Below are 56,827 nucleotides of genomic sequence, written 5' to 3' on the forward strand. Positions count from 1 at the left end.
GCGGTACTGGTGCTGCCTGTCCCATCGCGGGCGAAATGAGCAAGCCGAGCGCCGCGAGTCCAACGGCCCCGAGGCTGAGCCTGCGGGCCAACGAGCGTGCCATGCAACGACCTCCAGCGAACTACGCATGCCGAGCCGAACGCTGAACAGAGTCCTCCCATCCATGCCCGAGGTCAACGGTTTCCCGCGGCACGTTGCAGCCAGCAAGTAAATTCCTCGTTCCGGACATTGGGTAGTTTCACCCTCATGACGAGGCTGCCGAACGACCACCAGCACCTGCTCGACCAAGCCGCCGCGTGGCTGGCCGAGGACCCCGACCCGGAGACCCGGGACGAGCTGCGCGCGCTGCTCGGCGAGCAGGCGGACGAGCAGGCGGACGAACAGGCGGCCGAGCTCACCGACCGGTTCAGCGGCTTCCTGGAGTTCGGTACGGCCGGACTGCGCGGTGCGCTCGGTGCCGGGCCGAACCGGATGAACCGCGTGGTCGTACTCCGGGCCGCGGCCGGGCTGGCGGCCTACCTGCGGGAGCGCGGTGGCGACTCGGTGGTCATCGGGTACGACGCGCGCAAGAACTCCCACGTGTTCGCTACCGACACCGCCGAGGTGATGACCGGCGCCGGGCTGCGTGCGTATCTCCTGCCTGGCCCGCTGCCGACACCCGTGCTGGCGTACGCCATCCGCGAGCTCGGCTGTGCCGCCGGCGTGATGGTCACCGCCTCGCACAACCCGCCGCAGGACAACGGCTACAAGGTCTACCTCGGCGACGGCTCGCAGATCGTGCCACCGGCCGACGCCGACATCTCGGCCGCGATCGCCGCCGTCGGCCCGCTGGCCGGCGTGCCGCGCGGCACCGGCTGGACGGTGCTCGGCGACGAGTTGCTCGACGCCTACCTGAACCGGATCGGCACGCTGCCGGCCGCCGACGGTCCGCGCGACCTCACGATCGTCTACACGCCGATGCACGGCGTCGGCGGCGCGGTGGTCGCCAAAGCGCTGCAACGTACGGGCTTCTCCGAGCCGTCCGTGGTCGCGGAGCAGGCCGAGCCGGACCCGGCGTTTCCGACCGTCGCGTTCCCGAATCCCGAGGAGCCGGGCGCGCTGGACCTCGCGTTCGCGCTGGCGACGAAGACCGGTGCCGACATCGTGCTGGCCAACGACCCCGACGCCGACCGGCTGGCCGTCGCGGTGCCGGAGTCCGACGGCGACTGGCGGCGGCTCACCGGCGACGAGGTCGGCGGGCTGCTGGCCACCCACCTGATCCGTTCCGGCGCCGAGGGCACGCTGGCCTGTTCGATCGTGTCGTCGTCGCTGCTGTCGGCGATCGCCGAGCGCAACGGGCGGCCGTACGAGCAGACGCTGACCGGCTTCAAGTGGATCGGCCGGATCCAGAGCCTCGCGTTCGGTTACGAGGAAGCCCTCGGCTACTGCGTGGACCGGGCCGCGGTCGCCGACAAGGACGGCATCTCCGCGCTGATCCGGATGGCCGAGCTCGCCGCGTCGCTGAAAGCCGAGGGCCGGACCCTGCTCGACCTCCTCGACGAGATCGCGCTGGACTACGGCGTGTACGCCACCGAACAGATCTCGGTCCGCCTCGACGACCTCGACCAAGCCACGACGCTCGTGAGCCGGCTGCGTTCCGACCCGCCCTCGGGCCTCGGCGGGCGAATCGTCGAGCGCTTCGACGACCTCGCGGCACCGACCGACGGCCTGCCACCGACCGACGGCGTGCGCTACTACCTCGCCGGGCAGGGCCGGGTGATCGTACGGCCGAGCGGCACCGAGCCGAAGCTGAAGTGCTATCTCGAGGTCGTCGAACCCGTCGACGCCGGCGACCTCGCCACCGCCCGGGCGAAGGCGAAAGCAGGCCTCGTCGAGCTCCGTGCCGACCTCGACGGCCTGCTCACGCCGTAACTCCGCAGGCCCGCGAGGTTTTCCGCAGCGTGGAAGGTGGAAACGCTGGGCACAGAAATGTGCTTCTCAGCGAGGTGGTGTTCGCGATGTCCTACGGTCCGCCCAACCCGGGGTACCAGCAGCCGTACCAGCCCCGGCAGCAAGCCGAAGGCGCCACGACGGCGCTCGTGCTCGGCCTGCTCGGCCTCCTGCTCTGCCAGATCCTGTCGCCGTTCGCGTGGATGCAAGGCAACAAGGCGCTGCAGCGGATCGCCGAGAGCAACGGTGGGCTCGAGGGCGAGGGCATGGCGAAGGCCGGGCAGATCCTCGGCATCATCGGGACGATCCTGCTCGGCCTCGGTGTTCTCGGCGGCCTGATCGCCGTCATAGCCGCGATCATCAGCAGCGCCACGTCCTGAGCCCGGTCGAGCGCCACCGTCGCACTCGGCCCTCGAGCCCGCCGGGGCGCGGCGTCCCTGCCCCCTAACGGGTGAGGATGTAGCCGACCAGCGCGAGCAGCACGCCGGCGCCGAACACCGCGATCTCCGGCCAGGCCCAGGTCTTGCTGACGTCGCCCTGCGACGTCTCGGCGTACTTCTTGGCCATCACGTCGATCCGGTGCACGGCGTGCATCGCGGGCGCGGTCTTCGACTGGTGCTCGGCGACCCGGGCAGCCGGCGTGGGCGGCGCGCCGGCAGCCGCCGCGTCCCGGCGCTTCGCGGCGTCCTCCTTGGACCGCCACATCGCCCGCCGGTCGGCTCGCGTGACCGCGACGGCGACCGACTTGTACGCACCCTGCTCGGTGTTGACGATCAGGATCGGCCTGATCTCGGCGCTCTGCACCCGCGCCCACGGAATCCGCACGTCGCGGACGAGGTTGCGGATGACCAGTGCTTCTTCGTACGCCACGACCGCCGGCCGGATCATCGCGATCCACACCAGCGCGCTCAGCGCGACCACGATGCCCCCCGCGGTGAGGCCGTCGAGGGTCCGCCACTGGGCGATGATGTCGATGATCACTAGCAGCGCGACCACGAGCGTGAGCCCGCCGAGAATGCGCCCTCCCAGGGGCGCGAAGCTTTCGATCACCTGACGGCGCTTGGTCATAGAGGGTGAGCTTAGCCGCCTTGACCAGGCCAGGAGCCTGCGAAGCCTGACCGGAACGGCCCAATCGGCGGCGGTCCGGCCGACTTGACCGAACCCACCTGGGGATTGGTTGCCGAACTGCCGGCCGCTGGGCGAGCGATCCCGGAACGGAGATCCTCTCCGCGGCACCGGATCTCGTCAGGGTGTCCGGGCAGTTGACGGCGTGGCGAGGTAGGTCGGCAGGTCGGCCGGCTCGCGGCCGGGCTCGGGGATCGGCTCGCCCCATTGCTGGGCGGCCGGCAGGACGCCGGTCCAGGTGTTCCAGTCGTCCTCGTCCGGGGAGGGTGGGCCGGTGCGGACCTTGGCCGAGGCCTGCTCGATCGGAACCGCGAGAACATGGGTGCGGCGCAGCTCCGAGCCGTCCGGTGGGCGTACGTCGTCCCAGCGGCCGGGGAGGGCTTGTTCCGAGATCGCCTGCAGTGCGGCCAGTTTCTCGGACTCGTCGCGGAGCCAGCGGGGGCGGCCGAAGAGCACGACCGAGCGGTAGTTCATCGAGTGCTCGAACGCCGACCGTGCCAGCACCAGCCCGTCGAACAGGGTGACGGTCACGCAGACGCGGTTGCGGGCGCGCATGGTGCCCAGCAGCCGGCTGGCCGGCAGGCCGTGCACCACCACCTCGGCGTCCGCTCCTGATCCCAGCACGCCGTACGCGGTCGGGATGACGACCGGCGTCTCGTCCTCGACCAGGCCGACGTGGCACACCTTGCCGTCGGCGAGGATCGCGCGGATGACGTCGGGGTCGTACGAGCCGCGTTCCGGCATCCGGCGTACGTGGTGGAGTTCGGTCGTCATGAGCCGAGCATCCGGGCAGACTGGCCCGGTGGCAAGAGCCAGTGAATCCGCCGAACATAGGGCCAGCGAGCTGCTCCTCGAGCTGGAGCTGAAACGCGGCCGGCTGCGGCGCTCGCTGCGGGAGACCCTCCGATCGGCGATCCAGGACGGCCGCCTGGTCGCCGGCACCCGGCTGCCGTCCTCGCGTGCGCTGGCCGGCGACCTCGGCGTCTCGCGGGGTGTCGTCTCCGACGCGTACGACCAACTGGTGGCCGAGGGCTACCTCGAGGTACGGCCGCGGTCCGCCCCGGTCGTCGCCGCGGTGGCCGGGCCGCCGCCGCCGAGCGCGGAGGCCGTGACGCCCGGCTGGCGCTACGACTTCACCGCCACCACGCCGGACACCGGGCTGTTCCCGCGCCGCGAGTGGGTCCGGGCGGTCGAGAGGGCATTGCGGAACGCGCCGGACTCCGCGCTCGACTACGGCGACCACCGGGGCCGGATCGAGCTGCGAACAGCGCTGGCCGGCTACCTCGGCCGGGTACGCGGCGTACGCGCCGACCCCGGCCGGATCGTGGTCGCGCAGGGGTTCACGCAGGTGCTCGACCTGCTCTGCCGCACGCTGGCCCGCCGTGGTGCGCAGGCGATCGCGGTCGAGTCGCCGTCCCTGCCGGACGTCTGGTCGACGATCGCGGAGTCCGGCCTGGCGATGACCGGCGTTCCGGTCGACGCTGCCGGGTTGGTCGTCGACCGGCTGGGCACAGAGCCGGCCGTCGTCGTGACACCGGCCCACCAGTTCCCGACCGGCGCGGTCATGAGCCGGGAACGCCGGCTCGCGCTGCTGGAATGGGCTGCCGGCACGCGCGGGCTGATCGTCGAGGACGACTACGACGCCGAGTTCCGCTACGACCGGACGCCGGTGGGCGCGGTACAGGGCCTGGACCCGGCGCGGGTCGTGCACGTCGGCACCGCCGCCAAAACGCTCGCGCCCGGGCTGAGGCTGGCCTGGGCGAGCCTGCCCGCCGAGCTGGTCGAGGAGGTACGGGAGCGCAAGGCGTACGCCGACTCCGGCTCGCCGGCGATCGACCAGCTGGCCCTCGCGGAGCTGATCGGCTCGGGCGCGTACGAACGGCACGTGGCGCGGGCCCGGCAGGCGTACCGGCGACGCCGGGACCGGCTGATCGAAGGCCTGGCCGGCCGGCTGCCGCGCGGGTTCGAGCTCCGCGGGGCCGCCGCCGGGCTGCACGTCCTGCTCACGCTGCCGCCCGGCGCGGACGACGTGGCGCTCGCCCGGGCGGCCGCTGCGGCGGGGATCGGCGTGCGACCGTTGTCGCCGATGGCGTTGCGCGAGCCGGCGCCGGGCCTGCTGCTGGGGTACGGACGGCTCGGTGAGGCCCGGATCGGGCCGGCCGTGGCCGCGCTGGCCGGCGTACTGGCCTCATAATTCCCGCATCCGGTGGCACTGTCGGCAGGGCCAGAAGCGGTCGAGACTGCTGCGCATGACCGCAGAGCAGAACGACAACGACGGCCGCCACGACTTCGACTTCCTGCACGGCACGTGGCAGAGCAAGCAGCGGCGACTGGACAAGTGGGGCGTCGGCTCCGACACCTGGATCGAGTTCGAGGCCGAGCTGGAGTGCCGGCCGTACCTGCTGGGCCTCGGCAACTTCGACGAGCTCGTGATGCAGACGGACTCCGGTACGCAGAGCGGCGTCACGCTGCGGCTGTTCAACCCGGAGACCAGGTTCTGGAGCATCTACTGGGCCAACAGCAGGACCGCCGAGCTGGGCACCCCGATGATCGGCTCGTTCCAGGACGGGATCGGCCGGTTCTACGCCCACGAGCTGTACGACGGCAAGTGGATCTACAGCCGGTTCATCTGGACGCCCGAGGTGCCGCGTTGGGAGCAGGCGTTCTCGACCGACGGCGGCCAGACCTGGGAGACCAACTGGGTCGCGGACTTCACCCGGGTGGGCTGACGGCAGCATTGAGGCATGACTCGGGTCGTACTCGCGCTGGGATCCAACCTCGGTGACCGGATGGCGCACCTGTCGCGGGCGGTGGAAAGCCTGCGGCAGGCCGCGCCCGCGCCGGACGCACTGGCGGTGTCGGGGGTGTACGAGACTCCGCCGTGGGGCGACGACGAGCAGCCGGCGTACCTCAACGCGGTGCTCGTCGTCACCGCGCCGGAGGTGACCGCCGCCGAGTGGCTGGAGCGGGCGCAGTCGCTGGAGCAGGCCGCCGGGCGAGTCCGCGACCCCGCGCGGCGGTTCGGCCCGCGCACGCTGGACGTCGACGTGGTGGCGGCATGGGACGACGCCGGCCGGCCGGTCCGGCAGGACGATCCGGTGCTGACCGTGCCGCATCCGCGGGCGCACGAGCGGGCGTTCGTCCTGGTGCCCTGGCTCGACGTGGATCCGGACGCGGACCTACCCGGCCACGGCCGGGTCGCCGACCTGCTGGCAGCCGAGCCGGTGGCCTCGGACGTATCGACCGTGAAACCGGCCGGCAGGCTGGAAGACGAGGCCTGATCCGCACCACCTGCCTGCGCCACCTCAGGTGCGCCCCCAACCGCACAGTCCTGCCGCGCCGGCCGAGCCCTGCCACCCGTTCAGTCACCTCGTTCAGTCGGCCGTTCAGCCGCCTGAGCTGCCCGGCCGCCGAGATCTCGGCGTGCCGCCCGCCCTCCCGGCTACGGCCGGGTAACACCGCCGTCCGTTCGACCTAGACTGGCGGGCGTGACAGCTACGGCAGATGGTGCGCTGGCCGAGGTCACCGCGTCCGAGGCCAGCATGCGCAGGTTCTTGCACGGCCTCCCCGGCGTCGACCAGGTGGGCGCCGAGGCGCGGGCGGCGACCCTCGCCACCCGGTCGATCAAGACGACCGCCAAGGCGTGGGCGCTCGACCTCGCGGTCCGGATGATCGACCTCACCACGCTCGAAGGCCAGGACACCGCCGGCAAGGTGCGCGCCTTGTGCGCCAAGGGCATCCGTCCCGACCCGGCAGACGCCACCTGCCCGTCCGTCGCGGCGATCTGTGTCTACCCCGACCTGGTCCCGGCGGCCAAGCAGGCGCTCCAGGGCAGCGACGTCAAGGTCGCCAGCGTCGCCACCGCGTTCCCGTCCGGCAGGTCGAGCCTCGACGTCAAGCTCTCCGACACAGCAGCGGCCGTCGCAGCCGGCGCCGACGAGGTCGACATGGTGATCGACCGTGGCGCGTTCCTGTCCGGCCACCTCGGCAAGGTGTTCGAGGAGATCCAGGCCGTCAAACAGGCGGCGAACACAGCACACCTCAAGGTCATCCTCGAGACCGGCGAGCTCGCGACCTACGACAACGTGCGCCGCGCCTCCTGGCTGGCGATGCTCGCGGGTGCCGACTTCATCAAGACGAGCACCGGCAAGGTCTCGCCGGCCGCCACGCTGCCGGTGACGATGGTGATGCTGGAAGCCGTCCGCGACTTCCGCGAGGCGACCGGCCGCCAGGTCGGCGTCAAGCCCGCCGGCGGCATCCGTACGTCCAAGGACGCGATCCGCTACCTCGTCGTGGTCAACGAGGTCGCCGGCGACGACTGGCTCGACCCGGACTGGTTCCGGATCGGCGCGTCCAGCCTGCTCAACGACCTGCTCATGCAGCGAGCCACAATGGTCTCCGGCCACTACTCCGGACCCGACTACTTCACGTTGGACTAGGACCCATGCCCAGCTTCGAATACGCACCGGCGCCGGAGTCGCGCGCCATCGTCGACATCAAGCCGTCGTACGGCCTGTTCATCGACGGCGAGTTCACCGACGCCACCGACGGGCATCCGTTCAAGACGGTTTCGCCTGCCAGCGAAGAGGTTCTCGCCGAGGTTACCGAGGCCGGCCCGCAGGACGTCGACCGCGCGGTGGCGGCCGCTCGCCGCGCCTACGACGAGGTGTGGGGGCCGATGTCCGGCCGTGACCGCGCCAAATACCTCTACCGCATCGCACGGATCATCCAGGAACGCGCGCGCGAGCTCGCCGTCCTCGAGTCGCTCGACAACGGCAAGCCGATCCGGGAGTCGAGGGACGTCGACCTGCCGCTGGTCGCCGCGCACTTCTTCTACTACGCCGGCTGGGCCGACAAACTCGAGTACGCAGCCCTCGGGCGTAGCCCGAAGCCGATCGGCGTCGCCGCCCAGGTGATCCCGTGGAACTTCCCGATGCTCATGCTGGCCTGGAAGATCGCTCCCGCGCTGGCGTGCGGCAACACCGTCGTACTCAAGCCCGCCGAGACGACTCCCCTTACGGCGTTGATGTTCGCCGAGATCTGCCAGCAGGCCGACCTCCCACCCGGCGTCGTCAACATCGTCACGGGCGCGGGCGACACCGGCCGTACCCTCGTCGAGCACGCCGGCGTCGACAAGGTGGCGTTCACCGGCTCCACCGAAGTAGGCAAGGCGATCGCGCGAGCAGTGGCTGGCACGCGTAAGAAGGTCACGCTCGAGCTCGGCGGCAAGGCCGCCAACATCGTGTTCGACGACGCGCCGCTCGACCAGGCCGTCGAGGGCATCGTCAACGGCATCTTCTTCAACCAGGGTCACGTCTGCTGCGCCGGATCGCGTCTGCTGGTTCAGGAAAGCGTCTACGACGAGGTGCTCGCGAAACTCAAGCGCCGCATGAGCACGCTGCGCGTCGGCGACCCGCTCGACAAGAACACCGACATCGGCGCGATCAACTCCCAAGCCCAGCTGGAGAAGATCCGTACGCTCAGCGAGATCGGCGAGACCGAAGGCGCCGAACGCTGGAGCGCGCCGTGCGACCTGCCCGACCGCGGCTACTGGTTCGCGCCGACGATCTTCACCGGCGTCACGCAGGCGCACCGGATCGCTCGCGAGGAGATCTTCGGTCCGGTGCTGTCGATCCTGACGTTCCGCACGCCCGCCGAGGCGATCGAGAAGGCCAACAACACGCCGTTCGGTCTGTCGGCCGGCGTGTGGACGGAGAAGGGCTCGCGGATCCTGTGGGCGGCCGACAAGCTGCGCGCCGGCGTCGTGTGGGCCAACACGTTCAACCGGTTCGACCCGACCTCGCCGTTCGGCGGCTACAAGGAATCCGGATACGGCCGCGAGGGTGGCCTGCACGGGCTGGAGGCGTACCTCGATGTCTGATTCTGTTCCCGGCCGGTTGCCCGTCCGCAAGACCTACAAGCTCTACATCGGTGGCGCGTTCCCGCGCAGCGAGTCCGGCCGGAGTTACGTCGTGAACGACAGCCAGGGTGCCTTCCTCGCCAACGCCTCGCTCGCCTCCCGCAAGGACGCCCGCGACGCGGTGGTCGCCGCGCGCAAGGCGTGGCCGGGCTGGTCGGGCCGCACGGCCTACAACCGCGGGCAGATCCTCTACCGCGTCGCCGAGATGCTGGAGGGCCGCCGCTCCCAGTTCGTCGACGAGGTGTCGGCGTCCGAAGGCCTCTCGCGCGAGGCCGCCGAGGCCGCCGTCGACGAGAGCATCGACCGCTGGGTCTGGTACGCCGGCTGGGCCGACAAGGTGGGCCAGGTCTTCGGCAACGCCAACCCCGTCGCTGGGCCCTACTTCGACTTCTCCGTTCCCGAGCCGGCCGGCGTCGTCGCGGTGGTGGCGCCGCAGCAGTCGTCGCTGCTCGGGCTGGTCTCCGTCCTCGCACCGGTCGTCGTCACCGGCAACACCGCTGTCGTCCTGGCCGCCGAGGACCGGCCGCTGCCGTCGATCACGCTGGCCGAGGTGCTGGCGACCTCCGACCTGCCCGGTGGCGTGATCAACCTGCTGACCGGCAAGGTCGCCGAGGTCGCGCCGTGGCTCGCCGGCCACCAGGACGTCAACGCGATCGACCTCACCGGCGTCGCCGCCGCTGACCTGGCCGCCGACCTGGAACGCGCGGCCGCGGACAACCTCAAGCGGGTCCTCCGTCCGCCGGCGACCCCTGTCGACTGGACCGCGGCGCCGGGCACCGAACGGCTGGCGGCCTACCTCGAGACCAAGACCGTGTGGCACCCGCTGGGCATCTAGCCTTCTGGACGCCCGGTCCACAGGCCGAACGACACTCCCGCCGGGTCGCGAATCACGGCGAACCACCGGTCGTCACCGCCGAGCGCCACCCGGGTGCGTTCGACCGTGCCGCCGAGGCCGACGGCCCTGTCCAGGGTCGCTTCGAGATCGTCGACCTCGACGTACACCCGCGTCCCGGCGGCCGGGGCAGGCGCCGACGACGACGCACGCTGCAGGCCGCCGATGCCCTCACCGTCCTGCTGGATGATCCAGTAGTCGGCACCAAGCTCGGTGTCCTCGAACGCGGGCGCGAACGACCATCCCGACAACGCCGCGTGGAACCGCTGGAAGCGTTCCGGCTCGGCTGTCTCGACTTCCCACCACACGATCCCTGGCATGCGGATCAGGTTAGGCCCGCTCAGCGACGTGCGTCTCTCCGGCCAACCACCCCGCCACGCCACGGCCGGAGTGGGGTAGGAATAGGGCCGTGAGCACAGAATTCGTCAACGATCCGATCGTGCCGCTCGAGCTGGGGCTCGGCGTCGGCATGAGGTACTACACGCTCTACCAGCCGGGTTGGTACGTCACCGACTCCGACACCGGCTCGTTCCTCGGCAGCGAGGGTGAGGTCTACGCCTTCGAGTCGCTCGAGGAGCTGGCCGACTACATCGAGGAGACCGGCGCCGCCGGCGGGCACGACCTGGCGCGCAGCGAGCACTTCGCCGGCGTGCTCGAGTGGTCGCAGGACGACTTCGAGGAACGGTTGTGCACCTACAACCTCCCGGAACTGCCCGAACTGGTCGACAAGCACCTCGACCAGGAGGAGCAGGGCGCGCTGGGGTCGACGCTGGCGCTCCTGCTCGACCTCCTCGACTACACCAACGTCGAAGACGAGCACGCCGACGCCCTCCGCGACGACGACGATGTCAACAAGCTCGCCGCCGGCGACGAGGTGCTGGCGGTGTTCACCGCCGAACGGCACCGACAGCACGTCGTCGAGCTGCTGCAGCGGCACTGGGCTCCCTGCGTGGCGGCAGTTGCCTCACACGTCGGCAAGCCCGAGTGATCGTCCGCGACCACCCGTGAACGGCTACGGCTAGAGGTTGCTGGCCAGGCGGCCGACCTCCGTTCCGGTCACACGGTGCCCGAAAACCAACCGGACCAGGCGTTCTGACGGTTCCGCGCCCAGTTGTTCCCGCAGCAGGTCACGGAATCGCACGTACGCGCGGATCGCCTCGACCAGGTTTCCCTCGGCCAGGTGCACGCTGATCACCGCGCGATGAGCGCTCTCCCGCAGCGGCTCGCAGCGTACGGCTTCGAGTGCGAACTCCAGCGCCGGCGCGTACCCGCCCTCCAGCATCAGCCGCAGCGCCGCGGACTCCAGAGCGTGCAACCGGATCTGCCGCAGCCGTTCGCGCTCGAAGATCACCCAGTCGTCGTACCAGCCGGGCAGGAGCTCGCTCGGATGCCTGCACAACAATCCGCGATCCGCGTGTTCGGAAAGCTCAGCCACATCGACTGCTACGAACTCTCCGATACCGATCACCGTTTTCCCGGTCGTGACCAAATGCGGGACGAGTCGGTTGGCCCGCCAGATCGTGGTGCGCAAACTCGCCAGCGCCTGCGGCTCCGGAACGTCCGGCCACAAGGTGCCTGCGGCAACCAGTCGCGGAACCGGCCCGTGCAAGGCCAGCAACGCCAGCAGGCGTTGAGTGCTCGCCAGCACGTGCACCGGCCGGCCGTCGGCTTCGAGCCGAAATCCGTCCAATAAACCCAATCGAGCCGTTTCGACACCGTGCATAGTCCCGGACCTCCCCGAAACTGTGACGGCCCCGGAACGCCACGGTTACCGAACGGCCGAATGTTCTTCTGCGGGCGCTAGAGTGACACAGCCGGGAACGCAACGTGGCCAGTTGACGCCGCAGAGATCAGGAATAATTGGTGCATGATGAGTGAGACCGAGTGGGTCCCACCGGGTGTTGATCCCACCCGCCCAAGCTCCGGCCGGCTGTACGACTACTACCTCGGCGGCACCGCCAATCTCGAAGTCGACCGCAAGGCCGCCGAGCAGATCCGGATGATGGTTCCCGAGCTCGAGGACGCGGCCTGGTCCAACCGAGGTTTCCTCCAGCGGTCCACGCAGTTCCTCGCGCTCGAGTGCGGCATCACCCAGTTCATCGACATCGGCGCCGGGCTGCCGACCCGCAACAACACCCACGAGGCCGTGCAGTTCCGCGACTTCGACGCCGAGGCCGAAGGTGTCGACTTACGCTCCCACGTCGTCTACGTCGACAAGGACCTGATGGTCGTCCTGCACGCCCAGGCGCTGCTGCAGGATGTCGCCAACACCGCCTTCATCCTGGGCGACCTGCGCGACCCGCGGAGCATCCTCAACCATCCCGACACCCGCTCGCTGATCGACTTCAGCCAGCCGGTCGGCCTGATCATGGCCGCGGTCGTCAACTTCGTGCCCGACGCCGAAGACCCGTGGAGCATCGTCGCCGAATACATGGACGCGCTCGCGCCCGGCAGCTATCTCGTGCTCTCCCACCCCACCGCCGACGGCCAGAACGAAGAAGTCATCGGCCGGGCCGTGGCGGTCTACGAGCAGGCGACCGAGCAGCTCTACGTCCGCACCAAGGACGAAGTCGGGCGGTTCTTCGACGGCCTCGAGCTCGTTCCGCCTTACGACGGGGCGAAACGGGAGCTCACCTACGTCGGGCTGTGGGGCGCCGAAGACGTCGACGCGGCCGACAGCGACGGATCCCGCTTCGTCTATTGCGGAGTCGCACGCAAACCGTAGTCTCCGAGATCTTGAGACATGCCCGTTTTCGGCCGAAGATGTGCGTATGGCCGACGAGCATTCCCCTGACCTTCGACTCGATGACGCATTCACGCAGGACCCGCATGCGTTGAACGCGCGGCTGCGGGCCGAGGGTCCGGTCCACGAAGTGATCCTGCCGTTCGGCACCCGGGTCTGGCTGGTCACCCGTTACGACGAGGCGCGGGCCGTTCTCTCCGATCCGTCGCTGTCGAAGGCCGGCCGGCGCCAGGCGGAATTCCTCGGCCGGCCTGGCGAGCAGCCACGCGACAGCGCGCTCATGGAACACCTGATCAACTCCGACCCGCCGCAGCACACGCGGCTGCGACGCCTGGTGAACAAGGCGTTCACCGTACGCCGGATCGAGGCTCTGCGGCCGCGGATCGAGGAGCTCACCGCCGAGTTGCTCGACTCGCTGGACGATTCGTCCGGACCGGTCGACCTGCTGTCGTCGTTCGCGCTTCCCCTGCCGATGACGGTGATCTGCGAACTGCTCGGCGTACCGATCGACGACCGCGACAACTTCCGCACCTGGTCGGAGGCGATCCTTTCCGACAAGGGTGATCAGGCCGGTGCGTCGAAGGCGATGGCGGGGTATCTCCTGCAGCTGATCGGCGCCAAGTCCGCCACCGGCTCCGGTGCCGCGGATTCGCCCCCCGAGCCGTCCGACGATTCGTCCGACGATCTGCTGAGCGCGTTGCTCCGCGTCCGCGACGAGGACGGCGACCGGCTGAGCGAGCCGGAGCTGCTGTCGATGGTGTTCCTGCTGCTGGTCGCGGGGCACGAGACAACGGTCAACCTGATCGGCAACGGCATCCTCGCGCTGCTCGCCGATCCCGCCCAGCTCGACACCTTGCGGGCCGATCCGTCGCTGATCCCAGGGGCGGTCGAGGAGTTCCTGCGGTACGAAGGGCCGGTCGCGCTGTCGACGATGCGCTTCACCACCACGCCGCTGCGGGTCGGCGACGTCGAGATCCCGGAGGGCGCGTTCGTCCTGGTGTCGCTGCTCGGCACCAACCGCGACCCCGCGCTGTGCTCCGAGCCCGACCGCCTGGACGTCACGCGCAAGCCGGTGCCCCACCTCGCGTTCGGCCACGGCATCCACTACTGCCTCGGCGCACCGCTGGCCCGGCTGGAAGGCGAGATCGCGTTCCGGGGCTTGCTGTCGCGCTTCCCGCGGTTGCGACTGGCCGTGCCGGCCGCGGACCTGAGGTGGCGAGGCGCCACCATGGTCCGCGGCCTGGAGTCCCTCCCCGTCCTGCTCTCCCGCGAATGACCACGTTAACCACGTAATTAGCGGGTTAACCACGCCCCGGAGCGTGGCGAAGCACCTACTGGCGTGGCGCTGTGTCGATTTGCGGCTCTGCCGCGTGGGCCAAACGCGTGGCGAAGCGCTAATGACCACGTTAACCAGCTAAAAGCGTGGTTAACGTGGTCATTCGCGGTCAGCCGCACGGGTCGGCCAGCCACTGGCGTACCCGCGCCTGGTAGGCCTGCGTGTTCATCGCCAGGTTCACCGAATGCCCGACGCCAGGCAGCAGGAACGTCCGCAGGCAAGGCGATCCGGCGTAGAAGGGCAGCTCGAGCTGTCGCATGTAGTCCGCGCTCGAGCAGTTGCCCAGCAGCGGGTTGCACATCACCACATCCGCGTCACCGTTGACCACCAGGACAGGCACGCCGATCAGCGCGGACGACGGCACGACCGCGCCCAAGCTCACCGCGTCCGCGGCTTCGGCCGCCGACAGCACGTCCTTGAAGTCCTCGTCCAACTCCACGACCTGCTCCTCGGTCGTGGCTGTCCGCAGGAAGTACTCGGTGCGGGTGCCCGGACGCGTGGTGAGGTAGGTCGGGTCGTATCCCTTGCCGCCGAGAACCGGGTCGGTCAGCACGGGATACATGCTGTTGACGAACAGCCCGGCCGCGCCCTCGACGTTGAACGTGTGCGCGTATCCCGTCAGCAGCACGCCGTCGACGTCGCGGTACGTCGCGGCCTCGACGACCGCGATCACCGAGCCGAGCGAGTGCCCGCCGAGCACGACCTTGCCGAACGGCTGACCGCCGAGCTTCCCCGAACGCAGCCGCGAGATCACCTCGTGGATCGCCCCGGCCTGAGTCGTGGTGGTCGCCAGCAGGCTCGGCAGCTTCGCGCTCTTGCCCGTGCCGAGCCGGTCCAGCGTGAACGTCGCGTAGCCCGCAGCGTTCATCGCCTGCCGGAAGTTGTAGACGTCGGCCTTCCAGGGAAAGTCCCAGTAACTGCTGTTGTAGGTGCCACCCGGCACCAGCACCATCACGGTCTTGGCACCCGCGGGTGTGCACAGCTTTCCGTGCATGGTCGTCCGAACCAGCAAAGCGATGCTGACCGGTACGTCGACCTCCTGGCAGACCGGCTCGTCGGCCTGTGCGGGCACCGGCACCAGCACGAACGCCAGCAACGCGAGAATCGAGCCGAAGGCCCCAGCCACACGTCGTCCAGCCCGTCGCATGAGCTCCGCCCCTTCGTGTCGTGGCCCTGCCGCTGACCCCAGCTGAGTGACCGATCCTTTCGCTTCCGTGAGCACGGCGCAAGCGTTTGGGACCACTTCAGCTCAGCAGCAACCAACCGGCGTAGAAGCCTCCGACGAACAACACCGCCGCGCTCACGCCGAGCGCGACCCAGCCGACCACCACGAAGCCCCGCGACCGGTCCGCCGGCTCGCGTTCGTCCGCGTCGTCTGTCTCCTGGTCGAGCGGATCGCCGTCCTCACCGAACTTCACGGCCCGCTTGGTGTCCTCGTAGGCGGCCTCGAGCGCGTCGGCGAACTCCCCGGCCGTCTGCCAGCGTTTGTTCTGGTCGTACGCGAGTGCGCGCAGCACCACGGCTTCGATCGGGCCCGGCACACCCCACGGCCGGATCTGGGACGGCGCCTGTGGTCGTTCGGCCTTGTCGCGGGTCACGACGTCGGTGGCGTCCTTCACCTCGAACGGAGGCTGGCCGGTCAGCAGGATGTAGGCGACCGCGCCGAGGCTGTAGATGTCGGCGCGGTGGTCGAAGCCGCCGGGCGCGCCGGCCTGCTCGGGCGCCATGTAGCTCGGGGTGCCCGCGACCTGGGTCAGCCCGGACGCCTCGGCCAGCGCCTTGGCCATGCCGAGGTCGGCGAGGACCAGCCGGATGCTGCCGTCGCGTTCGGTACGAAGCAGCAGGTTGCCGGGCGTCACGTCGCGGTGGACCACGCCGTCCTCGTGCAGGTCCTGCAGGGCGCGAGCCGCCTCGACGGCGTACGCGATCGCCTGCTCCAGCTCCAGCGGGCCGGCCTTGATCTTCTCGTCGAGCGACCCGCCGTCGGCGTAGTCCATCACGAAGTACGGCCGGCCGTCGTCGTGCTCGCCGATGTCGTAGACGCGGACCGCCCGGTCGTCGTCGATGCGGCGCAGCAGGCGGGCTTCGTAGAAGAAGCGCTCGCGGATGTCCTGCCGGTGCGACCAGTTGTCGGCGAGCACCTTGACGGCGACTGGCACGTCGAGCTTGTCGTCGTGGGCCAGCCACACGGTCGCGAAAGCGCCCGAACCAACTCGGCGAACGATGCGGTACCGCCCGATGTGGTCCAAGGGCCACAACCACCCTTCGTTTCGGATCTCAGCTCGTCATTACAGGTCGGCGTGTGTTACCTACTATTCTCAGCGTGGCAGGTTCCCGACGATCACGAGGGATACACGATGGAGGAGCTGGAGCCGCTCGCCGCCCGGGCGGTCAGTGGCGACAAGGGGGCGCTCGACGAGCTGCTCGCGCGGATTCGTCCGGAGGTGCTCCGCCGTTGCGCCCGGTTCCTGCCGTGCCGTGAGGATGCCGAAGAGGCCTGCCAGGACACCCTCATGACGGTGGCCACCAAGATCGGGACCTTGCGCAACGCCGAACGTTTCGGGCCGTGGCTCGGCGTCGTCACGTCCAACTGTGCACGTCAGACGTATCGCAGCCTGAAGCGGCGGTTCGCCGAGCAGGCCACCGAGCGGCCGCCGGAGGTCTCCGACCCGCGGACGACCAGCGTGATCGCGGGGTCGCGGATCGACCTGCTCGACGCGCTGGAGGACCTCGAGCGGGCCAAGCCCCAGCTCGTGCCCCCGTTCGTGCTGCGCGACCTGGGCGGGCTGTCCTACAACGAGATCGCCTCGCAGCTCGACACGCCGCTCGGCACCATCAAGGCCCGCATCCACGAGGCCCGCAACCTGTTGTCCGGCCGGCTCCGGGTCACCCTCTGAGTCGCCGCCGGCGCCAGTAGCCGTCAGTCGTCGTCGCGGCGCAGGGAGCCGATCGTCGTGGTGACGACGGGCTCGATGTCGTCCAGATCCTCTGACCAGCTGTAGACGCCGACGAGATACACCACGTCGCCCTCGTCGAAGTAGCGTTCCAGCACGTAGCGTCGGCGCTTGTCGAGCAGGAAGCTGTAGCGCAGCTGATAGCACGGCTTGTCGCGTTCCGGTGCGTCTGATGTTTGTACGCCCAGGAACTCCTGGTCGATCTGGTGGTACCCCGGAAGCCCGGTCTTGCGGTGCAGCAGCCCGTCGAGGTTGTCGGACGCGACGTTGCGCGGGCTCAGGCTGTTGCCGTCGGACGCCAGGAAGACCCGGACGCGGAGCCAGGTCTCGTTGGGCGCGATGTAGTCGCGGAACAGGCCGTCCTTGGACCCCCGCATCGTCTCCTTCCAGCCGTCGGGCACCCGGACGCGTACGACGTCACCGCCCAGCACCGCCGAGGAGTCGGCCGGGATCGGGATCGTCACCCAGTGGTAGGACTTCGGCAGGCTGGTTCCGGCCAGCTGCCGTAGTCCGGGAATCCAGCCGGGTGCGGAGCCCGCGGCGCCCACCGCGGCACCGGTTCCGAGCCCGCCGGTCAGAGCGGCGCCGAGGCAGATCAGGATGCTCCGTCGGGACGGCACGACGGCGAACCTCCTCTCCTGGCCTGCACTACTGGCATGATGGGGCGCGTGCCTGCGGTGTACGTATCGGACCCCATTGTCCCTGTAGAGCTACGACTGCTCACAGGGCGGCGCTACACGTTGTACCAGCCCGGCTGGTTCGGCGCCGACGACGACACGACTCCGTTCCTCGGAGATCGTTCTGACGTGTTCGGATTCGGCACGCTGCAGGAGTTGCAGGCGTTCGTCGGATCAGGTGCCGCGCACAGCCTGACCGGCAGCCGGCACTACTCCGCGCTGCGTTCGTGGCGGCTGCGCGACTACTCCGACAAGCTGTGCTCGTACGACCTCTGCGACCCTCCGGAGCTCGCCGACGGCAAGCTCGACAGCTCTGAGGACCGTTCGCTCGGCTCGACGCTCGCGCTGATGCTCGACCTGCTCGACCACACCGGCGTCGACGACGAGCACGCGCAGGCCCTGCGCGACGACCGCGAGATCAGCCGGCTGGCGGGCGGCGACTCCGTGGGCGGCGTGTTCCGTGCCGATCAGCGCCGCAAGCAGGTCGTCGAGCTGCTCGACCAGCACTGGGCGTGGTGTGTCGGGCAGGTCTCCAGCCGTTTCACCGAACCTGAGTCGATCCCGCCGCTGGCGGCCGAGCTGGCCGACGTGGGCGCCGACGACGCCGACCTCGCCGATGGCAGCGACCTCGACGACCTGGGCGAGGTTGGTGACGACTACGACGACGATCACCCGCCGCTGGACGAAGTGTCCGACCTCGTGACGACGTGGTGGGGCTTCGAGGACGTGGGCTTCTACAGCCTGCGCACCACGGTGCTCGACGACGGCCTGCCGTTGTACCCCGGCCGGCCCGGAAACGACAATCGCATGCTGGTGTGGCTCGACCTCGACGATCTGGTCGGCCGCGTGCGCACTGGTGCGGTCGCCGGCCTGCCCGCCGACAGCCTGCCGGGCGACACCGACTTCGACCCCCGGCCGCACGACGAGTTCATCGTCGACCTGCACGGGATCAGCGCCTCCCTCACGACAACGATGGACTCCGACCAGGCCGCGACGATGCTCGGCGCGTGGATCGAGCTGGTCCGGCTGGCCGAATGGGGCGACTGGCTCGACGTCGCCGAACTCCTCGACGTGGGCTCACCGATCGGCGCGTTCAGCGTCGGCTGCCTGACCGACCTCGCGCGTTCGGCGCCCGGATCCGACCGCGCGCTGGAAACCGCCGATCTGGAGTCGGTACGCACCGACTGGGTGGCGCTGCTCGACGTACTCCGGGCCCGCATGCAGGTCGCGCCGGTCGCGGGCTGACCGCGCTCCTACAACACCTCGGCGACCAGGCCGGACATCGTGTGCGAGAACTGCTGCCAGACCTTGGCCGACTCGACCAGCTGGGCACGTCCGCGCTCGTTCAGCCCGTAGTACTTACGATGCGGGCCCTCCTCGCTCGGCTCGACGTACGACGTCAGCAGGCCGGCGTTGTAGAGCCGGCGCAGCGTGCCGTAGACCGACGCGTCGGCCAGGCCTTCCAGGCCGGCGTGGCGCAGCCGGCGGATCACGTCGTAGCCGTAGCCGTCCTGCTCGCGAAGGGCGGCCAGCACCGCCAGGTCGAGCACGCCCTTGAGGAGTTGAGTCTGATCCATCGTGCGCCTCCCTCATTCACGATGGATAGTACTCCAGACTGGACAGTAGCTACCGCAGGCGCTCACCAGCGCAGGCCGCGCTGCGACAGCTCGATCTCCAGCTGGATCCGGTCGAGGTTCGACAGCGGGCTGCATCGCCCGCCGACGTCGACCTCGAGCGCGCGGCAGGCGAGCAGCAGCGTGTCGTCGTAGGCCCGCTCGAGGGCCCGCAGCCGGAACGCGCGAGCCCACCGCTGCTGGTCGCCGTGTACGCGGTAGGCCTCCGCGCCGAGCCGCCTCAGGTCGGCGGTGATCCGCTCGATCGGCCGGGACACAACCGTCGGCTGCGTCGGCGTCCGGCGCAGAGCGTTTCCGAGCCAGCTGAACATGCGTGCCGTGGTCACGGCACGTGACCTCCCACACGAGAGCGAAGCCCTTTCAGCATGCCTCGTTTCGCTCGCGCTGGCTAGACGATCTATTCCAAGAGGTCGCCTGACGCGCGACGCCTGGCATCCACGCCGGCTGCGTTGTCGTCGATCGCCGGAGGCCCCTCCTGGCTCCTCCTCCGCCTTCCCAGCGCGGCGCCATGCGCCGCGCGCTTGACCGGCGACCCCTTGGAATAGATCGTCTAGGTGGCGCCCGCTAGATGCCGTGCTGCATCTGGGCGAACGCGCGTTCGGCCGACAGCGCGGCGTATCCCGGCTTGATCACCTCGTTGATCACCGCCAGCCGCTGGTCGAACGGCAGGAACGAGCTCTTCATCGCGTTCACCGTGAACCACTGGAAATCGCTCAGGTCGTACCCGAAAGCCTCCGCCAGCAACGAGAACTCCCGCGCCATCGACGTGCCGCTCATCAGGCGGTTGTCGGTGTTGACCGTCACCCGGAACCGCAGTCGCGTCAGCAACCCGATCGGATGCTCCGCGATCGACGGCGCCGCACCCGTTTGGAGGTTGGACGACGGGCACATCTCCAGCGGGATCCGGGTGTCACGCACGTACGCCGCGAGCCGTCCCAGCGTGGCCGTGCCGTCGGACCCGAGCGTGATGTCGTCGACGATGCGTACGCCGTGGCCCAGCCGGTGGGCCCCACACCACTGGATCGCCTGCCAGATCGACGGCAGGCCGAATCCCTCCCCCGCGTGGATCGTGAAATGGGCGTTCTCGCGCTGGAGATACTCGAACGCGTCCAGGTGCCGCGTGGGCGGATATCCCGCCTCCGCGCCGGCGATGTCGAACCCCACCACGCCCTCGTCGCGATAACGGACGGACAGCTCCGCGATCTCGCGCGACCGGGCCGCGTGCCGCATCGCGGTCACGATCTGCCGCACGATGATCGGGTGCCCGGTGCCGGCCGCGCGCTTCTCGCCTTCGGCGAACCCGTCGCGTACGGCCTCCACGACCTGGGCCAGCGTCAGACCACCGTTCAGGTGTTGCTCCGGCGCATAGCGGACCTCGGCGTAGACCACGCCGTCGCGGGCGAGGTCTTCGGCGCATTCGGCGGCCACGCGGACCAGCGACTCGCGGTCCTGCATCACGGCGACGGTGTGGTCGAACGTCTCCAGATAGCGTTCCAGGGAACCCGAATCGGCGCTCTCCCGGAACCACCTGCCAAGCGCCGACGCGTCTCGGGTGGGCAGCTCGTGCCCGATCGACTCGGCCAGCTCGACGATCGTCGCTGGTCGCAGGCCGCCGTCGAGGTGATCGTGCAGCAACACCTTCGGCGCTCGGACGATTTCTTCGGGCGTCACACTCATGCCCCGATCATTCCTCAAGCGGTCAAACGCGATTCCGCTCGGCTGGCAGTTTGCTGCCAGAGCGGCAACCATTTGCGTCCTCTCCACTTGACCCGGCATCGGTTGGCGCCCACCTTCGGGTACTGGAGTGCCCAGCCGGGCACCCTCCTCTCGTTCGAAGAAGGGAGGCCGGAATGGCCTGCGGCTCGACCTACCTGTGGCGCGGCGAAACCACCTGGTTCTGCTGTGGCGCGGCCTGGGGACCCTGTGGCAGCGCCGGTGGTGGCGCGTGCGGCAACTGCCGGTCCGCCTCGAACCACGGCGCCTGGCCGAACGCTTCACAGGCGTGCTGGGACATCACCCGACCCGACCTGTGCGGTGAGGGTGGCATCAAGCGCCGTGGCTGCGGATCGGTCATGAACGTCAAACACCAGTGCACCGGCGCGACCGTGTGCATCACGATCACCGACTGCGGCCCGCGTACGAAGAGCTTCTGCGGTGAGGCGACCTGCTGCGGCGGTGAGTGCCGGACCAACCGGATCCTCGACCTCACGCCGGCCGCGTACTCCGCCATCGGCAGCCTGAGCTCCGGCAAGCTGCCGGTCTGGATCTACGAGTAAAGGGGCGGGACGATGACCTCTGTGGACCGGCGCCGTTTCCTTACCGGAGCGGCTCTCGGCGGCGCCACGATCGTCGGCGCCAGCGCACTCGGCGGGCTCGACGCGGACGCGGCGTTCGCGGCTCCGCAAGCACCGATCGACCAGGCGATCACCAAGACCTCGTTCGCCGAAGGCCGGATCGCGGCCATCAAGGGCAGCACGCTTTCCGTCCACGGATCGTACGGCGAGCGGCACCTCATCCAGCTCACCAACGCCACCAGCGTCTGGAAGCTGACGCACACCACGGCGTCCGCGATCGAGGTCGGCGACGGCCTGTACGCGCGCGGCGTCCCCATGCCCGACGGCACCATCGCGGCCGACGCGGTGTGGGTCAACATCGTCAACCTGTCCTGCACGATCCGCGGGCTCGGCAAGGACCGGCTCTCGCTCCAGCACGGCAACCACGCGCTGGTCGGCCGGGTCGTGCACGGGACCACGGTCGCTTCGTACGCGGACGCGGCCCCGACGACGGACCTGTCGCGGCTGAAGCTCAACCAGGCGGTGCAGGTGCTGGGCGCCTGGCGGCCGTCCGACGACAGCATCGACATCGCCCGGCTGATGTCGGCGCACTAGGTGGAAGGCGCTCCATGCGACTGATCATCGATCTGGTTCCGCTACTGCTCGGCGGGCTGCTGGCGTGGACCGGTGCGGCCAAGGCGTTCAGCCGTACGCTGCGCCGGCAGGCGGCGGACTCGGCGCTGCTGAAGCTCGTGGGCGAGCTCGAGCGGACGGTGCTTGCCTTTCGTACGTTGGGAATCGCCGAGCTCGTCCTGGCGGCGGCGCTGCTGCTCGTACCCACCTGGTGGGTGCCGGCCGCTGGTGTGACGCTGTTGGGCTCGGGCTTCGTCGGGTATCTCGCGTACGGCCGGGCCAAGGCACCGAAGTCGTCGTGCGGGTGTACGGCGGGTCCGGCTCCGATCAGCTGGCGGGCGTTCGCCCGGGCCGGGCTGGTCGTGGCCGGGGGCGCCGCTGCGTTCGCGGTGACGGGGCCGTGGTGGCAGCAGGTGGCCGGTCGGCCCTTGGGCGCGCTGGCCGTCGTCGTGGTGGCGGTGCTGGTCGTCGGCGCGCTGTCGACGGACCTGGATCGCCTGTGGCTGTTGCCGCTGCGGCAGTTGCGGATCCGGCTGTTCGGAACGCCGCTGTCGCAGGGCTCGGCCGGCAACCCTGTCGCGGCGAGCGTCGAACTGCTCGAACGCAGCCTCGCCTGGGAGTCGGCGGGCCCGATCGTCCGCTCCGGCCTGATGGAGTGGTGGGACGAGGCGGGCTGGCGGATCCTGCGCTACACCGGCCGCTACGGCGAGGACGCGGAGGCCCGCCAGGTCTCGGTGCTCTTCGCCCTGGACCCGCAGGCCTCGGTGTCCACCACCACCGCACCAGCGATCCGCGTCGTGATCGTCGACGACGCCACCCAGGAGATCCTGCCTGCCCTGCAGGCCGCGTGAGGTAGGCGTCGCTGCCCCGACCCCGGAGGGGTGGTTCGGGGCAGCGGCGCCCTCCCGCACATCGCGGCCGCCGCGACTACTCCGGGTCGCATTCCGGGGCTGCCGCAGTTTGCGGCTACCGCAAATCGCGGCCTGCTGAGATCGAGGCAGTGCACCCGCCGGCAACCACGAGCTCGGTCAGCCGCCCAGTGCGGCCAGGTCCTCGCGCATGCACCGCAGTCCGCTCTCCAGCGACACCTCGCCGGCCCCGGCCGCATGCTGCCGCAGCAGCCACGGCAGGCCCCAGCAGGCGTCGACCCACCGGAACGTCCTCAGCTCGGCGAATGCCACCTCCACCTCGACCCCCACGCCGGTGTGCCGGCGCAGCTCCCCCAGGTAGGCCGCGAGCAGCTCCCGCTGCGTACGACCGGTCGCCTCCGCCAGCGGAAACAGGATCGAACCAATGTCGGCGAACCGCGGCCGGTACGCCAGCGTCTCCAGGTCGAACACCACCAGCGCGGCCTCCCCGTCCCGCACCGCCCAGCCGACCTGATGGAAATAGAACTCGCCGTGACACAGTGCCGTCGGCATCGCGTCCACCTCGGCGGCCGACCGCCGATAGGCGTCCCACCACCGGTCCGCCTCCCCTGCGGCGACCTCCTGGATCGCCGCCCGCACGGATGCTTCGAACGAGGCCTGCGGCGTCCCACCACCTGCCGCCAGGGCGACCGCCGGCCGCGCGGCGTTGAGCACTGCCGTCACCCTCAGCAACTCCGACACCTCGCAGTCGGAGCCGAGGTCGACGCCCACCCGCGACAGGCACTCCAGAGCAATCACCTCGACCGGCGGCCGGTCCTCCACCACACGTAGCAGCCGCGGCACCGGCACCTCCGTCCCCGCCAACGCACGGTAACGCCCGGCCTCGTGCCGTCGCGGGTTCGAGTTCGCCTTGACGAACAACCGCCCCCCACTACGAAACGTGACGATCGCCGACCACGTCCGGTCGTTCAGGCTGCTCTGCTCCTCCACCGAAGCAGGTACGCCGAACCCCAGCTCGGCCCAGTCCGGCTCGACCAACAACCTCAGCTCAACCGGTCGATGATCAACGGCCTCGAGGGCCTCGACCCCAGCGGCGCCAGCTGGATCGCACCGTCCAGCGCCTCCAGAGCCCGCCGGAACCGCCCCGGCTCGTCGGCGTGCAGCGTCATCACCGGCTGCCCCGCCCGTACGAACGCTCCCGGCTTCACGTGCAGCTCCACGCCGGCCCCGGCCGAGACCGGATCCTCCTTGCGCGCCCGCCCGGCCCCGAGCCGCCAGGCCGCGATCCCCACTTGGTACGCGTCCAGCCCGACCAGCACACCTTCGGCCGGCGCGTAGACGTGCTCGGTCTCCTTCGCCACTGGCAACGGCGCCGACGGATCCCCGCCCTGCGCGGCCACCATCCGCCGCCACACGTCCATCGCCTGTCCGCGCGCGAGTACGTCCGCCGGGTCGTGGTCACCGTCGACTCCGGCGGCGGTCAGCATCTCCCGCGCCAGCGCCACCGTCAGCTCCACGACGTCGGGCGGCCCGCCACCGGCCAGCACCTCGACCGACTCGCGTACCTCCAGCGCGTTCCCCGCGGTCAGCCCAAGCGGCACCGACATATCGGTCAGCAGCGCGACCGTACGCACACCGGCCGCGCTCCCCAGCTCGACCATCGCCGACGCCAGCGCACGCGCGTCGGACGCGTTCTTCATGAACGCTCCCGACCCGACCTTCACGTCCAGGACCAGCGCCGACGTACCCTCCGCGATCTTCTTGCTCATGATCGACGAAGCGATCAACGGAATCGACTCGACCGTCCCCGTGACGTCCCGGAGCGCGTAGAGCTTCCGGTCGGCCGGCGCCAGCGTGTCGGTCGGCGCGCAGACCACCGCACCGACGTCACGCAACTGCGACACCACCTCGTCGAACGACAAGGAGGCCCGCCAGCCCGGAATCGATTCCAGCTTGTCGAGCGTCCCGCCGGTGTGCCCGAGCCCACGCCCGGACAGCTGCGGCACCGCCACCCCGCACGCCGCGACCAGCGGCGCCAGCGGCAACGTGATCTTGTCGCCCACCCCGCCGGTCGAGTGCTTGTCCGCGGTGAGCTTTCCCACCCCGGAGAAATCGAGCCGGTCGCCGCTCCGGATCATCGCGTCGGTCCAGCGGCGCAGCTCCGGCCCGGTCATGCCCCGGAACAGGATCGCCATCAACAACGCCGACATCTGCTCGTCGGCCACGATTCCACGGGTGTACGCGTCGACCACCCAGTCGATCTGCTCGTTGCCGAGCGCGCCCCCGTCACGCTTGACCCGGATGACGTCGACCGCATCGAACGGTTCAGCCACGTACCTGCCTGCTTCCCTGAATGCGCCTTGCCTGCGGCTCAATCCCACCACACGACGACCAGCAGGCAAGCGCTCAGGTCGCCCGATCCTCAGCCAGACAGGTGTTCGGGCCCGAACGGCTGCGGCAGCACCTCCACCATGCGCAACACACCTTCGGGCGTGTCCACAAGCAGGTCAGGCCCGCCGTGCTCGTACAGCAGCTGCCGGCACCGTCCACACGGCATCAGCCGCTCGCCGGCGCCGTCACAGCAGCTGAACGCCACCAGCCGTCCGCCCCCGCTCGCGTGCAGCGCCGACACCAGCCCGCACTCCGCGCACAGCGTCAAGCCGTACGACGCGTTCTCGACGTTGCACCCGACGATCAGCCGCCCGTCGTCGGCCAGGGCGGCCGCGCCGACGGGAAACTGGGAGTACGGCGCGTACGCGTGCGTCATCGCCTCCCGCGCCGCCATCCGCAGCGCGTCCCAGTCGACGTCCAACGGCGTGTCCAACCGGCTGTCCATCGGGCTCACTCCTTGACGTACGGCTCGCCGTCGGCCTTCGGCGGCCGGACCTGTCCGACGACGCCGGCCACCGCGATCACGGTGAGGAGGTACGGCGTCATCTGCAGCACCTCGGTCGGGATCGGCGTCGCCAGCACCTGGAGCTGACCCTGCAGCGCCTTGGTGAAGCCGAAGAACAACGCGGCCAGGGTCGCGCCGATGGGGTTCCAGCGGCCCATGATGACGGCCGCGAGCGCGATGAAGCCGTTGCCCGCGGTCATCTCCTTGGTGAAGCCGCCGGTCGAGCCGATCGTGAAGTACGCGCCACCGAGGCCGGCGATCATCCCGCCGAACAGCACCGCCTGGTAGCGGATCCGCTTCACCTTGATGCCAACGGTGTCGGCCGCGCGCGGGTGCTCACCGACGGCCCGCACCCGCAGGCCCCAGCGGGTCTTGTAGAGGACGAACGCGACCAGCGCGACCGCGACGTACATCGCGTAGACCAGCGCGGTCTGGGTGAAGATGGTCGGCCCGAGGATCGGGATCGACGACAGCACAGGGATCGCGATCGGCTGCAGGGTGCCGGGGTTGTTGTAGAGCTCGGAGCCGTTCGGCAGGTCGACCAGCTGGTCGAACAGGAAGCCTGTGATGCCTGTCGCGAACACCACGAGCACGACGCCGAGGACGACCTGGTTCACGAGGTAGCGGATCGAGAACACCGCGAGCAGCCAGGCGATCAGCAGCCCCGCCACCAGCGCCGCGATCGCGCCGACCAGGAAGCTGCCACTCATCGTTCCGACGAGCGCGGCCGCGAACGCACCGGCCAGCAGCTGGCCCTCGATCGCGATGTTGATGACGCCGGCGCGCTCGCACATCACGCCGGCCAGCGCACCGAGGATCAACGGCGTCGAGAGCGCGAGCGTGCCCTGGATCTGGTTGGTGAGCGGGAACGTCTTGCCCGACGCCGCCCAGCAGATGAACGTGACGACGAAAGCCACGCCGAACAAGGCGAACAGCGCCACCGCGAGTCCACCGGTGAGTCCGCGCCACAACTGCAGCACCGCGACGACCAGCGTGCACAGGGCGAGCACGATCGCGACCGGCTTGGCGGGTACGCCGAGATCCGGCAGCCCGGAGTCGTCGAACTGTGCCGCCAACTTGAAGTTGACAGCGCCGGACTTGGTGTAGAACGCGAGCAGGACAGCGAGGATCGCGAACGCCAGCAGGAGAATGCCAAGCCTCAGCCGGCGGCGGCGTTCCTCCGGAGACTCGAGAACGCGTGGCGCCGCGGTGACCTCGGGTTCGGTAGTTGCCGTAGCCATCCTCAGCCCCGCCCACTCATGGAAGCGCTTCGCGCTGCTGTGTTCATGCTCAGTTCCAGCCCTTCGCGAGTACGGCTCCCGCGCCCTCGGCGCGGATCCGGAAGATGCCACGAACCAACGCGGGTGCGGCGACGAACAGCACGATGGTCGCCTGCAGCACCGTCACCAGCGTGAGCGGCGTGTCGGTGGCCGCCTGCATCTGGCTGTCACCGGCGTTGAGCGCGCCGAACAGCAAGGCGGCGAACAGGGTGCCGACCGGCGTGCCTCGTCCCAGCAACGCGACCGTGATTGCGTCGAACCCGATGGACGCGGCGATTCCGTCGGTCAGCGGCAGGTTGGTGCCGAGCACCTGCTGCGTTCCGGCCAGGCCCGCGAGCCCGCCGGCGATCAGCATCGCCAGGAAATAAGCCTTTCCGACGCTCATCCCGGCCGTCCGCGCGGCGTCCGGGTTGGCGCCGACCGCGCGAAGCTCGAAGCCCAGCGTCGATCTGGACAGCAGCCACCACACGAACGCCACGGCCAGCAGAGCCAGGACCAGGCCGAGGTTCAGCCGGCTGTCGCCGAGTCGCAGGAACTGCGCGTTGTCGTCGACGACCGGGCTGATCGGCTCGGTCGAGCCGGGTCGCTGCAGCAACGACGTGGTGAGCAGCCAGGTCAGCGTGGCCAGCGCGACGTAGTTCAGCATGATGGTCGAGATCACTTCGTGCGCGCCCGTCCGCGCCTTCAGCAGGCCGACCACCCCACCCCACAACGCGCCACCGACGATGCCGGCGACCAGCGCGACGACCGCGTGCAGCACCGGCGGCAGGTGCAGGCCGAAGCCGACCCAGCCGGCCAGCAGCGCACCCCAGATCAGCTGTCCCTGGCCGCCGATGTTGAACAGTCCGGTACGAAACGCCAGCGTGACTGAGAGTCCCGCGCAGATCAGCGGCGTGGCCTCGACGAGCGTCTCGGAGACCTGGCTCCAACCGCCGAAAGCCCCGAGGAACAAGGCCTGGTACGCCTGGATGACGGCGTTCCAGGAGGCGGTGAGCGCGTCGGCCGGGCGGGCGAAGAAGTAGGTGAACTTCGCCGTCACCTCGGGGTTGCTCACGATGATGAGCACGGCCCCGATGACGAGCGCGAGCAGGATCGCGAGCGCGCTGACGATGAGCTGACGCAGCCAGCTAGCCCTGTTCATCGAGCTGTCCCTCACCTTCCTGCCGCGTCTGCTCGCGCTCGGCCTCGCGCTCAGCTTCGCGATCGGGCGTTCGTTCTGCTTGCTCTTGCTCCTGCACCGCTTCGGCTTCGCGGTCGACTGCCGCCAACGCGGTCGGATGCTCCTCGGCCTCGTGCGCGGCCTGCTCGACCGAGGCGCCGGCCATCATCAGGCCGAGCTGGTCGCGCGGCGCGTCCGGCCCGACGGTGCCGACGATCCGGCCGCCGAACATCACGATGATCCGGTCGGACAGCGCGCTGATCTCGTCCAGCTCGGTCGAGACGATCAGCACAGCTGTGCCCTGGTCTCGTTCGCGGACGATCCGGCTGTGCACGAACTCGATCGAGCCGACGTCGAGTCCTCGCGTCGGCTGCCCGGCGATCAGCAGCTCGAGCGGGCGGGACATCTCCCTTGCCAGCACGACCTTCTGCTGGTTGCCGCCCGACAGGGCACTCACGGGCTCGCCGGTCGACTGCGTGCGTACGTCGAACTCCTCGACCCGGTGGTCGGCGTTCTTCTGTACGGCCGACAGCGACAGCACACCGCCACGCGAGAACTCCGGCCGGCGGATCAGGTCGAGGATGAGGTTCTCGGCGACGCTGAACGAGCCGACGTAACCGTCGAGCGAACGGTCCTCCGGTACGTAGCCGATGCCCGCGTCGAGATGCTCGCGCGGCGAACGTCCGACCAGCTCGGTGCCGCTCAGCTGGATCGAGCCCTTGACCGGAGTCTCCAACCCCACCAGGGCCCTGACGAGCTCGGACTGCCCGTTGCCCTGCACGCCCGCGATGCCGACGATCTCGCCGGCCTTGACGTCGAACGACACGTCGTCGACGACGATGTGCCCTGCCGCGTCGACGATCGTGAGCCCGTCGACGACCAGCTTGGGATCCTGCGGATCGGCCGGATCCTTGTCGACAACGAGGTCGACGGCCCGGCCGACCATCAGCTCGGCCAGGTCGGCCTCCGACGTCGACGGCGCAACGGTGTCGATCACCTTGCCGCGCCGTATCACCGTGATCCGGTCGGCGATCGCCTTGACCTCTTTGAGCTTGTGCGTGATGAAGATGATCGAGGTGCCGTTCTCGGCGATCGCGCGCATCACGCCGATCAGCTCGTCGATCTCCTGCGGCGTGAGCACCGCGGTCGGTTCGTCGAGGATCAGCACCCTGGCGTCGTTGGCGAGCGCCTTGAGGATCTCGACCCGCTGCTGGATGCCGACCGGAAGGTCCTCCACCAGCTTGTCCGGGTCGACCGCGAGGTTGTAGCGCTCGGACAGCTCGCGTACCAGCTTGCGGGCGCCGCTCTGGTCGAGCAGGCCGAGCGCCTTGGTGCGCTCGCGTCCGAGCATGATGTTCTCGGCGACAGAGAAGACCGGCACCAGCATGAAGTGCTGGTGCACCATGCCGATGCCGGCCCGGATCGCGTCGCCTGGCGACTGGACGGCGAGCGGTTCGTCGTCGAGCAGGATCTCGCCCTCATCCGGCTGCAACAGGCCGTAGAGGAGGTTCATCAGCGTGCTCTTGCCCGCACCGTTCTCGCCAAGCAGGCAATGGATTTCGCCAGGCTCGACGACGAGATCGATGTGGTCGTTGGCGACCAGCGAGCCGAAGCGTTTGGTGAGCCCGCGGAGTTCGAGCTTCATACGCACCCCTTAGATACGCCGGGGAGGACAGGCGGGCAGCACCTGTCCTCCGCAGCGTAACGGCTTACTTCGAAACCGGCTGGACCTTCGACTTGATCGGGACCTCACCGCTCGCCAGCTTGGTCTTGAGCGCGTCGATCTCGGCCTTCAGCTCGGCGGGGACCTTCGAGTCGAACTGGTTGTACGGAGCCAGCGCGACGCCACCGTTGTCGAGCGTTCCGACGTAGGTCTTGTTGCTGAACTGGTCCTTGAGCGCGTCGGAGATCGACTTGGTGACCGCGACGTCCATGCCCTTCTCCACGCTGGAGATCAGCGAGCCGCAGTATTCGGCGGCGCTGACGCAGCCGTCGGTGTCGACCCAGATCGCGTTGACCTTGCCGCCGGAGGAGTTGGCCGCCTCCAGCGCGCCGAGACCGGCCGGTCCCGCGACGGGCAGGATGATGTCGGCGCCCTGCCCGATCAGGTCGTTGGCCTTGGTCCGGCCGAGGTTCTTGTCCTCGAAGTCGTTGGTGAACACGCCCTTCTGGGTCGCTTCGTCCCAACCCAGCACCTGGACGTTCTTGCCCTTTTGCTGGTTGTAGTAGGCGACGCCCTCGGCGAAGCCGTCCATGAAGATCGACACCGTGGGGATGTTGATGCCGCCGAACGTGCCGACCTTGCCGGACTTCGTCATCCCGGCGGCGAGATAGCCGGCCATGAACGACGGCTGGGCGGTGTTGAACACCAGGCCCTGCAGGTTGGGCAGCGGCGGGTTCTTCTTGGCGTCGGAGTACTCGAAGTCGACGATCGCGAAGTCGATGTCGGGGTTGTCCTTGGCCGCGGCGTAGGTCGCGTCACCGAGCTTGAACCCGACCGTCACGATGATGTTGCACTTCTGCTGCACCAGCGTGTTGATGTTCGTGGGGTACTCGTTGTCGGACTTCGACTCGAGCTTCGACTCCGAGACCCCGAGCTGCTTCACCGCGTCGGTCAGGCCCTTGTACGACGTCTGGTTGAACGACTTGTCGTCGAACCCGCCGGAGTCGGAGACCATGCAGGCCTTGAAGTCCTTGGCCTTGGGGTCGGTCGAAGCCTTCGCGGTGGACGTTTCCGTCGACTCGGTGTCGGGGGGCGGGCTACCGCACGCCGCCAGTCCCAGCCCCAAGACGCCCACGACCGCGAGAGCTCGCAGGTACTTACTCAAGTGGATGCCTCCTCTTAATTTCCTGGCTACCCATGGCGATCGTTCTCAGGTGCCCCAGCGCTCGCGCGATGTCGACAGAGCTACAACAGCCGTGGAGCGATCCGCATGGGTGACTATAAGCCCAGCCAGGACCCGGGTCGGCCACACCGTGTCAGTTGCTGCCACGAAGAGACCGACCCGTAACAAAAGGAAACGAGCCGGTTAACCGAGCGAGGCTGCGTCGTAACCATCGGCGAGCGACTCGTCACCGGCGAGGAGCGCACACGCGACGAGCAGGCGCACGCCGGTCGTGATGGCATCCTCGTCGACGTCGAACGTGCCCTGGTGGATGTCATAGCTCTGCGTCGTACCCGCGGGGCGGACGCCGAGCCGCGCCATCGCGCCGCGTACGTGCTGGAGGTACCACGCGAAGTCCTCGCCGCCGAGGCTCTGGTCGGTCGGGCGTACGGCGGCCCGGCCAAGCGTCGTCTCCGCGGCCTGCTGCATGAGCGCGCTCGCCGCCGGCTCGTTGACGACGGGCGGGACCATCCGGCGTACCTCGGTGTCGACCTTGACGCCATAGGGCGCGACGATCTCCTGGGCCAGCACGGGCACCAGGTCGCCGCAGGTGCGCCAAGCGTCGACGTCGAGGCAGCGCAGGGTGCCTTCGGCCTCGCCCTCCATCGGGATCACGTTGGCGGCAGCGCCGGCGTGCACCCGTCCCCAGACCATCGAGACGCCCGCACGCGGATCGACTCTGCGGCTCAGGGCCGTGGGGAGCTGGGTGACGAGCGTGGAAAGCGCGTGTACGAGGTCGCCCGTGAGGTGCGGCCGGGCGGTGTGGCCGCCGGCTCCGCTGAGCTTGATGTGCACCAGGTCGGCTGCCGAGGTGATCGCACCCGTACGCAGGCCGACCTGCCCGACGACCAGCCGCGGATCGCAGTGGACGCCGTAGATCTGCTCGATGCCGACCAGGCCTCCGGCCTCGATGACGTCGAGCGCGCCGCCGGGGAAGACCTCCTCGGACGGCTGGAAGAACAGGCGTACACCATGCGCCAGCAGTCCGGCCTCCGCCAGGTCGGTGAGCACCAACCCCGCACCAAGGACGATCGCGGTGTGTACGTCGTGGCCGCAGGCGTGGCATACGCCGGGCCGGGTGGAGCGGTAGGGAACATCCTTCTCGTCGGCGAGGCGCAGGGCATCGATATCTGCCCGTAGTGCCACTGTAGGCCGTTGTCCTGGGCCTACGTCGCTGAGAAGCCCGGTCCCCACGGGCAGCCCGGTGGTGCTGAGGCCCGCCTTGGCAAGCCGATCGGCAATCGCCCGGGTAGTCCTGAATTCCTCGCGACTCGGCTCAGGATGAGCATGGAGGTCGCGACGGAACATGACGAGCTCGTCCGCATAAGTCTTGGCGAGCCTGTCCACCTCGTCGGCAATATCTGATTCGAGGGGCATTGTCTGATTGTGCCCCTCGGAATGTATGTGACGCACGCCACCCCACCTTTACGGTGTGTTGTCATAACCCTTCCGCACTGCTGATGGCGGTCGCCCGGCCCGCTTATTCCAGCGGGAATCCTCCCACAACTTCCATCATTGTGCACCTCGACCCTGGTTACACAGTGTCAAGACGCGGAGAATCGGGTTTCGTTACACGTGCCTACCCGCCTCCCGCTCCCCGGAACGCGCAGGCCGCACACAGCTCATTCGTCAGACGAGCCCCGCCGGATCAGGCGCGCGCTGCCTTGCCGGCGTTGCGGCCCGCACCGCCCCTGAGAAACCGGTTCCCCGCCGAGGCCAGGCCCGCGCCTTCCGAGAAACCGGTTCCCGACGCGAGCCTCCCCAGAAACCGGTTCCCCGCCGAGGCCAAGCCCGGCGTCGCTCCCAGAACCCGGTTCCCTACTCGACTCCAAGCCTGCTGCGCTCCCAGAAACCGGTTCCCGCGCGGCAGCCTCCCCAGAAGCCGGTTCCAACCCAAACTGCGGGCGCCAACCTCTCCCCGCGCCCATATCCCGCCGGCCCGTTCCACCGACCTATCGCAGCCGCCGAGCGCGACGGCCGAGCGCGGACGCCGCAGCCGGCCCGGCGGCAGCTCCAGCCCGCCAGCCGGCGCAGCCCAGCCGATCCGCGGCCGGGAACCGGTTTCTCAGGAACCGGTTTCCGAGAAACCGGTCTCTCAGATGCCGAGCACCCTTGCGCCCGCAGCTCCTGGTACCCGCAGCTCCTGGCAACCCGCCAGAAACCGGTTCCCGAGGTCAGCCAGGCCGAAAACGTGTTCCTGAGCCATCCGCCGCCAGAGACCGGTTTCTCCGGTCATCGCCGCAGCGCAGCCTCAGCGCGCCATGTCCACCCTGGACGACTCGACGGTCCGAGAAACCGGTTTCTCGCCCGGCCAGCTCAGAACTGCGCCGGCGGCTGGTAAGTCCCCCAGGCGTCCCGGAGGGTGTCGCAGACTTCGCCGACGGTCGCGCGAGAGCGCAGGGCTTCCCGCATCGGCGGCAGTACGTTCTCGCTGCCTTCGGCGGCCTTGCGCAGCTCCGCCAGCCGGCGCTCCACGTCCCCCACATCACGGCGGCGGCGCAGTTGCTCCAGCGCCTCCCGCTGGTCGGCCTCGATCCTAGGGTCGACCCGCAGCGGCTGGTACGGATCCTCCTCCGCCATCGCGTACTTGTTCATGCCCACCACCACCCGCTCGCCCGAGTCGATCTCGCGCGCGGTCTGGTAGGCCGATCGTTCTATCTCGTCCCGCTGGAAGCCCTGCTCGATCGCCGCCGCCGCGCCGCCGCGGTCCTCGACGGCCGCCATGAGCTCCAAAACCGCCGCCTCGACCGCATCGGTCATCGACTCCACGACGTACGAGCCCGCGAACGGGTCGACGGTCTTCGTCAGGTCGGTCTCGTTCGCCAGCACCTGTTGGGTACGCAACGCCAGCCGCGCCGCCTTCTCGGTCGGCAACGCGATCGCCTCGTCGTAGGCGTTCGTGTGCAGCGACTGCGTCCCTCCGAGCACCGCCGCCATCCCCTGGATCGCGACCCGCACCAGGTTGATCTCGGGCTGCTGCGCCGTCAGCTGCACCCCGGCCGTCTGCGTGTGGAACCGCAACATCTGGCTACGCGGATCGGCCGCCCCGAACTCCTCCCGCATCACCCGGGACCAGATCCGCCGCGCCGCCCGGAACTTCGCGACTTCCTCCAGCAGCGTCGTACGTGCGACGAAGAAGAACGACAGCCGCGGCGCGAACTCGTCCACCGACAACCCGACCGACAGCGCCGCGCGAACGTACTCGATCGCGTTCGACAGTGTGAACGCGATCTCCTGAACGGGTGTCGCCCCGGCTTCGGCCATGTGATAGCCGGAAATCGAAATGGTGTTGAACCGCGGCAACTCCGTCTTGCAGTAGCGGAATATGTCGGCTGTCAACCGAAGCGAGGCACGCGGCGGATAAATGTACGTACCTCGCGCTATGTATTCCTTCAGTACGTCATTCTGAATCGTCCCGGAAAGCGCGGAAGCCGCTATCCCCTGTTCCTCGCCGGCAAGTTGGTACATCAGCAACAGCAACGCCGCCGGCGCGTTGATCGTCATCGACGTCGAAACCTGGTCCAACGGAATTCGGTCGAACAACAGTGCCATGTCGTCCACCGAGTCGATCGCGACGCCGACCTTTCCGACCTCGCCCGCCGCCGTCGGCGCGTCGGAGTCGTACCCCATCTGCGTCGGCAGGTCGAACGCGACCGAAAGCCCATGCGTGCCGGCCTCGATCAGCTGGTGATACCGCTGGTTGGACGTGCGGGCCGTCCCGAAGCCGGCGTACTGCCGCATCGTCCACGGCCGCCCGGTGTACATCGTCGGATAGATCCCGCGCGTGTACGGATAGGCGCCAGGCTCGCCCAGGCGCTCTGCTGGATCCCAGCCGGCCAGGTCTTGTGGACCGTAGACCGGCTCGATCGGAAGCCCGGACTCCGAGGTGGGGCGCCCGGGCCCGCCGCCGGAACGATCCGGTCGGCCGGACTCACTGCGTGTCACGCTCCCAGCGTACGGTGAGGGCTCGTGAGGATCACCAAGAAGCTCGCCGTGTTCCTGCTCGCGATCGCCGCGTGGAACGTCCTGACGTACGCCATGTTCATCCGCAACCTCGCCTCGACCGAGGGCCGTCCGACCGGCTACTACGTTGCACACACCGTCCTGATCGTGGTCAACCTGGCCATTGCCGCAGCTCTGACGGCGATTGGCTACAAAGCGCTTCGAACCGGTGATAATGGGTAAATGATCACCCAAATGCAGGTATTCCACTACTGATAGTTGATCTTGAATGGTGGAGCGGCAAAGGTTTCCACAAAGGCCCTCGGGGAGGATGCGAAGCCTCCACCGCGCGTACTACTGTTTCCGCACCATGTCCTGCTTCCCACGCACGAGCGTTGGCTCGTTCTCGCGTGCGCTCGCGGCTGTCTCGGTAGTCCTTCTCGCCGCTCTAAGCGCCATGTCCATACCCGCATATGCCGATGGCAAATCCGCGAATCCGTTCGACGGCCCGGTAGGCGGGAAGCAGCTTGGGAACAAGGGCGTTGCCATAGATCGGGAATCGCCGATTCCCGCGCCCCCGGATGTCGCGATGGGTTCCTATGTCATCGCAGATCTCGACACCGGTGAGATTCTGGCGGCCAAGAACGCACACCAGCGGCTTCGCCCCGCCAGTACGTTGAAGACGCTCACCGCGGTCACCTTGCTGCCCCGCTTGGACAAACGTGCGCGTTACACCGCCGTCCGGCAGGACGCGGACATGATCGGCAGCCGGGTCGGGGTCGAAGCAGGCAGCGTTTACACCATCGATCAGCTTTTCTACGGCCTTTTCCTGCCTTCCGGAAATGACGCGGCGATGGCGCTCGCCAACGCGAGCGGCGGCCTGAAGGCGACTGTGAGCCTGATGAACGCGGAGGCCAAGCGGCTCGGCGCGTTCGACACCCACGCGGTGACGCCAGAGGGACTTGACGAGGACGGTCAGCTGTCGTCGGCGTACGACCTGGCGCTGTTCGGGCGCGAGGGCATGCAGAACGCCGACTTCCGCAAGTACTGCTCGACGACCGCCTACAGCTTCCCCGGCCGCAAGGGCAAGACGTACCAGATCCAGAACACCAACAAGCTGCTGACCAGCCACTACTACAAAGGCACCATCGGCATCAAGAACGGCTACACCACGCTTGCGAAGAACACGCTGGTCGCGGCCGTCGAGCGCAACGGACACCGCTTGCTGATCACCGCGATGCGGATCGAGCAGCCGTCGTACGACAAGGTTGAGCAGCTGTTCGACTGGGGCTTCACGGCCGTGGGCCAGGTCGAGCCGGTCGGCACGCTGGTCAAGCCTTCCGACGTCGCGGCGGCGGTCGAGGCGAAGAACCCGAAGCGTACGCAGACCGCCCAGACCGAGAAGCCCGAGACGTCGGAACTTGCCGGCAAGCAGCCGAACCCCACGACGTCCAACACTCCGGTCGCCGCACCGGAAGGCGGCTTCAACCTGGCGACGACGCGCTTCGCCGGATTGCCGCTCTGGCTGTGGGCGGCGGCGGTGCTGTTCTTCGTGATGGCAGGCGCACGGGTGATCACCCACGTACGCGCCAAGCAAGAGCAGGAGTGAGTACGGGTGAGCTCCGCAGCCGGGTGAGCTCCGCAGCCGGGTGAGCTCCGCAGCCGGGTGAGCCCGAGCGACTCCGATGCCCGGACCTTGGCACGCGCAACGGCAATGGCCAGGACGACTAGTCGGAGCGGCTCCTGTGCCGCGGACTTTGGTCACGACGATGGCGGCCAAGCACACTGCCGATCCGGCGACCGAGCGCATGCCCGATCCGGCGGCCGCGATGAGGGGACTGGGCCTGGTCGGCCTCCTGCCCTGACCCCCTCGGCCGCGGAATCCGTCCGTGCCCAGCCTCAGCTGCGTCCGCCTTAGCCGCGTCCGCTCCAGCCGTGCTCGCCTCGTCCGTGCTCGCCTCAGCTGCGTCCCGGTCCGCTCCAGCCGCTCGGGTTCCAGCCCCAGTCGCGTCCCGGTCGGATTCCTGGTCGTTCGCCTTGTCCTCGGGCTTGTCATCGGCGTCGCCGGCTTCGTCGGCGCCTTCCGCCGCGGCCCGCGCCGAGGCCGTCGCGGCCCAGCTTGCGCCCAACACGGCCAGCTGCGACGTGTAGTTGATCCACACCAGCAGCGCGACCATCACCGCGAACGCGCCGTACAGTGCGTTGCTCGTCACCTGGCCCAGCACCAGCCCCGCGATCTGCTTCAGTACCTCGAACCCGATCGCCGCGAGCAGGGCGCCCGCCAGCAGGTCGCGGCTGCGGCCGGCGTTCTTCGGCAGCAGCCGGTAGGTGATGAAGAACGCCAGCGTGCTCGTCCCGATCCCCACCGCCGAGGCCAGCAGCCACAGGACCAGCCCGCTCCCAGGCACGTCCGACAGCCCCAGCCATCCCACGAGCTGCCCGGTCATCGCCGTCACCACACTGCCGACCGACACCGAGACCACCGCGACCAGGCCGACGACGAGGAGTACGACCAGATCCATCGCCTTGCCGACGACGAAGTTGCGCTGCTCCTCCTTGACACCGGGGTTGAAGACCCCGTGCAGCGCGGTTCGGAGCGCCGAGATCGCCCCGATGCCGGAGTACAGCAGACCGACCAGACCGATGATCCCCGCGCCCGCCTTCGCCGACGCGATCTGCTCGACGTTGATCTGCCCCCTGCCGTCGCCGACCAGGCCAGGCAGGAACTCTGACAGCGCATTGGTCAGCGCGTCACCGGCCCCCGGCACGTAAGCCACGACGTACCCGACCACCGCGAAGCCCAGCGCGATCAGCGGGAAGAAAGACAGGAAGCCGAAGTACGTGACACCCGCGGCGAGCTGCGATCCGAGTACCTCTCCGTAATGCGCACCTGCTCGCGCTAAGTGATCGAACAACGACCAGCGGTCGCGAGCACGCTGGGTGAGATCGCGTACTCGGTCGCTGATCTTCGTTACGGTCTGTTTACCCGCGCTGACGACACTCACGGTTACCGCCTACCCCGAGCGAGGCCACTCAGACCTGGAGAGACTCCGGTTCTGGTACCGGCCCCGGCAACGGACCACCCAGCGCGAAGTCGCGCTGCGGCCGCCACACCCCGTCCGCGCCGTGCTCGAACAGGCTGAACGCCTGCACGTTGAACGCGCACTCGTAGTTCTCCAGCGCCTCGTACGCCTTGTCGAGCGCCGAGTCGGACAGGTCGTGCGCGATCGTGACGTGCGGGTGGTACGGGAACGCCAGCTCGCGGTCGAGCGGCCCGGAACGTACGCGTTCAGCCAGCCGCTCACACGACGAAATGCCCTCGGCCAGCTGGATGAACACCACCGGTGACACCGGGCGGAACGTGGCCGTTCCTCGTAACCGCATCACAAACGTCTGCGACGACTCGGCTACGGCGAGCAGGTGCAGCTCGATGCCAGGCATCGCGTCGTCGTCGACCTTGGTCGGCGGCAGCAGGGTCACGTGGGTCGGGATCTTCTCAGCTGACGGGTCACCGAGCGCTGAGCGCCAGCGCATCAGCTCGCCGCCGTAGGGTTCGGGGATCGCGACCGCGACACCAATCGTGCGCACCGCGGTTAACGCTTCGCCCGTACGAAGCCCACGCGGTCGTAAACCGCCTCGAGAGTCCTGGACGCGACCGCCCGGGCACGATCGGCCCCGCGGGCGAGCACCTGGTCCAGGCTCTCCCGGTCTTCCAACAGCGCCAGCGTCTTGGCCCTGAACGGCGCAGCGAACTCCACTACGGCCTCCGCAACATCGCGCTTCAAATCGCCGTACCCCTTCCCAATGTAGGCGGATTCGAGCTCTGCGACGGGCTGTCCGGAAAGCGCGGCCAAAATGGTCAACAAGTTGGATACTCCGGGCTTCTCGTCCTGGTTGAACTGAATCTCCCGGCCGGAGTCCGTAACGGCGCTCCTGATCCGCTTGGCGGATACGGAAGGCTCGTCCAACAGCTCGATGATTCCCGCCGGCGAAGAGGCCGACTTGCTCATCTTGGCCGTGGGGTCGACCAGATCCTGGATCTTCGCCGTCTCGCGGACAATGTACGGCGAGGGTACGGCGAATGTCTTCCCAAAGCGCGAATTGAATCGCTGAGCGAGATCACGGGTGAGCTCGAGATGCTGCCGCTGATCCTCACCGACCGGCACCTGGTCAGACTGGTACAGCAGAATGTCGGCGGCCATCAACACCGGGTAAGTGAACAGCCCGACAGTGGCGGTCTCGGTGCCCTGCTTCAGGGTCTTGTCCTTGAACTGCGTCATTCGGCTGGCCTCACCGAATCCGGTCAGGCAGCCCAGCACCCAAGCCAGCTCGGCATGCTCCGATACGTGACTCTGCACGAACAGCGTGCAACGCTCCGGATCCAAGCCGGCGGCCAGCAGCTGAGCGACGGAACGCAGCGTCCGCTCACGCAACAGCTTTGGATCATGCTGCACGGTGATCGCATGCAGATCGACGACGCAGTAGAAGGCGTCGCACTCGTCTTGCATCGCCACCCACTGCCGGACCGCACCGAGGTAGTTACCCAAGTGGAAGGAATCTGCGGTGGGCTGAATGCCCGACAGGACACGGGGTCGCGACATGACGGAAATTCTGCCAGCAGCCCCCACCAACACCCACACGACGCCGCCTCGACTGCCTTCCGCCGCAGGTAGAGGCCAGATCGAGCAGCCCGCCGAGCTGGCAAGGGCCGGAGCATCGAGCACCGCGCCCTACGAGCGGCACCGGCTGATCAGGCGTTCCCGGGAGTCACCGGCAGGCGGGTGCTGGGCCGCCCACCGGGCCCGTTACTCCTGCTTGGCGGGTTCCTGCTCGCGTGCCCGGTCCTTCCCGTTGCGGCCGCGGGTACGGCTGCGGGCTGGTCGGCGTCGCGGGTCGGTGGTGGGAGGCTCGGGGTCGGCCGGCTCGTCCTGGTCGCCGTCGCGGGCTTGTTCGAGCACCGCCGTACCGGCGTCCTGATGGGCCGGGCTTGCCATCGCTTCCGGGTCGACCGGCTGAGGCTCCTCGACCTCGGCCACCGCCTCGGGTTGGTCGTCTCCGCCGCCGGCGGGGGTGAAGCGGACCTTCGACACGCGCCGGCCGTCCAGTTCGGTGATGGCGAAGCGGTTGCCGTCGAGCTCGACCGTCTCGCCGACTACGGGCAGGTGGCCGAGCTGGGCGATCACGAAGCCGGCCACCGTCTCGTACGGCCCGTCCGGCAGGTCGAACCCCGCCTCGTCGGAGAAGTCGCCGAGGTTGATCCGGCCGTCGACCTCGACCTCGCCGGAGATCAGCCGCCGCGCCGCCGCGGAGTCGTCGGCGTCGTACTCGTCGCGGATGTCGCCGACCAGTTCCTCGACCAGGTCCTCCAGCGTCACGATCCCGGCCGTGCCGCCGTACTCGTCCAGCACGATCGCCAGGTGGTGGCCCGCCGACCGCATCTCCGACAGCGCGGCGAGCACCCGCTTGGTGCCCGGCAGGTAGAGCACGTCGCGCACCAGGTCGCCGACCCGGGCTCCGCGGCTCGCGATCTCGGGGTTCAGCAGGTCGCGTACGTGCACGTAGCCGACCACATCGTCCGCCGACCCGCGCGCGACGGGGTACCGCGAGTGCGGCCGCTCCGTGACCAGCTTCACCGTGCGATGGATCGGCGTGTTGGTGTCCAGGAAGTCGACGTCGGTCCGCGGCAGCATCACCTCGCGCAGGTGCCGCTCACCCGCCTCGAAAACGTCCTCGACGATCGCGCGTTCGGTCTCGCCGAGCGTTTCGTGCCCGGTGACCAGCTCGCGCAGCTCTTCCTCGCTCATCTGCTCGCGATCGGCCCGCGGGTCACCGCCGAGCAGGCGTACGACGACGTTGGTCGACTTCGCCAGGAACCAGATCACCGGCCGGGACACCTTCGCCACCCGATCGACCAGCGGACCGAGCCCCAGCGCGAACGCCTCGGCGTTCTGCAGGGCCAACCGCTTGGCCGCGAGCTCGCCGAGCACGATCGAGACGTACGAGACCACGATCGTGATCAGGATGAGCGCGACGGTGTTGGGCGCGGGTACCCCCGCCTTCGCCAGCACCGGCCCGAGGTCCCCGGCGAGGGTCGCGCCCGCGAACGCCGAGGCCAGGAAGCCGGACAGGGTTACGCCGATCTGCACGGCCGAGAGGAAGAGGTTGGGGTTGCCCGCGAGCTGCGCGACCCGCTCCCCGCGCTTGCTCTTCTGCGCCAGCGACTTCACCTGGCCCTCACGCAGCGAGACCAGGGCCATCTCCGCGGCGGCGAACACGCCGCCGATGATCACGAACAGCAGGGCGAGCCCGATGTTGGCCAGCACGTCCGTCATGCTCGGTTCACCACCGGGAGCGGGGTGAACCGCAGGCTAAGCAGGGGTCTTCGGACATGCTGCAAGGGTAGCGGCACCAGCGCGAAGGGTTGATGTGATGCGTCCATAAGGTTCGATATGACGTATGCGCACCGTGGTGTGGTTGCATACCCGGCGTACGTCTTGCTCCAAGGTCGTTGACAGAAACCAGCAGAAAGATAACTGGATGCAGAAGACGTCGACCCGGCTGGCCGACGGTCGCGAGCTCATCTACTTCGACGAGCACGCCGGCACCGTACGCAACACCACTGATCTCCGTGAGCTTCCCGAACGCGCCTCCGGCTCGCAGCTGCGCTACGACGCGATCCTCGACGAGTGGGTCGCGGTCGCCTCGCATCGGCAGACGCGCACGTTCCTGCCGCCGGCGGACCAGTGCCCGCTGTGCCCGTCGCAGGCGGGGCGGCTGTCGGAGATTCCAGCGAGTGACTACGACGTCGTGGTCTTCGAAAACCGCTTTCCATCGTTCGCCATGAACACGCCCGCCCTGGACGCGCCTCCTCCGGGCTCCCTGGTCGGGCCCGACGGAACCGGCGAGGGCGACCTGTTCGCCACCCGGCCGGGCATCGGGCGCTGCGAGGTCGTCTGCTTCACCTCCGACCACAACACGTCGTTCGCGATGCTGCCGCCCGAACGCGTTCGTACGGTGATGGCGGCCTGGGTCGATCGCACCGCGGCGCTTTCGGAACTGTCCGGCGTCGAGCACGTCTTCTGCTTCGAGAACCGCGGCGAGGAGATCGGCGTCACGCTGCATCACCCGCATGGTCAGATCTACGCCTACCCCTTCGTGCCGCCGCGAACGCAGAAGATGATCGACTCCGCGTGCGAGTACTCCGCGCGTACCGGGCGCAACCTGTTCGACGACGTGCTCGCGGGTGAGCGGACGGCCGGCGAGCGCGTGGTGGCCGAGACCGAGCACTGGACGGCGTTCGTCCCGTTCGCGGCGCGCTGGCCGGTCGAGGTGCACCTGTACCCGAAGCGACGGGTACCCGACCTGATCGGGCTCACCGAGGCCGAGCGAGACGACTTCGGCCCGCTCTACCTGCGGGTACTCCGGGCGCTCGACGCCAACTTCGGCGTCCCGGTGCCGTACATCTCCGCCTGGTACCAAGCCCCTGTCCACGACGGGCGGGAGCTGTTCGCCGCGCACCTCGAGGTGATGTCGAGCCGGCGGGCGCCGGGCAAGCTGAAGTACCTCGCCGGGTCGGAGTCGGCGCAAGGGGTATGGATCAACGACGTGCCCCAGGAGAACACCGCCGCACGGCTGCGCGAGCTCGTCGCGAAGGAGCACGTCTGATGCGCTTGCTGGTCACGGGTGGCGCGGGGTACATCGGCGGGATCGTCGGCGCGCTGCTGGTGGCGGCCGGACACGAGGTCACGGTCCTCGACGACCTGTCGACCGGGCACCGCGACCTCGTACCGGAGGGCGCGCGGTTCGTGCAGGCCGGGATTGACGAGGCTTCGTCCGTACTCGACCCGACGTTCGACGGCGTACTCCACTTCGCGGCCAAGTCGCTGGTCGGTGAGTCGGTCGCCAAGCCGGACAAGTACTGGCGCAACAACGTGTGCGGCACGCTCGCACTGCTCGACGCGGTGCGGGAGCACAAGGTGCCGCGGTTCGTCTTCTCGTCGACCGCCGCGACGTACGGCGAGCCGGCGACGACGCCGATCACCGAGGAGACGCCGGCGCTGCCGACGAACCCGTACGGCGCTTCGAAGCTTTCGGTCGACCGGATGCTCGAGGGGGAGGCGCGCGCGTACGGGCTGGCCGCGGTGAGCTTGCGCTACTTCAACGTCGCGGGCGCGTACGCCCGGCATGGTGAGCGGCACGATCCGGAGACACACCTGATCCCGAACCTGCTGGCGGTGGCGGCCGGCGAACGGGAGCACGCGCAGCTGTTCGGCACCGACTACCCGACGCGCGACGGCACAGCGGTGCGGGACTACCTGCACGTCGTCGACCTCGCCGACGCGCACCTGCGCGCGCTCTCGGCGGCGACGGCCGGAGACCACCGGATCTTCAACCTGGGAACGGGTTCCGGGTTCTCCGTACGCGAGGTCCTGGACGCTGTTCGGTCGGTGACGGGGCACCCGCTTCCGGTCGTCGAGAGCCCGAGGCGGGAAGGCGATCCACCCTCGTTGGTAGCGTCGAACGAGCGGGCGCGGCAGGAGCTCGGGTGGTCGCCGCAGCGGGATCTGGAAAGCATGGTGGCCGACGCCTGGGCCTACCGTACGAAGGGACATACGTGAGCCTGGAAGAGGACTTCACAGCGGAGCTCGGCCGTTCCCCGGAAGGGGTCTGGGCCGCCCCCGGGCGGGTGAACCTGATCGGAGAGCACACCGACTACAACGACGGATTCGTTCTGCCGTTGGCGATTCCGCAGGGCGTGCTGGCAGCGGCCGCCCGTAGGGACGACGGAGTGATCCGCCTCGTGTCGCGGCAGCAGGACGGCCGGGTCGAGGTGCCGGTCGACAAGCTCACGCCGGGGTCACCGGGTGGCTGGTCCGGCTACGTCCTCGGCGTGGCATGGGCGCTCCGCGAAGCCGGCCACGACATCGGCGGCGTCGACCTCCTGGTCCACGGCGACGTACCGCTGGGCGCCGGCCTGTCCTCCTCCGCCGCACTCGAGTGCGCGGCGGCGATCGCGCTGGTCGACCTGTACAGCCTCGACATACCGCGTCCTGCGCTGGCGAAGCTCGCCCAGAAGGCCGAGAACGACTACGTCGGCATGCCGTGCGGCGTACTCGACCAGTCGGCCTCGCTGCTGTGCACCGAGGACAACGCGCTGTTCATGGACACCCGCACGCTCGAGGCCGAGCAGGTGCCGCTCGACCTCGCGGGCGCCGGGCTGACCCTGCTGGTGATCGACACCAAGGCCCCACACCGCCACGTCGACGGCGAGTACGCCCAGCGCCGTGCGTCCTGCGAGGAGGCGGCCCGCCTGTTGGGCGTACCGGCCCTGCGGGACATCTCGCTGGACGACCTCGACACCGCGCTCGCCCGCCTGGACGATGCGATGCTGCGGCGCCGGGTACGCCACGTCGTGACCGAGAACGAGCGCGTCCTCGACACCGTGCAGCGCCTCCGTGCCGGCTCACCCCGCGACATCGGCGGACTGCTCACCCAATCCCACGAATCCCTCCGCGACGACTACGAAGTCACGGTCGACGAACTGGACACCGCGGTCGAAGCCGCCCTGGCGGCGGGTGCCCTCGGCGCCCGCATGACCGGAGGCGGGTTCGGCGGCTGCATCATCGCACTGGTCGACACGGAACTCGCGGACTCGGTGGAGGCCCGCGTACAGGACGCCTTCGCGCTGAAGGGCTTCAGCCGACCCGTCGGCTTCGTGGTCCAGCCCGCTCCCGGCGCCCGCCGCCTCACCTGACGGCTAAGGCCGGCCGCAGACATCCGCCCGGCTGACCACGCGTGCGGCCTACACGGTCGACAGGTCTGGTCGCGAACGTAGCTGCGCGAGCCTGCCTGTCGTCGCAGCACAGCCGACCGTCGTACGGGCTGCGCGCGCTTGCCGTTGTCGGGGTGCCACGGGTGCGTCCGTGCAGCTGAGCTGTGAGCCGGCGTGGCCGACTCCCGCACCGGGTACGGCTGCCTGGATCGGTCGCACCTGTGTGCGGCTACGCCCGCGTGCCTGTCGTCGTCGTAGCGGCGCCACAGGGTGGCCCTGCAGCTGTGGTCGGGCTACGCCTGCGCTTGTCGCACTACGGGTGCGGCCGTGCGGCTGAACTGAGCGGCGGTCTGGCCCGCCCGCTACCCGAAACGTGGCAGCCCAGCCCACGGAAGCCAGCGGGCTGCTACACCTGCGCTTGTCGTCGCCGGACAGGCGAGCACCACGGGTGCGGCCATCCGGCTGAACTGAGCGGCGCGGTGTGACCGGCTACCGCACGGGCGCGACAGCCCGGCCAGGCCGGACGACGTGTGCGGGCTACGCCTGCGCGCTGGTCGTCGCCGCTGTGGCGCGCCACAGGTGTGGCAGAGCGGCTGAACCGAGAGGCGGTGTGGCCGACCACGGCTCGAACGCGCGACCCGGCCCGGGTCGTCCGTCGTACGGCTGCGCCTGTGTGCTTCTCGTCGTTGCTGCGGCACTGTCGCCCACTACGGGTGCGGCCGTGCGGCTGAGCCGTCAGCCGGCAAGGCTTACTCACGCACGGGCACGGATGCGCGGCCGTCAGGCGCTGGTGTGAGGTCGCTTCGGGGTCGCGTGGTTGGCGGTCCGTTGCCGCGTAGGCCGGCCCGGCCGGACGTATGGCGTCTGCATCACATGAGGGTTAATGGCATCTCGTAGTGAAGCTCCTTTCTACGCGTGGCGGTTCTTGCCAGAGGTTGAGAGTGGCTCAGTTCGACTCAGGTAAAGGCGGCGATCGCGCTGAAGACCGCTTCTCACGCCACGACAGCCGCACGGAGCGGCGAACCGCACACGCGGATCCTGACCGCCCGCCGGCGGGCGCACGGCACCTCGTCGACCGGAGGAGGCGCCCGCCGGCGGCAGCGGCCAACGGCCGTGGCGTGAACACCGACTCGAGCTCCGCCACCAGACCGCCGTCCGACAGGCCGAGCAGGAGCACGCGCTCCAGCCACCCGGCCGCCACCCGCGCCCGCCGCATCATGCTGTGAAGAAACTGTTCGCTCATGCGTTCGACAATACTCTCCGCACAGCGACAACGCCAGAGCGTGCACAAGATCTTTTCGCCCGATCCGCTAACCTAGAGCCCGATGTCAGCGTGCTGTGGACCGTCCTCGGATCGCCAAGTGACCCTTGACGTCGACCTCCCGTTCACCCCGCCCCACCGCGACCCCAAAGAAGTCGCCCGCGGGATGATCCGGATCGACGCGGGCGCGTTCCTCATGGGCGGCGACGACCCCGACGCGTTCCCCGACGACGGCGAGGGCCCCGTCCGCGAGGTCACCCTCTCTCCCTATCTCATCGACGCCACCGCCGTGACCAACCGCCAGTTCGCCACGTTCGTCAAAGCCACCGGCTACGTCACCGAGGCCGAGCAGTTCGGCTGGTCCTACGTCTTCCATCTCTTCGTGGAGCCACAGATCCGCCGGCACGTCATGGATGCCACCGTCCCCGGCGCGCCCTGGTGGCTGGCTGTCGAGGGTGCCACGTGGCGCTCCCCCGAAGGCCCCGGCTCCGACGTCAACCAGCGTCCACAACACCCCGTCACCCAGGTCTCCTGGCGCGACGCCTACGCCTATGCGACGTGGGCCGGCAAACGCCTCCCCACCGAAGCCGAATGGGAGAACGCCGCCCGCGGCGGCCTGGAGCAGTCGAAGTTCGCCTGGGGCGACGAGCTCACCCCCAAAGGCCGCTGGCGCTGCAATATCTGGCAAGGCCAATTCCCACGCCGAAACGACGCCGAAGACGGTTTCGCCGGAACGGCTCCGGTGAAGTCTTTCGCACCTAACGCATTCGGCTTGTACGAAGTCGCCGGGAACGTCTGGGAATGGTGCGCGGACTGGTGGAGTACCGAATGGCATATCCAAAACAGTATGGCCACTCGAAATGATCCAAAAGGCCCTGCCACCGGCGAGTCGAAAGTGATGCGCGGCGGCAGCTACCTTTGCCACGAGTCCTACTGCAACCGCTATCGCGTGGCCGCACGCACCAGCAACACTCCCGACAGTTCCACGGGGAACCTCGGTTTCCGCTGCGCCGCCGATATCTGATCAAGAAAACGTTCTCCGGCGTTAACTCCGGCATTACGCCATAAAGGCCTGCAATCCCCTTGGTAATGGCGTTTTGGCGCCAGCCTATTGACGGGCGACCAGCTGTCGGACTTACATGTAACAGCTCAATCGGTAGTTCGCTTCTCTGTGTAACCGATTTCCTCTGTTTTCCGGGCCTGCCCTGCGCTGCGTAATCACTGTGGGCGGAGGGCTCATGGGAAGGGAGCAACAAATGAGGCGCATCACCCTTGCGGCGTCTCTCGGTCTGGCACTGGTGGTCGCAACCATCTCGATCCCCATCGCCCAGGCCAACGACAAGGCACCAACACCTGCGGCGTCTGAGTCGGCAAAGCCCGCGGCTCGAGCCGCAGCCATCGCCGATCGCGCGGCCGCCAGCGGATTCGACAATCTCGCAAAGGGTCCCGAAGAGACCCTGCGGCGTCAGAGTGTCGTTCCAGGCGGACGACCTGGACGAACGCTCTACAACGTCGTATACCAACGTACGTACGACGGCCTGCCGGTTGTCGGCGCTGACGCGATCGTCATCACCGACGCCAACGGAACCATCCTGCAGACCGTCGGCGACGGGCCGATGACCGCACTACCGACGACCACGCCGGCCATCTCCGCCGGCCGCGCGACCACCATCGCGAAGACCCGCGTCGGCACCGTCGAAACAGCGTCGAAACCGCGCCTGATCGCCTTCGCGCAGGGCAAGAAGTCCACTCTGGCCTGGGAAACGACCGTACGCGGCACCACCAGGGACCTCCCGAGCGTGCTGCAAGTCTTCGTTGACGCGGGGAGCGGCAAGGTCGTGGATACCTGGGAGAACGTCCGCATGGGAACGGGCTCCGGCTTCTACAACGGCCAGGTCAGCATCACGACAAGCGGCTCGGGCACCTCGTTCTCCATGACCGACAACAGCCGGCCCGGCCTGCGCTGTGGTGGGCAGAACGGCGCGGCGTTCACCGGCACCGACGACGCTTGGGGCAACGGCTCCGGCACCAACCTCGAAACCGGCTGCGTCGACGCTCTTTACGCCGCGCAGAAGGAATGGGACATGCTCGCCGGCTGGATGAACTACAACGGGTTCAACGGCAACGGCGGCGCTTTTCCTGCCAGGGTTGGCCTGAACGACGTCAACGCGTTCTGGAACGGCAGCTACACCAACTTCGGCCACAGCCAGGACAACCAGCGCCAGGCGACGCCCATCGACGTTGTGACGCATGAGTACGGGCACGCGATCTTCCAGTTCGCCGGAACGGACGGAGCCGGCAGCGGCGCCGAACGCGGTGGGATGAACGAGGCGAACGGCGACATCTTCGGCGCGATCTCCGAAGCGTACGCGAACAACCCGAACGACCCGCCTGACTTCTACGTCGGTGAGGAAGTCAACCTGGTTGGCGACGGCCCTATCCGCGACATGTACAACCCTGCGTCGCTCGGCGACCCGAGCTGCTATCCGCAGCTCACCTCCGGCACCGAGGTACACGCGGGCGCCGGCCCGCTGAACCACTGGTTCACCTTGCTGGCAAGGGGATCCGGCGGCTCGCCGAACGTACCGGTCTGCGCCGGCGGGGCCGTCACCGGCATCGGCATCCAGAAGGCCGGGCAGATTTACATGGCCGCTCTGCAGACGAAGAACCCGTCGACGTGGAGCCACGTCAACGCGCGCGCGGCGACGTTGAACGCGGCGAAGAACCTGTTCCCCGGCAGCTGCGCCGAGTGGACTGCCGTACGCAACGCCTGGAACGCGATCCAGGTTCCAGCAGGCTCGAACGAGACCTGCACGCCGGCCACGGGCAACGACTGGTCGATGTCGCTGAACCCCGCCTCGCGTCAGGTCAACCCAGGTTCGTCGACCACCTCAGCGATCTCGACGTCGACGATCGTTGGCACCCCGCAGTCGATCACGTTCTCCGCAACGGGCCTGCCGTCGGGCGCCACGGCGAGCTTCTCACCGGCAACGCTCACCTCCGGCGCCTCCTCGACGCTGACGGTTACGACGTCGAGCTCAACGCCGGTTGGCATCTACCAGGTGGCGATCAACGGCAACGGCACCGAGGACGACCACTCGGCGACGTTCCAGCTGACCGTCGGCAACCCGTCCACGTGTTCGGCACTGCCGGAGACGCACACCGGCACGTTCACGGCAACCAACCAGAACCAGTACTGGCCGGGCACCACCGGCTGGGCGGCGAACGCCGGCACGTTCAACGGCTGCCTCGACGGTCCGAACGGCGTGGACTTCGACCTGTATCTCCAGCGCCTGAACACATCTGGCACCTGGTCGACGGTCGCGCAGGGCATCACGTCGGCGCCCGATGAAAGCGTGAGCTTCAACGGTACGGCGGGTACGTACCGTTGGCGCGTCCACGCCTTCAGCGGCACCGGCAGCTACACGATGGGCATGAACCGCCCATAACCATCGCTCCGCAAGATCGACGCGAGCGGCTGGGTCCGTCCCGGCCGCTCGCGGCTTTCCGCGTACGGCTGACAAAGCTGTCGCGCGTGAGGTGCTCGTCCGAGCCGGCTGGCTGCCGGCCTGAGGCCGATCCGATGGCCAGCACCAGCCAGGTACGTGCGATTCCGGCCGCGGCCGGGCAACGTTGACACCATGGGCTCGAGACCGAAAATCGTCAGCATCGAAACGTTCCTGGCCAGCCAGCAGATCGCGATCGTACGCGTCCGTACCGATGACGGCGCCGAGGGCATCGGCCAGACCTCACCGTTCCGCGCCGACCTGACCGTCCAGATCCTGCACGAGATGGTCGCGCCGTTCTTCCTCGGCAAGGATCCGTGGGACCTCGAGGCACTGGTCGACCGCTGCATCCGCGACCAGTACAAGTTCCCCTCGACGTTCCTCCTCCGCGGCGTCTGCGGCGTCGACACCGCGCTCTGGGACCTGCTCGGCAAGGTCACCGGCCAGCCGGTCTACAAGCTGCTCGGCGGGAAGGTACGTGATGTCGTGCCGATGTACGCCTCCAGCATGAGCCGCGCCATCTCACCTGAGGATGAGGCCGAACGCCTGCTCCAGCTCAGGGAAACCAACGGCTTCAAGGCCGCCAAGATTCGCCTCGGCTCCGCGATGGGCCGCGACAAGGACGCCTCGCCCGGCCGCACCGAGCGAATCATCACCCATATCAGGGAAGCGATGGGCGACGACTTCGACATCAACGCCGACGGCAACGGCGGGTTCACGGTGTCGAGGGCGATCCAGGTCGGCCGGATGCTCGAGGACAACGGCTACTTCCACTTCGAAGAGCCCTGTCCGTACGAGGAGATCGAGAACACCGCCCAGGTGACCAGGGCCCTCGACATCCAGGTCGCCGGCGGCGAGCAGGACAACTCACTCATACACTTCCGCCGGATCATCGACCTGCAGGCCGTCGACATCGTGCAGCCCGACATCGGCTACCTTGGCGGCGTCGCCCGTGCGAGGCGGGTCGCGAGGATGGCCGAGGACGCCGGAATCCCTTGCACACCACATTGTTCGAACAACTCACTGCTGCAGGTCTTCACGCTGCACCTCGCCGCGGCCATGCCCGCCTGCCACCAGTATCACGAGTGGGGCATCGAGGACAACCAATGGACGAAGGGCCTCTACGAGCCCGAGCTGAAGGTCGTCGATGGTGGGGTCGCGGTCGAGGACACGCCAGGCTGGGGCATCGAGATCACCGATCACCTCTACAACAACGCCGAACGCCAGGTGTCAACCCTGAGCTAACGCCGCCAGCTCGTCGTCGGTGAGGCGGAATATGGTCCATTCGTCCATCGGCTTCGCGCCGAGCGAGGTGTAGAAGCCGATCGCCGGCTCGTTCCAGTCGAGCACCGACCACTCCAGCCGCGCGTAGCCCTGGCGTACGCACTCGGCCGCCAGCTCACGCAGCAACGCCCGGCCCAGCCCGCTTCCGCGCTGGGTCGGGCGTACGTAGAGATCCTCCAGGTAGATACCGTGTACGCCGCGCCAGGTGGAGTAGTTGAGGAACCACAGGGCGAATCCCACGACCTCGCCGGCCACCTCTGCCACGTGCCCGAAGACCTTCGGCGACGGGCCGAACAACGCCTTGTGCAGGTGCGCTTCGGTCAGCTCGCACTCGTGCAGCGAACGCTCGTAGTCGGCCAGCTCGCGGACGAGTCCGACGACGGCTGGGACGTCGGACTCGCGAACGCGGCGTACAACAGTTTCACTCATGTGGACAAGGATCTCATGGCTGCCGGGTCGGCATCGCGACGATGTTCGCCAGGTTGACGTTGCGCGGCAGGCCGGTCGCGTACGCCACTACCGAGGCGATGTCGCCTGCCTCCAGCGGTGCCAGCGTTTCGACCCACTGGTCGAGCATCGCGTTGGTCTCGTCGTGCTGGACGTGGCCCTGCAACTCGGTCACTGTGACGCCAGGCTCGATGTTCGTCACCCGGACGTCCTGCGGCCCGAGCTCGGTACGCAGGTTGCGGGCCAGGTGGCTCGCGGCCGCCTTGGTCGCGCAGTAGACGGCGAAGTTCGGGAACTTGTCCGTCGCCGCGATCGACGAGATCGTCACGAGGTCGGCCTTCCCGCCCCGGCCGGCGGCGGCAAGCAGCGCGGGCACGAACGCATTCACCGTGGTCAGCAGCCCCGACAGGTTGATGTCGATCATCTGCTGCCACTCGTTCGTACGCCCCTCCGAGAACGGTGCGGCGAGCATCACACCGGCGTTGGCGACCACGAGGTCGACCTCGCCGACCGCCTTCGTCACCCTGGCCGCCAGCTCGTCCGCGGGCCGCGCGAGGTCGGCCGGCACCGCGACGGCCGTGCCGCCCGCTGCCGTGATCTCCTTGGCCAGTTGCTCCAGGCGGTCCTGCCGCCGGGCGACCAGTGCCACCCGGGCGCCGTTCTTCGCGAGCAGTCGCGCCGTCGCCTCGCCGATTCCGCTCGAAGCGCCCGTCACCACAGCGATCCGGCCGTTCAACTCAGACATCTGGAACCTTCCACAGGTTGGGTTTCTCGGTTACGTCCTCAACTCTGCGCCGCCGCGACGGACCGGCCCAGGCCCGGCGTTACCGGGGTCTGCGCCTTCCCTGGGTCTGACAGGACCACCCTCGGCTGGCACACCTGAGAGACACTGGAAGCCATGAACAACCGCTCCGAACTCGGCGAGTTCCTCCGCGCGCGACGTGCGCAGGTCAGCCCGGCCGACGTGGGCCTGGTCTCGCACGGCAGGCGTCGCGTCCCCGGCCTGCGCCGCGAGGAGCTCGCCCAGCTTGCCGGCGTCAGCGTCGACTACTACGTGCGCGTCGAGCAGGGCCGTGTACAAGGAGTTTCGGAGTCGGTACTCGACGCACTCGCCTCGGCACTTCGGCTCAACGACGTGGAACGTGCGCACCTGCACAACCTCGCCAGACCGGCCAAGCCGGTCAGGCGTCCAGCCGGCCAGGCCGGAGTCGAGCGAGTCCGGCCGGGCGTCCAGCAGTTACTCGACTCCCTCGACACCGTGCCCGCGTACGTCATCGGCCGGTTCGGCGACACCGTGGCCTGGAACCGCCTTGCGTGCTTGGCGTTCATCGACTTCGAGCAGCTGACGCCGAAGGAACGGCACTGGGGCCGGATGATGTTCCTCGACGGCATACCGAGGGAGCGGTTCGCCGACTGGAACGCCAAGGCCCGCGAAACCGTCGGCTACCTTCGGCTGATAGCCGGCCGCTACCCGGACGCGCCGGAGCTCACGTCGGTGATCGGTGAGCTTTCTGTGAAGAGCGAGGAGTTCCGGCGGCTGTGGGCCGATCACACCGTCCGGGAGAAGACCCATGGCCGCAAGGTCCTCCGGAACCCCCTCGTGGGTGAGTTGACGCTCGACTACGAGTCACTGGCTCTGCCGGACGACCAGGTGATCATCACCTACACCGCCGAGCCCGGGTCGCCGACGGCGGAGGCGCTTCAGTTTCTGGCCAGTTGGTCGGCCACCGAGGTCGAGACGCAAAGGCAGGATTGACGCTACCGTTGACGGTCATGAGCGATGACCGGCCGAACGTTGTTCTGGTGTGCGTCGACCAATGGCGCGGCGACTGCCTTTCGATCGAGGACCATCCGGTCGTCCACACGCCACATCTCGACGAGCTGGCGTTGCGCGGGGCGCGGTTCTCGCGGGCCTACTCCGCGACGCCGACCTGCGTACCGGCCAGGATGGCCTTGCTGACCGGGCTTTCGCAGCGGACGCATCGTAGAGTCGGCTACCAGGACGGTGTGGCGTTCGACATCGAGACCACGTTGCCTGGGGAGTTTCGCAGGCACGGCTATCAGACGCAGGCGATCGGGAAGATGCATTACTCCCCGACCCGGGCGCGGCTGGGCTTCGACGACGTTCTGCTGCACGACGGTTACCTCCACTACGGTCGCCGCCGGCAGCAGGCGGTCGAGACCTACGACGACTACCTGCCGTGGTTGCGTTCTCAGGCGGGGCAGACCGCGGTCGCCGACTACTTCGACAACGGCGTCAACTGCAACTCCTACGTCGCACGCCCATGGGACAAGGCCGAGTCGCTGCATCCGACGACGTGGGCGGTGACGCAGGCGCTGTCGTGGCTGAACCGCCGCGACCCGACGGCGCCGTTCTTCATGTACCTCTCGTTCCACCGGCCGCACCCGCCGTTCGATCCGCCGGGCTGGGCGTTCGAGCAGTACCTCAACGCGCCGCAGTACGAGCCGCCGGTTGGCTCCTGGGCCGACGTCTACTCGTCGCATCGGCAGGACAACTCGCACCAGCCGTTCGCGGCGCGGATGCGCCCGGACCTGCTGCAGCGAGCGCGAGCCGGCTATTACGGTCACATGGCGCACATCGACCTGCAGCTCAACCGGTTCGTGGAGACCTTGCACGAGTGGGGCCTGAAGGACAACACCTACATCTGCTTCGTGTCCGACCACGGCGAGATGCTCGGCGACCATCATCTGTTCCGCAAGGGATTTCCGTACGAAGGGTCGGCTCGGATCCCGTTCCTGCTGGCCGGTCCTGGCACCGGGCGGGGCGTGCGGCGGGACGAGGTGGTCGAGCTGCGGGACGTGATGCCGACGCTGCTCGACTGTGCCGGGCTGCCGGTTCCAGAGTCGGTCGAGGGTCGCAGCCTGCTGCCTATGGCCCGTGGCGAGGCCGCCGGCGGCTGGCGATCGCACGTGCACGGCGAGCACGCACTGCTCGGACAGTCGTTGCAGTGGATCACCGACGCGCGGTACAAGTACGTCTGGCTGTCGGGTGGCGGACAGGAGCAGCTGTTCGATCTGGTGGAGGATCGCAGTGAGACCAGGGATCTGGCAGGCGAGCGTGTGGATGAGTGCGCTCGGCTCCGGCAGTTGTTGGTCGGCGAGCTGCGCGGCAGGCCGGAAGGTTACGTCTCCGGCGATCAGCTGGTGCCAGGCCGGCAGCCGCTCACGCTGCTGCCGGCCTGACCCCTACGCAACAACCGCAGGGCAGCACCGCGTTACTGAAGGATGTCCACCGTTCCATGCTCGCCGTCGACGCGGATCCGGTCTCCGGTGTGGATGCGTGCGGTCGCGTTGCCACACCCGACGACGGCCGGAATGCCCAGCTCCCTCGCGACGATCGCCGCGTGCGACAGCGGCGCGCCGACGTCCGTCACGACCGCGGCCGCACGGGGGAACAGCGGAGTCCAGCCGATGTTGGTCACTGTCGTCACCAGGATCTCGCCGGGCTCGAGCTCCTCGCCGCGGGCCACGGAGTCGATGACGCGGGCCGTACCCTCGACGACACCGACCGCACCGGCGAAGCCTGTCACCGTATCGCTGACCGGCGTCTCGGCGCCGTGCTCGTCGTAGAAATCGCTGCGCCGGTTGGGATCCGCGGCCCATCTGAACGGGTCGAACCGGCCGAGGATCACCGCTGGATAGGGCGGCAGGGCCTGGTAGCGGTCGTACGTCGCGCGCCTGGCCGGCACGGTCTCCAGCACCATCGTTTCGCCGTCGAGCACCGCGAGGATTTCCTCGACCGGCAGGAAGAACAGGTCGCCGCCGTGCTCGGTGAGCTCGCCCGCACGCAGGACGAACGCGCGGACGACCCAGAACGCGCGGATCACCTCCGACCTTGCGTGCTCTCGCCCCTGCGCGGCTTTCACCCAGCGTTCGACCTGCGCGCGTAGCTTCGTGACCTGCTTCGGGTGGCGCTGCGCGAAGCGCTGCCAGGCTGCCTCGCTGGCTGCTTCCTGCCGGGCGAGCAGTGCTGCCGGCGGCTCCGCGGCGGTGCGCAGACCGTCCAGCTGCTTGTCGATCCACGCCGGATCCTCGGCCGGGCGTGGAGTCGAGATCTCGAACTCCGAGGCGCCGCGGTGCCCGTACTTGCGACCGTAGGTCTCGCGGTCGATCTCGCCGTTCTCGAGCTGCGCCAGTCCGAGCAGCGGGCCCAGGCTTTCCAGGCCTTTCGTACTCGCGAGGCCGGACGTCATCTTGTTCATGTCCGACTCGCCGACCAGCTTCGCCAGCTTCTCCCGGACGGTGACGAGCGCGCCGGAGTCCTGCCTGCCGGCGGCTTCGAGCATCTGGCACGTTTCGTGGAAGTACGGCTCGATTTCCTTACGCCACAGGGATGCGAGCGCTGTCGTGGTGGTTGTCGCGGCGATCCGCGCTCGTAGGTCGTCGCTCCGTGCGGCCGAGGTCGCGAGAAACTCCGGCAGCCTGGCCGTGTTCTGCTTGACCCGCTTCAGTACTTGGCGTACGACCGGGAGCAGCGCGCGGATGACCTGCCAGCGCGAGAGCGGCGCCGGCGGGATCTCCATGCCTGCGGGCAGCCGGCCGAAGACCTGTGTGATGGCGCCGGTGAAGCGGCCCTTCATGCCGAACGCGGCGGCCAGGGAGTAGGCCATGCTGAGGTTCATGTAGAACCGGCCGCCGATGTTGCCGTAACCGGGGTACTCCGGCAGCGAGCTCGTGGCCATCGCGTCGCCCATGAACAGCTTCACGGCCGACCAGGTGGCGGGCGTCATGACGTCGGGGATCGCCTCGCCGAGGTTGCCGTTCGTCCAGAGGTACTCTCCGCGCAGGCTGTCGTTCCACTCCTCATACGTCGCGAGGACGGTGATGGGCCGGGCTTGCAGGATGAAGACGCTGTTGGCGTGGAGGGCCCACTCGACGTCCATCGGACGTTCGTAGAGTTGCTCGATTCGCTTGCCCAGCTGGAAGAGCTCGCCGATGTGCACGGTGTCGAGGATCTGCTCACCGCGGCGCTCGATGACCCGGCCCGAGGCTTTCTCGATGACGATCGCGTCGGGGTCGGCCTCGCCGCTGACCAATGCCTCGCCGAGACCACTTGCGGCGTTGACGACAACGCGGTCGTTCGCTCCGCTCACAGGGTCGGCGGTGAACAGGACGCCGGCGGCGTCGGCCGGGACGAGCTCTTGTACGACGACGGCAAGGCTCACGTCGTCGTTGCCGATCCCTTGCAGGGAACGGTATTCGATGGCGCGGGCGGTCCAGAGCGAGGCCCAGCAGCGTTTGACGGCGTCGAGTACTGCTGCCTCGCCGCGGATGTCGAGGTAGGTGTCCTGCTGACCGGCGAACGAGGCGTCCGGCAGGTCCTCGGCGGTGGCGGAGGAACGTACGGCGACGGGGACGTCGTGCATGGCGGCGTAGGCCTTGCGGATCG

General features: G+C 68.7%; 52 protein-coding genes and 1 pseudogene (2 of these 53 only partly in view). 26 read left to right on the forward strand and 27 right to left on the reverse strand.

Annotated features, from left to right (window positions below; all coding sequences use genetic code 11):
- A protein-coding gene (locus ACYVF6_RS25340) for an N-acetylmuramoyl-L-alanine amidase (RefSeq protein WP_460525016.1) crosses the window boundary here: on the reverse strand, positions 1–103 show its start. 1,904 nt of this gene lie to the left of the window's left edge; 103 of the gene's 2,007 nt are visible here — the first part of the coding sequence; it begins with the start codon at positions 101–103; its stop codon lies off the left edge, out of view.
- A 143-nt stretch (positions 104–246) separates the two neighbouring features.
- On the opposite strand from ACYVF6_RS25340, the gene ACYVF6_RS25345 reads away from it, so the two are divergent.
- Together ACYVF6_RS25345 and ACYVF6_RS25350 are read left to right on the forward strand one after the other, a co-directional pair.
- Positions 247–1,911 (forward strand): phospho-sugar mutase, encoded by a 1,665-nt coding sequence (locus tag ACYVF6_RS25345; RefSeq protein ID WP_460525017.1) that lies wholly within the window; start codon positions 247–249, stop codon positions 1,909–1,911.
- Between the two features lie 86 nt (positions 1,912–1,997).
- Positions 1,998–2,309, forward strand: a complete 312-nt coding sequence (locus ACYVF6_RS25350; protein ID WP_460525018.1) for a DUF4190 domain-containing protein — start codon at positions 1,998–2,000, stop codon at positions 2,307–2,309.
- 64 nt (positions 2,310–2,373) lie between these two features.
- Here ACYVF6_RS25350 and ACYVF6_RS25355 read toward each other — a convergent pair whose 3' ends face one another.
- Both ACYVF6_RS25355 and ACYVF6_RS25360 read right to left on the reverse strand, forming a co-directional pair.
- The gene (locus ACYVF6_RS25355) at positions 2,374–2,997 is read right to left on the reverse strand and encodes a hypothetical protein (protein WP_460525019.1); all 624 of its coding nucleotides are present in this window, start codon (positions 2,995–2,997) and stop codon (positions 2,374–2,376) included.
- Between the two features lie 177 nt (positions 2,998–3,174).
- Positions 3,175–3,828, reverse strand: a complete 654-nt coding sequence (locus ACYVF6_RS25360; protein ID WP_460525020.1) for a pyridoxamine 5'-phosphate oxidase family protein — start codon at positions 3,826–3,828, stop codon at positions 3,175–3,177.
- Positions 3,829–3,856: 28 nt separating this feature from the next.
- On the opposite strand from ACYVF6_RS25360, the gene pdxR reads away from it, so the two are divergent.
- The 6 genes from pdxR to ACYVF6_RS25390 all read left to right on the forward strand — a co-directional run bounded on the left by pdxR (position 3,857) and on the right by ACYVF6_RS25390 (position 9,809).
- The gene (gene pdxR, locus ACYVF6_RS25365) at positions 3,857–5,248 is read left to right on the forward strand and encodes a MocR-like pyridoxine biosynthesis transcription factor PdxR (RefSeq protein ID WP_460525021.1); all 1,392 of its coding nucleotides are present in this window, start codon (positions 3,857–3,859) and stop codon (positions 5,246–5,248) included.
- Positions 5,249–5,303: 55 nt separating this feature from the next.
- The gene (locus ACYVF6_RS25370; RefSeq protein WP_460525022.1) at positions 5,304–5,783 is read left to right on the forward strand and encodes a hypothetical protein; all 480 of its coding nucleotides are present in this window, start codon (positions 5,304–5,306) and stop codon (positions 5,781–5,783) included.
- A gap of 15 nt (positions 5,784–5,798) precedes the next feature.
- The gene (gene folK, locus ACYVF6_RS25375) at positions 5,799–6,335 is read left to right on the forward strand and encodes a 2-amino-4-hydroxy-6-hydroxymethyldihydropteridine diphosphokinase (RefSeq protein WP_460525023.1); all 537 of its coding nucleotides are present in this window, start codon (positions 5,799–5,801) and stop codon (positions 6,333–6,335) included.
- Between the two features lie 207 nt (positions 6,336–6,542).
- Positions 6,543–7,493, forward strand: a complete 951-nt coding sequence (deoC, locus tag ACYVF6_RS25380) for a 2-deoxyribose-5-phosphate aldolase (protein WP_460525024.1) — start codon at positions 6,543–6,545, stop codon at positions 7,491–7,493.
- 5 nt (positions 7,494–7,498) lie between these two features.
- Positions 7,499–8,935, forward strand: a complete 1,437-nt coding sequence (locus tag ACYVF6_RS25385; protein ID WP_460525025.1) for an aldehyde dehydrogenase family protein — start codon at positions 7,499–7,501, stop codon at positions 8,933–8,935.
- Complete coding sequence (locus ACYVF6_RS25390) at positions 8,928–9,809, forward strand: aldehyde dehydrogenase family protein (protein WP_460525026.1); 882 nt, start codon at positions 8,928–8,930, stop codon at positions 9,807–9,809. Before ACYVF6_RS25385 ends, ACYVF6_RS25390 begins: the two co-directional genes overlap by 8 nt.
- On the opposite strand, the gene ACYVF6_RS25395 is transcribed toward ACYVF6_RS25390, so the two are convergent.
- Entirely contained in the window at positions 9,806–10,186 is a 381-nt protein-coding gene (locus ACYVF6_RS25395) for a VOC family protein (protein ID WP_460525027.1), read from the reverse strand. The genes ACYVF6_RS25390 and ACYVF6_RS25395 overlap by 4 nt on opposite strands.
- 89 nt (positions 10,187–10,275) lie before the next feature.
- Between ACYVF6_RS25395 and ACYVF6_RS25400 the strand changes: the two genes are divergently transcribed.
- A complete protein-coding gene (locus ACYVF6_RS25400; RefSeq protein WP_460525028.1) occupies positions 10,276–10,854 on the forward strand; it encodes a hypothetical protein in 579 nt (192 codons plus the stop codon).
- Positions 10,855–10,884: 30 nt separating this feature from the next.
- Here ACYVF6_RS25400 and ACYVF6_RS25405 read toward each other — a convergent pair whose 3' ends face one another.
- The gene (locus ACYVF6_RS25405) at positions 10,885–11,589 is read right to left on the reverse strand and encodes an AfsR/SARP family transcriptional regulator (protein ID WP_460525029.1); all 705 of its coding nucleotides are present in this window, start codon (positions 11,587–11,589) and stop codon (positions 10,885–10,887) included.
- Between the two features lie 144 nt (positions 11,590–11,733).
- On the opposite strand from ACYVF6_RS25405, the gene ACYVF6_RS25410 reads away from it, so the two are divergent.
- Positions 11,734–12,591 carry a class I SAM-dependent methyltransferase gene (locus tag ACYVF6_RS25410; protein ID WP_460525030.1) on the forward strand — a complete coding sequence of 286 codons (858 nt, stop codon included), beginning with the start codon at positions 11,734–11,736 and terminating at the stop codon, positions 12,589–12,591.
- A gap of 46 nt (positions 12,592–12,637) precedes the next feature.
- Entirely contained in the window at positions 12,638–13,885 is a 1,248-nt protein-coding gene (locus tag ACYVF6_RS25415) for a cytochrome P450 family protein (protein WP_460525031.1), read from the forward strand.
- Positions 13,886–14,054: 169 nt separating this feature from the next.
- On the opposite strand, the gene ACYVF6_RS25420 is transcribed toward ACYVF6_RS25415, so the two are convergent.
- Positions 14,055–15,071 (reverse strand): alpha/beta hydrolase, encoded by a 1,017-nt coding sequence (locus ACYVF6_RS25420; protein ID WP_460525032.1) that lies wholly within the window; start codon positions 15,069–15,071, stop codon positions 14,055–14,057.
- 118 nt (positions 15,072–15,189) lie between these two features.
- Positions 15,190–16,194, reverse strand: coding sequence for a serine/threonine-protein kinase (locus ACYVF6_RS25425; protein WP_460525033.1), 1,005 nt, complete (start codon positions 16,192–16,194; stop codon positions 15,190–15,192).
- 108 nt (positions 16,195–16,302) lie between these two features.
- On the opposite strand from ACYVF6_RS25425, the gene ACYVF6_RS25430 reads away from it, so the two are divergent.
- Positions 16,303–16,842, forward strand: coding sequence for an RNA polymerase sigma factor (locus ACYVF6_RS25430; protein WP_460525034.1), 540 nt, complete (start codon positions 16,303–16,305; stop codon positions 16,840–16,842).
- 23 nt (positions 16,843–16,865) lie between these two features.
- Here the strand turns inward: ACYVF6_RS25430 and ACYVF6_RS25435 are convergent, their stop codons facing one another.
- Positions 16,866–17,519, reverse strand: coding sequence for a hypothetical protein (locus ACYVF6_RS25435; protein ID WP_460525035.1), 654 nt, complete (start codon positions 17,517–17,519; stop codon positions 16,866–16,868).
- A gap of 48 nt (positions 17,520–17,567) precedes the next feature.
- Here ACYVF6_RS25435 and ACYVF6_RS25440 point away from each other — a divergent pair, with 48 nt between their 5' ends.
- The gene (locus ACYVF6_RS25440) at positions 17,568–18,821 is read left to right on the forward strand and encodes a hypothetical protein (RefSeq protein WP_460525036.1); all 1,254 of its coding nucleotides are present in this window, start codon (positions 17,568–17,570) and stop codon (positions 18,819–18,821) included.
- Positions 18,822–18,829: 8 nt separating this feature from the next.
- Here ACYVF6_RS25440 and ACYVF6_RS25445 read toward each other — a convergent pair whose 3' ends face one another.
- The 3 genes from ACYVF6_RS25445 to ACYVF6_RS25455 all read right to left on the reverse strand — a co-directional run bounded on the left by ACYVF6_RS25445 (position 18,830) and on the right by ACYVF6_RS25455 (position 20,887).
- Positions 18,830–19,153 (reverse strand): PadR family transcriptional regulator, encoded by a 324-nt coding sequence (locus ACYVF6_RS25445; protein WP_460525037.1) that lies wholly within the window; start codon positions 19,151–19,153, stop codon positions 18,830–18,832.
- 62 nt (positions 19,154–19,215) lie between these two features.
- Positions 19,216–19,536: a hypothetical protein gene (locus tag ACYVF6_RS25450; protein ID WP_460525038.1), complete on the reverse strand. Its 321-nt coding sequence runs from the start codon at positions 19,534–19,536 to the stop codon at positions 19,216–19,218.
- Positions 19,537–19,774: 238 nt separating this feature from the next.
- Positions 19,775–20,887: an adenosine deaminase family protein gene (locus ACYVF6_RS25455; RefSeq protein WP_460525039.1), complete on the reverse strand. Its 1,113-nt coding sequence runs from the start codon at positions 20,885–20,887 to the stop codon at positions 19,775–19,777.
- A 395-nt stretch (positions 20,888–21,282) separates the two neighbouring features.
- On the opposite strand from ACYVF6_RS25455, the gene ACYVF6_RS25460 reads away from it, so the two are divergent.
- The 3 genes from ACYVF6_RS25460 to ACYVF6_RS25470 are packed head-to-tail and all read left to right on the forward strand — an operon-like array spanning position 21,283 to position 22,967.
- The gene (locus ACYVF6_RS25460) at positions 21,283–21,486 is read left to right on the forward strand and encodes an RlpA-like double-psi beta-barrel domain-containing protein (protein ID WP_460525040.1); all 204 of its coding nucleotides are present in this window, start codon (positions 21,283–21,285) and stop codon (positions 21,484–21,486) included.
- Positions 21,487–21,498: 12 nt separating this feature from the next.
- The gene (locus tag ACYVF6_RS25465; protein ID WP_460525041.1) at positions 21,499–22,098 is read left to right on the forward strand and encodes a cell wall protein; all 600 of its coding nucleotides are present in this window, start codon (positions 21,499–21,501) and stop codon (positions 22,096–22,098) included.
- Between the two features lie 14 nt (positions 22,099–22,112).
- Positions 22,113–22,967 carry a MauE/DoxX family redox-associated membrane protein gene (locus tag ACYVF6_RS25470; protein ID WP_460525042.1) on the forward strand — a complete coding sequence of 285 codons (855 nt, stop codon included), beginning with the start codon at positions 22,113–22,115 and terminating at the stop codon, positions 22,965–22,967.
- 177 nt (positions 22,968–23,144) lie between these two features.
- Here the strand turns inward: ACYVF6_RS25470 and ACYVF6_RS25475 are convergent, their stop codons facing one another.
- The 9 genes and pseudogenes from ACYVF6_RS25475 to ACYVF6_RS25515 form a co-directional block, all read right to left on the reverse strand.
- Positions 23,145–24,023, reverse strand: coding sequence for a phosphotransferase (locus ACYVF6_RS25475; RefSeq protein WP_460525043.1), 879 nt, complete (start codon positions 24,021–24,023; stop codon positions 23,145–23,147).
- 5 nt (positions 24,024–24,028) lie between these two features.
- Positions 24,029–25,318 (reverse strand): thymidine phosphorylase, encoded by a 1,290-nt coding sequence (locus tag ACYVF6_RS25480; RefSeq protein WP_460525044.1) that lies wholly within the window; start codon positions 25,316–25,318, stop codon positions 24,029–24,031.
- Between the two features lie 89 nt (positions 25,319–25,407).
- Positions 25,408–25,797, reverse strand: a complete 390-nt coding sequence (locus ACYVF6_RS25485; RefSeq protein ID WP_460525547.1) for a cytidine deaminase — start codon at positions 25,795–25,797, stop codon at positions 25,408–25,410.
- 29 nt (positions 25,798–25,826) lie between these two features.
- Positions 25,827–27,122 carry an ABC transporter permease gene (locus ACYVF6_RS25490; protein WP_460525045.1) on the reverse strand — a complete coding sequence of 432 codons (1,296 nt, stop codon included), beginning with the start codon at positions 27,120–27,122 and terminating at the stop codon, positions 25,827–25,829.
- Between the two features lie 49 nt (positions 27,123–27,171).
- Entirely contained in the window at positions 27,172–28,302 is a 1,131-nt protein-coding gene (locus tag ACYVF6_RS25495; protein WP_460525046.1) for an ABC transporter permease, read from the reverse strand.
- A 157-nt stretch (positions 28,303–28,459) separates the two neighbouring features.
- Positions 28,460–29,965 (reverse strand): annotated as a pseudogene (locus ACYVF6_RS25500) (ABC transporter ATP-binding protein); the annotation flags it as partial.
- Between the two features lie 64 nt (positions 29,966–30,029).
- Positions 30,030–31,148 carry a BMP family lipoprotein gene (locus tag ACYVF6_RS25505; RefSeq protein WP_460525047.1) on the reverse strand — a complete coding sequence of 373 codons (1,119 nt, stop codon included), beginning with the start codon at positions 31,146–31,148 and terminating at the stop codon, positions 30,030–30,032.
- A gap of 201 nt (positions 31,149–31,349) precedes the next feature.
- A complete protein-coding gene (locus ACYVF6_RS25510) occupies positions 31,350–32,582 on the reverse strand; it encodes an amidohydrolase (RefSeq protein WP_460525048.1) in 1,233 nt (410 codons plus the stop codon).
- Between the two features lie 939 nt (positions 32,583–33,521).
- Positions 33,522–35,150, reverse strand: a complete 1,629-nt coding sequence (locus ACYVF6_RS25515) for an acyl-CoA mutase large subunit family protein (protein ID WP_460525049.1) — start codon at positions 35,148–35,150, stop codon at positions 33,522–33,524.
- 24 nt (positions 35,151–35,174) lie between these two features.
- Here ACYVF6_RS25515 and ACYVF6_RS25520 point away from each other — a divergent pair, with 24 nt between their 5' ends.
- Together ACYVF6_RS25520 and ACYVF6_RS25525 are read left to right on the forward strand one after the other, a co-directional pair.
- Complete coding sequence (locus tag ACYVF6_RS25520) at positions 35,175–35,390, forward strand: SCO4848 family membrane protein (protein ID WP_460525050.1); 216 nt, start codon at positions 35,175–35,177, stop codon at positions 35,388–35,390.
- 214 nt (positions 35,391–35,604) lie between these two features.
- Entirely contained in the window at positions 35,605–36,756 is a 1,152-nt protein-coding gene (locus ACYVF6_RS25525; RefSeq protein ID WP_460525051.1) for a D-alanyl-D-alanine carboxypeptidase family protein, read from the forward strand.
- A gap of 118 nt (positions 36,757–36,874) precedes the next feature.
- Here the strand turns inward: ACYVF6_RS25525 and ACYVF6_RS25530 are convergent, their stop codons facing one another.
- From ACYVF6_RS25530 to ACYVF6_RS25545, 4 genes are all read right to left on the reverse strand, one after another.
- Positions 36,875–38,152, reverse strand: coding sequence for a YihY/virulence factor BrkB family protein (locus tag ACYVF6_RS25530; protein ID WP_460525052.1), 1,278 nt, complete (start codon positions 38,150–38,152; stop codon positions 36,875–36,877).
- Positions 38,153–38,180: 28 nt separating this feature from the next.
- Positions 38,181–38,735, reverse strand: coding sequence for a 2'-5' RNA ligase family protein (locus tag ACYVF6_RS25535; RefSeq protein ID WP_460525053.1), 555 nt, complete (start codon positions 38,733–38,735; stop codon positions 38,181–38,183).
- Between the two features lie 5 nt (positions 38,736–38,740).
- The gene (gene trpS / locus ACYVF6_RS25540) at positions 38,741–39,748 is read right to left on the reverse strand and encodes a tryptophan--tRNA ligase (RefSeq protein ID WP_460525054.1); all 1,008 of its coding nucleotides are present in this window, start codon (positions 39,746–39,748) and stop codon (positions 38,741–38,743) included.
- Between the two features lie 204 nt (positions 39,749–39,952).
- Complete coding sequence (locus tag ACYVF6_RS25545) at positions 39,953–41,479, reverse strand: hemolysin family protein (RefSeq protein ID WP_460525055.1); 1,527 nt, start codon at positions 41,477–41,479, stop codon at positions 39,953–39,955.
- Between the two features lie 205 nt (positions 41,480–41,684).
- Between ACYVF6_RS25545 and galT the strand changes: the two genes are divergently transcribed.
- The 6 genes from galT (at position 41,685) to ACYVF6_RS25575 (ending at position 50,931) form a co-directional block, all read left to right on the forward strand.
- Positions 41,685–42,812: a galactose-1-phosphate uridylyltransferase gene (galT, locus tag ACYVF6_RS25550; RefSeq protein ID WP_460525056.1), complete on the forward strand. Its 1,128-nt coding sequence runs from the start codon at positions 41,685–41,687 to the stop codon at positions 42,810–42,812.
- The gene (gene galE, locus ACYVF6_RS25555) at positions 42,812–43,765 is read left to right on the forward strand and encodes an NAD-dependent epimerase/dehydratase family protein (RefSeq protein WP_460525057.1); all 954 of its coding nucleotides are present in this window, start codon (positions 42,812–42,814) and stop codon (positions 43,763–43,765) included. The genes galT and galE overlap by 1 nt, the downstream gene beginning before the upstream one ends.
- The gene (gene galK / locus ACYVF6_RS25560) at positions 43,735–44,901 is read left to right on the forward strand and encodes a galactokinase (protein ID WP_460525549.1); all 1,167 of its coding nucleotides are present in this window, start codon (positions 43,735–43,737) and stop codon (positions 44,899–44,901) included. The genes galE and galK overlap by 31 nt, the downstream gene beginning before the upstream one ends.
- Positions 44,902–46,244: 1,343 nt before the next feature.
- The gene (locus tag ACYVF6_RS25565; protein WP_460525058.1) at positions 46,245–47,204 is read left to right on the forward strand and encodes a formylglycine-generating enzyme family protein; all 960 of its coding nucleotides are present in this window, start codon (positions 46,245–46,247) and stop codon (positions 47,202–47,204) included.
- 232 nt (positions 47,205–47,436) lie between these two features.
- On the forward strand, positions 47,437–49,629 hold the full coding sequence (locus ACYVF6_RS25570) for a M4 family metallopeptidase (RefSeq protein ID WP_460525059.1): 2,193 nt from the start codon (positions 47,437–47,439) through the stop codon (positions 49,627–49,629).
- A 192-nt stretch (positions 49,630–49,821) separates the two neighbouring features.
- Positions 49,822–50,931, forward strand: a complete 1,110-nt coding sequence (locus ACYVF6_RS25575; RefSeq protein ID WP_460525060.1) for a mandelate racemase/muconate lactonizing enzyme family protein — start codon at positions 49,822–49,824, stop codon at positions 50,929–50,931.
- Here ACYVF6_RS25575 and ACYVF6_RS25580 read toward each other — a convergent pair.
- Both ACYVF6_RS25580 and ACYVF6_RS25585 read right to left on the reverse strand, forming a co-directional pair.
- Entirely contained in the window at positions 50,917–51,399 is a 483-nt protein-coding gene (locus tag ACYVF6_RS25580; RefSeq protein ID WP_460525061.1) for a GNAT family N-acetyltransferase, read from the reverse strand. The genes ACYVF6_RS25575 and ACYVF6_RS25580 overlap by 15 nt on opposite strands.
- 13 nt (positions 51,400–51,412) lie before the next feature.
- A complete protein-coding gene (locus ACYVF6_RS25585) occupies positions 51,413–52,162 on the reverse strand; it encodes an SDR family oxidoreductase (protein ID WP_460525062.1) in 750 nt (249 codons plus the stop codon).
- Positions 52,163–52,315: 153 nt separating this feature from the next.
- Between ACYVF6_RS25585 and ACYVF6_RS25590 the strand changes: the two genes are divergently transcribed.
- Positions 52,316–53,173, forward strand: a complete 858-nt coding sequence (locus tag ACYVF6_RS25590) for a helix-turn-helix transcriptional regulator (RefSeq protein ID WP_460525063.1) — start codon at positions 52,316–52,318, stop codon at positions 53,171–53,173.
- A gap of 17 nt (positions 53,174–53,190) precedes the next feature.
- A complete protein-coding gene (locus ACYVF6_RS25595; RefSeq protein ID WP_460525065.1) occupies positions 53,191–54,621 on the forward strand; it encodes an arylsulfatase in 1,431 nt (476 codons plus the stop codon).
- 32 nt (positions 54,622–54,653) lie between these two features.
- Here ACYVF6_RS25595 and ACYVF6_RS25600 read toward each other — a convergent pair whose 3' ends face one another.
- Positions 54,654–56,827, reverse strand: partial view of a PEP-utilizing enzyme gene (locus ACYVF6_RS25600; protein WP_460525066.1) — the 3' portion only. It continues 268 nt past the right edge of the window; the window shows 2,174 of its 2,442 coding nt (coding positions 269–2,442); its start codon lies off the right edge, out of view; the stop codon is at positions 54,654–54,656.

The organism is Flindersiella endophytica, assembly GCF_054779015.1.

Coding starts and splice junctions, on each gene's coding strand:
- ACYVF6_RS25445 (WP_460525037.1), bottom strand. CDS start 19,153: ATGGATCAGACTCAACTCCTCAAGGGCGTGCTCGACCTGGCGGTGCTG.
- ACYVF6_RS25460 (WP_460525040.1), top strand. CDS start 21,283: ATGAACGTCAAACACCAGTGCACCGGCGCGACCGTGTGCATCACGATC.
- ACYVF6_RS25370 (WP_460525022.1), top strand. CDS start 5,304: ATGACCGCAGAGCAGAACGACAACGACGGCCGCCACGACTTCGACTTC.
- galT (WP_460525056.1), top strand. CDS start 41,685: ATGCAGAAGACGTCGACCCGGCTGGCCGACGGTCGCGAGCTCATCTAC.
- ACYVF6_RS25350 (WP_460525018.1), top strand. CDS start 1,998: ATGTCCTACGGTCCGCCCAACCCGGGGTACCAGCAGCCGTACCAGCCC.
- ACYVF6_RS25590 (WP_460525063.1), top strand. CDS start 52,316: ATGAACAACCGCTCCGAACTCGGCGAGTTCCTCCGCGCGCGACGTGCG.
- ACYVF6_RS25580 (WP_460525061.1), bottom strand. CDS start 51,399: ATGAGTGAAACTGTTGTACGCCGCGTTCGCGAGTCCGACGTCCCAGCC.
- ACYVF6_RS25585 (WP_460525062.1), bottom strand. CDS start 52,162: ATGTCTGAGTTGAACGGCCGGATCGCTGTGGTGACGGGCGCTTCGAGC.
- ACYVF6_RS25525 (WP_460525051.1), top strand. CDS start 35,605: ATGTCCATACCCGCATATGCCGATGGCAAATCCGCGAATCCGTTCGAC.
- ACYVF6_RS25430 (WP_460525034.1), top strand. CDS start 16,303: ATGGAGGAGCTGGAGCCGCTCGCCGCCCGGGCGGTCAGTGGCGACAAG.
- ACYVF6_RS25545 (WP_460525055.1), bottom strand. CDS start 41,479: ATGACGGACGTGCTGGCCAACATCGGGCTCGCCCTGCTGTTCGTGATC.
- ACYVF6_RS25385 (WP_460525025.1), top strand. CDS start 7,499: ATGCCCAGCTTCGAATACGCACCGGCGCCGGAGTCGCGCGCCATCGTC.
- ACYVF6_RS25570 (WP_460525059.1), top strand. CDS start 47,437: ATGAGGCGCATCACCCTTGCGGCGTCTCTCGGTCTGGCACTGGTGGTC.
- ACYVF6_RS25360 (WP_460525020.1), bottom strand. CDS start 3,828: ATGACGACCGAACTCCACCACGTACGCCGGATGCCGGAACGCGGCTCG.
- ACYVF6_RS25495 (WP_460525046.1), bottom strand. CDS start 28,302: ATGAACAGGGCTAGCTGGCTGCGTCAGCTCATCGTCAGCGCGCTCGCG.
- ACYVF6_RS25390 (WP_460525026.1), top strand. CDS start 8,928: ATGTCTGATTCTGTTCCCGGCCGGTTGCCCGTCCGCAAGACCTACAAG.
- ACYVF6_RS25410 (WP_460525030.1), top strand. CDS start 11,734: ATGATGAGTGAGACCGAGTGGGTCCCACCGGGTGTTGATCCCACCCGC.
- ACYVF6_RS25490 (WP_460525045.1), bottom strand. CDS start 27,122: ATGGCTACGGCAACTACCGAACCCGAGGTCACCGCGGCGCCACGCGTT.
- galE (WP_460525057.1), top strand. CDS start 42,812: ATGCGCTTGCTGGTCACGGGTGGCGCGGGGTACATCGGCGGGATCGTC.
- ACYVF6_RS25345 (WP_460525017.1), top strand. CDS start 247: ATGACGAGGCTGCCGAACGACCACCAGCACCTGCTCGACCAAGCCGCC.
- ACYVF6_RS25405 (WP_460525029.1), bottom strand. CDS start 11,589: ATGCACGGTGTCGAAACGGCTCGATTGGGTTTATTGGACGGATTTCGG.
- ACYVF6_RS25565 (WP_460525058.1), top strand. CDS start 46,245: ATGTCAGCGTGCTGTGGACCGTCCTCGGATCGCCAAGTGACCCTTGAC.
- trpS (WP_460525054.1), bottom strand. CDS start 39,748: ATGTCGCGACCCCGTGTCCTGTCGGGCATTCAGCCCACCGCAGATTCC.
- folK (WP_460525023.1), top strand. CDS start 5,799: ATGACTCGGGTCGTACTCGCGCTGGGATCCAACCTCGGTGACCGGATG.
- ACYVF6_RS25595 (WP_460525065.1), top strand. CDS start 53,191: ATGAGCGATGACCGGCCGAACGTTGTTCTGGTGTGCGTCGACCAATGG.
- ACYVF6_RS25575 (WP_460525060.1), top strand. CDS start 49,822: ATGGGCTCGAGACCGAAAATCGTCAGCATCGAAACGTTCCTGGCCAGC.
- ACYVF6_RS25470 (WP_460525042.1), top strand. CDS start 22,113: ATGCGACTGATCATCGATCTGGTTCCGCTACTGCTCGGCGGGCTGCTG.
- ACYVF6_RS25355 (WP_460525019.1), bottom strand. CDS start 2,997: ATGACCAAGCGCCGTCAGGTGATCGAAAGCTTCGCGCCCCTGGGAGGG.
- ACYVF6_RS25465 (WP_460525041.1), top strand. CDS start 21,499: ATGACCTCTGTGGACCGGCGCCGTTTCCTTACCGGAGCGGCTCTCGGC.
- ACYVF6_RS25455 (WP_460525039.1), bottom strand. CDS start 20,887: ATGAGTGTGACGCCCGAAGAAATCGTCCGAGCGCCGAAGGTGTTGCTG.
- ACYVF6_RS25510 (WP_460525048.1), bottom strand. CDS start 32,582: ATGCCCCTCGAATCAGATATTGCCGACGAGGTGGACAGGCTCGCCAAG.
- ACYVF6_RS25395 (WP_460525027.1), bottom strand. CDS start 10,186: ATGCCAGGGATCGTGTGGTGGGAAGTCGAGACAGCCGAGCCGGAACGC.
- ACYVF6_RS25415 (WP_460525031.1), top strand. CDS start 12,638: ATGGCCGACGAGCATTCCCCTGACCTTCGACTCGATGACGCATTCACG.